Annotated in this window: 55 protein-coding genes (2 of these 55 only partly in view); 38 read left to right on the top strand and 17 right to left on the bottom strand. The window is 64.2% G+C overall.

The window, feature by feature from the left end; translation table 11 throughout:
- Positions 1–1,199, bottom strand: the beginning of a protein-coding gene (mutS, locus tag KF794_15530) for a DNA mismatch repair protein MutS (protein QYK45125.1). It extends 1,525 nt beyond the left edge of the window; the window shows 1,199 of its 2,724 coding nt (coding positions 1–1,199); its start codon is at positions 1,197–1,199; its stop codon lies beyond the left edge, outside the window.
- 52 nt (positions 1,200–1,251) lie between these two features.
- Positions 1,252–1,827: a TetR/AcrR family transcriptional regulator gene (locus KF794_15525; GenBank protein ID QYK45124.1), complete on the bottom strand. Its 576-nt coding sequence runs from the start codon at positions 1,825–1,827 to the stop codon at positions 1,252–1,254.
- Between the two features lie 105 nt (positions 1,828–1,932).
- Between KF794_15525 and KF794_15520 the strand changes: the two genes are divergently transcribed.
- Together KF794_15520 and KF794_15515 are read left to right on the top strand one after the other, a co-directional pair.
- A complete protein-coding gene (locus tag KF794_15520) occupies positions 1,933–3,150 on the top strand; it encodes a multidrug effflux MFS transporter (protein ID QYK45123.1) in 1,218 nt (405 codons plus the stop codon).
- A gap of 97 nt (positions 3,151–3,247) precedes the next feature.
- Entirely contained in the window at positions 3,248–5,524 is a 2,277-nt protein-coding gene (locus KF794_15515) for an NADP-dependent malic enzyme (protein QYK45122.1), read from the top strand.
- Positions 5,525–5,642: 118 nt separating this feature from the next.
- Here KF794_15515 and KF794_15510 read toward each other — a convergent pair whose 3' ends face one another.
- Entirely contained in the window at positions 5,643–6,644 is a 1,002-nt protein-coding gene (locus KF794_15510; protein ID QYK45121.1) for an adenosine kinase, read from the bottom strand.
- Positions 6,645–6,783: 139 nt separating this feature from the next.
- Between KF794_15510 and trpS the strand changes: the two genes are divergently transcribed.
- From trpS to KF794_15390, 24 genes are all read left to right on the top strand, one after another.
- Positions 6,784–7,818 carry a tryptophan--tRNA ligase gene (gene trpS / locus KF794_15505; protein ID QYK45120.1) on the top strand — a complete coding sequence of 345 codons (1,035 nt, stop codon included), beginning with the start codon at positions 6,784–6,786 and terminating at the stop codon, positions 7,816–7,818.
- 107 nt (positions 7,819–7,925) lie between these two features.
- Positions 7,926–8,423, top strand: coding sequence for a universal stress protein (locus tag KF794_15500; GenBank protein ID QYK45119.1), 498 nt, complete (start codon positions 7,926–7,928; stop codon positions 8,421–8,423).
- An 89-nt stretch (positions 8,424–8,512) separates the two neighbouring features.
- Positions 8,513–9,073, top strand: coding sequence for a NifU family protein (locus KF794_15495; protein ID QYK45118.1), 561 nt, complete (start codon positions 8,513–8,515; stop codon positions 9,071–9,073).
- Between the two features lie 76 nt (positions 9,074–9,149).
- Positions 9,150–9,836 (top strand): tRNA (adenosine(37)-N6)-threonylcarbamoyltransferase complex dimerization subunit type 1 TsaB, encoded by a 687-nt coding sequence (gene tsaB, locus KF794_15490; protein QYK45117.1) that lies wholly within the window; start codon positions 9,150–9,152, stop codon positions 9,834–9,836.
- Positions 9,833–10,327: a GNAT family N-acetyltransferase gene (locus KF794_15485; GenBank protein ID QYK45116.1), complete on the top strand. Its 495-nt coding sequence runs from the start codon at positions 9,833–9,835 to the stop codon at positions 10,325–10,327. Before tsaB ends, KF794_15485 begins: the two co-directional genes overlap by 4 nt.
- A 136-nt stretch (positions 10,328–10,463) precedes the next feature.
- Positions 10,464–10,844: a transcriptional repressor gene (locus KF794_15480; protein ID QYK46740.1), complete on the top strand. Its 381-nt coding sequence runs from the start codon at positions 10,464–10,466 to the stop codon at positions 10,842–10,844.
- 8 nt (positions 10,845–10,852) lie between these two features.
- Positions 10,853–11,674 carry a 1-acyl-sn-glycerol-3-phosphate acyltransferase gene (locus KF794_15475; GenBank protein QYK45115.1) on the top strand — a complete coding sequence of 274 codons (822 nt, stop codon included), beginning with the start codon at positions 10,853–10,855 and terminating at the stop codon, positions 11,672–11,674.
- 93 nt (positions 11,675–11,767) lie between these two features.
- Entirely contained in the window at positions 11,768–13,174 is a 1,407-nt protein-coding gene (gene miaB, locus KF794_15470; protein QYK45114.1) for a tRNA (N6-isopentenyl adenosine(37)-C2)-methylthiotransferase MiaB, read from the top strand.
- 1 nt (position 13,175) lies between these two features.
- Positions 13,176–14,210: a PhoH family protein gene (locus KF794_15465; GenBank protein ID QYK45113.1), complete on the top strand. Its 1,035-nt coding sequence runs from the start codon at positions 13,176–13,178 to the stop codon at positions 14,208–14,210.
- Positions 14,207–14,689: an rRNA maturation RNase YbeY gene (ybeY, locus tag KF794_15460; GenBank protein QYK45112.1), complete on the top strand. Its 483-nt coding sequence runs from the start codon at positions 14,207–14,209 to the stop codon at positions 14,687–14,689. Before KF794_15465 ends, ybeY begins: the two co-directional genes overlap by 4 nt.
- Entirely contained in the window at positions 14,686–15,762 is a 1,077-nt protein-coding gene (locus KF794_15455) for an HlyC/CorC family transporter (GenBank protein QYK45111.1), read from the top strand. Before ybeY ends, KF794_15455 begins: the two co-directional genes overlap by 4 nt.
- Before the next feature lie 10 nt (positions 15,763–15,772).
- Entirely contained in the window at positions 15,773–17,377 is a 1,605-nt protein-coding gene (lnt, locus tag KF794_15450; GenBank protein ID QYK45110.1) for an apolipoprotein N-acyltransferase, read from the top strand.
- An 88-nt stretch (positions 17,378–17,465) separates the two neighbouring features.
- On the top strand, positions 17,466–17,885 hold the full coding sequence (locus KF794_15445) for a helix-turn-helix transcriptional regulator (GenBank protein QYK45109.1): 420 nt from the start codon (positions 17,466–17,468) through the stop codon (positions 17,883–17,885).
- A 145-nt stretch (positions 17,886–18,030) separates the two neighbouring features.
- Positions 18,031–19,251, top strand: coding sequence for a methionine adenosyltransferase (metK, locus tag KF794_15440; GenBank protein QYK45108.1), 1,221 nt, complete (start codon positions 18,031–18,033; stop codon positions 19,249–19,251).
- Positions 19,248–19,952, top strand: coding sequence for a tRNA (guanine(46)-N(7))-methyltransferase TrmB (locus KF794_15435; protein QYK46739.1), 705 nt, complete (start codon positions 19,248–19,250; stop codon positions 19,950–19,952). The genes metK and KF794_15435 overlap by 4 nt, the downstream gene beginning before the upstream one ends.
- A gap of 153 nt (positions 19,953–20,105) precedes the next feature.
- Positions 20,106–20,726 (top strand): ribosome maturation factor RimP, encoded by a 621-nt coding sequence (rimP, locus tag KF794_15430; protein QYK45107.1) that lies wholly within the window; start codon positions 20,106–20,108, stop codon positions 20,724–20,726.
- A gap of 14 nt (positions 20,727–20,740) precedes the next feature.
- Positions 20,741–22,348, top strand: coding sequence for a transcription termination/antitermination protein NusA (nusA, locus tag KF794_15425; protein ID QYK45106.1), 1,608 nt, complete (start codon positions 20,741–20,743; stop codon positions 22,346–22,348).
- A 21-nt stretch (positions 22,349–22,369) separates the two neighbouring features.
- Complete coding sequence (locus tag KF794_15420; protein ID QYK45105.1) at positions 22,370–23,068, top strand: RNA-binding protein; 699 nt, start codon at positions 22,370–22,372, stop codon at positions 23,066–23,068.
- On the top strand, positions 23,065–25,623 hold the full coding sequence (gene infB, locus KF794_15415; protein ID QYK45104.1) for a translation initiation factor IF-2: 2,559 nt from the start codon (positions 23,065–23,067) through the stop codon (positions 25,621–25,623). The genes KF794_15420 and infB overlap by 4 nt, the downstream gene beginning before the upstream one ends.
- Before the next feature lie 294 nt (positions 25,624–25,917).
- Positions 25,918–26,991 carry a tRNA pseudouridine(55) synthase TruB gene (gene truB / locus KF794_15410; protein ID QYK46738.1) on the top strand — a complete coding sequence of 358 codons (1,074 nt, stop codon included), beginning with the start codon at positions 25,918–25,920 and terminating at the stop codon, positions 26,989–26,991.
- Between the two features lie 159 nt (positions 26,992–27,150).
- Positions 27,151–27,420 carry a 30S ribosomal protein S15 gene (gene rpsO, locus KF794_15405; protein ID QYK45103.1) on the top strand — a complete coding sequence of 90 codons (270 nt, stop codon included), beginning with the start codon at positions 27,151–27,153 and terminating at the stop codon, positions 27,418–27,420.
- Positions 27,421–27,630: 210 nt separating this feature from the next.
- Entirely contained in the window at positions 27,631–29,781 is a 2,151-nt protein-coding gene (gene pnp, locus KF794_15400) for a polyribonucleotide nucleotidyltransferase (GenBank protein QYK45102.1), read from the top strand.
- A gap of 209 nt (positions 29,782–29,990) precedes the next feature.
- Complete coding sequence (locus tag KF794_15395; GenBank protein QYK45101.1) at positions 29,991–30,218, top strand: hypothetical protein; 228 nt, start codon at positions 29,991–29,993, stop codon at positions 30,216–30,218.
- A gap of 93 nt (positions 30,219–30,311) precedes the next feature.
- Entirely contained in the window at positions 30,312–31,016 is a 705-nt protein-coding gene (locus KF794_15390) for a Crp/Fnr family transcriptional regulator (protein ID QYK45100.1), read from the top strand.
- A gap of 2 nt (positions 31,017–31,018) precedes the next feature.
- Here KF794_15390 and KF794_15385 read toward each other — a convergent pair whose 3' ends face one another.
- On the bottom strand, positions 31,019–31,924 hold the full coding sequence (locus tag KF794_15385) for a hydrogen peroxide-inducible genes activator (GenBank protein QYK45099.1): 906 nt from the start codon (positions 31,922–31,924) through the stop codon (positions 31,019–31,021).
- A gap of 100 nt (positions 31,925–32,024) precedes the next feature.
- Here KF794_15385 and KF794_15380 point away from each other — a divergent pair, with 100 nt between their 5' ends.
- Positions 32,025–33,488, top strand: a complete 1,464-nt coding sequence (locus KF794_15380; protein QYK45098.1) for a catalase — start codon at positions 32,025–32,027, stop codon at positions 33,486–33,488.
- 86 nt (positions 33,489–33,574) lie between these two features.
- On the opposite strand, the gene KF794_15375 is transcribed toward KF794_15380, so the two are convergent.
- The 4 genes from KF794_15375 to fabA all read right to left on the bottom strand — a co-directional run bounded on the left by KF794_15375 (position 33,575) and on the right by fabA (position 36,829).
- A complete protein-coding gene (locus KF794_15375; protein QYK45097.1) occupies positions 33,575–34,141 on the bottom strand; it encodes a hypothetical protein in 567 nt (188 codons plus the stop codon).
- A gap of 1 nt (position 34,142) precedes the next feature.
- Positions 34,143–34,967, bottom strand: coding sequence for an enoyl-ACP reductase FabI (gene fabI / locus KF794_15370; GenBank protein ID QYK45096.1), 825 nt, complete (start codon positions 34,965–34,967; stop codon positions 34,143–34,145).
- Positions 34,968–35,009: 42 nt separating this feature from the next.
- Positions 35,010–36,227 carry a beta-ketoacyl-ACP synthase I gene (gene fabB, locus KF794_15365; GenBank protein QYK45095.1) on the bottom strand — a complete coding sequence of 406 codons (1,218 nt, stop codon included), beginning with the start codon at positions 36,225–36,227 and terminating at the stop codon, positions 35,010–35,012.
- A 74-nt stretch (positions 36,228–36,301) separates the two neighbouring features.
- On the bottom strand, positions 36,302–36,829 hold the full coding sequence (fabA, locus tag KF794_15360) for a 3-hydroxyacyl-[acyl-carrier-protein] dehydratase FabA (GenBank protein ID QYK45094.1): 528 nt from the start codon (positions 36,827–36,829) through the stop codon (positions 36,302–36,304).
- Between the two features lie 258 nt (positions 36,830–37,087).
- Here fabA and KF794_15355 point away from each other — a divergent pair, with 258 nt between their 5' ends.
- The gene (locus KF794_15355; GenBank protein QYK46737.1) at positions 37,088–37,600 is read left to right on the top strand and encodes a transcriptional repressor; all 513 of its coding nucleotides are present in this window, start codon (positions 37,088–37,090) and stop codon (positions 37,598–37,600) included.
- A gap of 7 nt (positions 37,601–37,607) precedes the next feature.
- On the opposite strand, the gene KF794_15350 is transcribed toward KF794_15355, so the two are convergent.
- A complete protein-coding gene (locus KF794_15350; GenBank protein QYK45093.1) occupies positions 37,608–38,126 on the bottom strand; it encodes an aspartyl-trna synthetase in 519 nt (172 codons plus the stop codon).
- A 180-nt stretch (positions 38,127–38,306) separates the two neighbouring features.
- On the opposite strand from KF794_15350, the gene KF794_15345 reads away from it, so the two are divergent.
- Positions 38,307–39,305 (top strand): D-glycerate dehydrogenase, encoded by a 999-nt coding sequence (locus KF794_15345; GenBank protein ID QYK45092.1) that lies wholly within the window; start codon positions 38,307–38,309, stop codon positions 39,303–39,305.
- An 11-nt stretch (positions 39,306–39,316) separates the two neighbouring features.
- Positions 39,317–39,706, top strand: a complete 390-nt coding sequence (locus KF794_15340; protein ID QYK45091.1) for a VOC family protein — start codon at positions 39,317–39,319, stop codon at positions 39,704–39,706.
- Here KF794_15340 and KF794_15335 read toward each other — a convergent pair.
- Positions 39,703–40,506, bottom strand: coding sequence for a HesA/MoeB/ThiF family protein (locus KF794_15335; GenBank protein QYK45090.1), 804 nt, complete (start codon positions 40,504–40,506; stop codon positions 39,703–39,705). The genes KF794_15340 and KF794_15335 overlap by 4 nt on opposite strands.
- 64 nt (positions 40,507–40,570) lie before the next feature.
- Between KF794_15335 and KF794_15330 the strand changes: the two genes are divergently transcribed.
- The gene (locus KF794_15330; protein QYK45089.1) at positions 40,571–41,383 is read left to right on the top strand and encodes an MBL fold metallo-hydrolase; all 813 of its coding nucleotides are present in this window, start codon (positions 40,571–40,573) and stop codon (positions 41,381–41,383) included.
- Between the two features lie 111 nt (positions 41,384–41,494).
- On the opposite strand, the gene gyrB is transcribed toward KF794_15330, so the two are convergent.
- The 7 genes from gyrB to mutM form a co-directional block, all read right to left on the bottom strand.
- Positions 41,495–43,918 carry a DNA topoisomerase (ATP-hydrolyzing) subunit B gene (gyrB, locus tag KF794_15325; protein QYK45088.1) on the bottom strand — a complete coding sequence of 808 codons (2,424 nt, stop codon included), beginning with the start codon at positions 43,916–43,918 and terminating at the stop codon, positions 41,495–41,497.
- A 222-nt stretch (positions 43,919–44,140) separates the two neighbouring features.
- Positions 44,141–45,280 carry a DNA replication/repair protein RecF gene (recF, locus tag KF794_15320; GenBank protein ID QYK46736.1) on the bottom strand — a complete coding sequence of 380 codons (1,140 nt, stop codon included), beginning with the start codon at positions 45,278–45,280 and terminating at the stop codon, positions 44,141–44,143.
- Positions 45,281–45,303: 23 nt separating this feature from the next.
- Entirely contained in the window at positions 45,304–46,419 is a 1,116-nt protein-coding gene (locus tag KF794_15315; GenBank protein ID QYK45087.1) for a DNA polymerase III subunit beta, read from the bottom strand.
- 209 nt (positions 46,420–46,628) lie between these two features.
- Positions 46,629–48,053, bottom strand: coding sequence for a chromosomal replication initiator protein DnaA (gene dnaA, locus KF794_15310; GenBank protein QYK46735.1), 1,425 nt, complete (start codon positions 48,051–48,053; stop codon positions 46,629–46,631).
- Between the two features lie 930 nt (positions 48,054–48,983).
- The gene (rpsT, locus tag KF794_15305) at positions 48,984–49,247 is read right to left on the bottom strand and encodes a 30S ribosomal protein S20 (GenBank protein QYK45086.1); all 264 of its coding nucleotides are present in this window, start codon (positions 49,245–49,247) and stop codon (positions 48,984–48,986) included.
- A gap of 141 nt (positions 49,248–49,388) precedes the next feature.
- Positions 49,389–50,177 carry an enoyl-CoA hydratase gene (locus KF794_15300; GenBank protein ID QYK45085.1) on the bottom strand — a complete coding sequence of 263 codons (789 nt, stop codon included), beginning with the start codon at positions 50,175–50,177 and terminating at the stop codon, positions 49,389–49,391.
- Between the two features lie 53 nt (positions 50,178–50,230).
- A complete protein-coding gene (gene mutM / locus KF794_15295) occupies positions 50,231–51,112 on the bottom strand; it encodes a bifunctional DNA-formamidopyrimidine glycosylase/DNA-(apurinic or apyrimidinic site) lyase (GenBank protein ID QYK45084.1) in 882 nt (293 codons plus the stop codon).
- An 85-nt stretch (positions 51,113–51,197) separates the two neighbouring features.
- Between mutM and ubiE the strand changes: the two genes are divergently transcribed.
- The 7 genes from ubiE to KF794_15260 all read left to right on the top strand — a co-directional run.
- Positions 51,198–51,959 (top strand): bifunctional demethylmenaquinone methyltransferase/2-methoxy-6-polyprenyl-1,4-benzoquinol methylase UbiE, encoded by a 762-nt coding sequence (gene ubiE, locus KF794_15290; protein QYK45083.1) that lies wholly within the window; start codon positions 51,198–51,200, stop codon positions 51,957–51,959.
- Positions 51,960–51,980: 21 nt separating this feature from the next.
- On the top strand, positions 51,981–53,534 hold the full coding sequence (ubiB, locus tag KF794_15285; protein ID QYK46734.1) for a 2-polyprenylphenol 6-hydroxylase: 1,554 nt from the start codon (positions 51,981–51,983) through the stop codon (positions 53,532–53,534).
- A 131-nt stretch (positions 53,535–53,665) separates the two neighbouring features.
- Positions 53,666–54,886, top strand: a complete 1,221-nt coding sequence (coaBC, locus tag KF794_15280) for a bifunctional phosphopantothenoylcysteine decarboxylase/phosphopantothenate--cysteine ligase CoaBC (GenBank protein QYK45082.1) — start codon at positions 53,666–53,668, stop codon at positions 54,884–54,886.
- Positions 54,883–55,353, top strand: a complete 471-nt coding sequence (gene dut / locus KF794_15275) for a dUTP diphosphatase (protein ID QYK45081.1) — start codon at positions 54,883–54,885, stop codon at positions 55,351–55,353. Before coaBC ends, dut begins: the two co-directional genes overlap by 4 nt.
- 2 nt (positions 55,354–55,355) lie before the next feature.
- A complete protein-coding gene (locus KF794_15270; GenBank protein QYK45080.1) occupies positions 55,356–55,796 on the top strand; it encodes an Rrf2 family transcriptional regulator in 441 nt (146 codons plus the stop codon).
- A gap of 105 nt (positions 55,797–55,901) precedes the next feature.
- On the top strand, positions 55,902–56,861 hold the full coding sequence (cysK, locus tag KF794_15265) for a cysteine synthase A (GenBank protein ID QYK45079.1): 960 nt from the start codon (positions 55,902–55,904) through the stop codon (positions 56,859–56,861).
- Positions 56,862–56,996: 135 nt separating this feature from the next.
- Positions 56,997–57,671, top strand: partial view of a PAS-domain containing protein gene (locus KF794_15260; protein ID QYK45078.1) — the 5' portion only. 1,830 nt of this gene lie beyond the right edge of the window; only the first 675 of its 2,505 coding nucleotides appear in the window; it begins with the start codon at positions 56,997–56,999; the stop codon falls past the right edge of the window.

The raw sequence follows: 57,671 nt of genomic DNA, 5'->3' as shown, positions 1-57,671 counted from the left end.
ATGCCGAGCGCGCGGCCGATGGCGGCGAGATCGCGCGGGCCGCCGCGTTCGAGCGCGATGCGCGCCAAAGCGCGCGACAGGTCGGGCGCTTCGAGCAGCGCCTTGCGGATTTCGCCACGCGCGGTCCAGTGCTCGACGAAGAAGCCGACACCGTCGAGGCGCGCATTGATCGCGCGCGCATCGCAAAGCGGGCTGGCGAGGCGCTGCGCGAGATTGCGCGCACCCGCCGCCGTCACCGTGCGGTCGATACAGGCGAGCAGCGAGCCGCGCGTCTCGCCGCCAAGTGTCCGCAACAATTCGAGATTGTTGCGGGTCGCGGCGTCGATCTGCATGACGCTGCCCGCGCGTTCGCGCGCAGGCGGAGAGAGCGCGGGGCGCGAACCGATCTGCGTACGCTCGACATAGGTCGCGGCGGCCGCGGCGACGGCCAGTTCGGGACGCGAGAACACGCCGAAGGAGTCGGATGTCGCGACATTGAAGAACGCCGCCAGCCGCCGTTCGGCGCTGGTGGAATCGAACAGTTCCTTCGGCATCGGCGTCACGTTCTTGAGCGAGCGCCAGTAGGCTTTCAGTTCGGGTTCGTCATAGAGCGAATCGGATACGAGAATCTCGCCCGGCTCGATGCGCGCGATCTCGCCCGCGAGCTGCGCTTCCCCGATTTCGGCCACGCGAAACTCGCCCGTGGAAATGTCGAGCCACGCAAGGCCGCAAATCGCTTCCTCGCCGGTCGCGGGTTTCGCGCGCGTCACCGCCATCAGCCAGTTGTTTCGCTTCGCGTTGAGCAGGCCGTCTTCGGTCAGCGTGCCGGGCGTGACGAGACGCACCACGCCGCGCTTCACCACCGATTTCGCACCGCGCTTCTTTGCTTCCGCCGGGTCTTCGGTCTGCTCGCAGACGGCAACACGGAAACCCTGCGCGATCAGGCGGTGCAGGTATTCCTCGGAGCGTTCCACCGGCACGCCGCACATCGGGATGTCGTGGCCCTGATGCCGGCCGCGCTTGGTGAGCACGATGCCGAGCGCGCGCGATGCCTTCTCGGCGTCCTCGAAGAACAACTCGTAGAAGTCGCCCATCCGGTAGAACAGCAGGCAGTCCGGATTGGCCGCCTTGATCTCGATGAACTGTTCCATCATCGGCGTGACGCGTTGCGCGTCCGCCGCGGATATTTCGTTCGTGCCGGAAGAAGCCGCATCGTTCATTGCGGCGGCAGACTAGCAGAGCACTTCCCACGCTTGCAGGCGAAAGAGACGGTTATCCCTGCTCTTCAATGCGTTGATATAGCTCGCGTTTCGCGGCCCGCAGCACCGCGTCGGAACCTGCGCCATCGGCCAACCGCGCATGAACCAGCGCGCCCACCATGAGCGCCACGAACGCGCTGGCCCGCTCTTTCGCGTTCGCGCCCTTTAAATAGCGCGCGACCAGCGAAACGAGCCGCTCGCGTCCCGCGGCAACCGCCTCGCGCGCGGGGCTTTCGCGGTTTGCCGCTTCGCTGCCGAGTGCCGCAACCGCGCAGCCTTTGCCCGGATTGTCGCGATGACTGCGCGAGAGATAACGGTCAACGATGACTTTCAGCTCTTCGCCGGGCTTCGCGGCTTCGGCGGCGGCACGCAAACCGCCGCCCGGCTCGCCGAACGACCACGCGCAGGCTTCCGCGACCAGCGCGTCCTTCGATTCGAAGTGCTTGTAGAAGCCGCCGTGGGTCATGCCCGCGGCCTCCATCAATTCGGCGACGCCAACGGAAGCAATACCGCGCTCGCGAAACAGCTTCGCGGCGGCCGCCACGATCCGCTCGCGATTTTTCGCCGCCGTTTCTCTGGAATTGCGCATCCCTTGGCCTCAGCCATGCGTCCCGTGAATAGATGATGATTATCATCCAATTATTGACAGGGCAAGGAGGCCGTGGGATTGCCCGAAGACGCAGAGGAAAAGCCCATGAGCATGGATGCCGCCGTCGCTACGAAGCCCGCGCGCCTGGAAGGCAAGCCGTTGATCTTCTTCCTCACGCTGCTCGCGGCGCTCGGCATGCTTGCGACGAATATGTACCTCGCGTCGTTCCCCTCGCTCGGCCGCGACCTCGCGGCGACGCCCGCGCAGGTGAAGCTGACGCTCACCGTATTCCTGCTCGGCTTCGCGTTCGGGCAACTCGTGATCGGGCCGCTCTCCGATAAATTCGGCCGCCGTCCGCTCCTGATCGGCGGACTGGTGGTTTACGCCATCACCGCCGCGCTGATCGCGCTTGCCGTCAGCATCGAATGGATGCTGGCGCTGCGCGTCGCGCAGGCGGTGGGCGCGTGTACCGGCTCGGTGCTGGCACGGGCGGTCGCGCGCGATCTTTTCTCCGGCGACGAACTCACGCGCTCGCTCGGCTTCATCACCACGCTGGTCGCGGCTGCGCCCGGCTTCTCACCTCTGATCGGCGGGCTGATCGAAACATTCATCGGCTGGCGCGCGATCTTCGCTTTGCTGGCGCTGGTCGGCATATTCGCCGCCGCGATGGTCTGGCTGCGCGTACCGGAAACGCATCACAGCCGAGAAACCGCGCCGAGCATGGCGCAGGCCTTCGGCAGCTATTTCATGCTGCTAGCGAAACGCGAATTCATGGTGCCGACGCTCGCCACCACCTGCGCCATGGCGGGGCTGTTCGCCTTCTTCGCCTCATCGCCGGGCATCTTCATCGAGCGCTACGGCGTATCGCCCGCGCTGTTCGGGCTGATTCCGTGCTTCACCGTGTTCGCGGTATTCGCAGGCGGCTTCAGCGCACCGCGACTCGCGAAGAAATGGCCGGGCTTCAAGCCCATCATCCTCGGCCTCGCGATGATGATCGTCGGCGGGACTGCGATGCTCGCGATTTCCCATGCGGGGAATCCCGGCATGTATACGGTGCTCGGCACGCTTCTGTTCTTTCTCTACGGCATGGGGGTCGTGAACCCGCTCGCGACCGTGTTCGCGCTGCGCCCGTTTCCCGAACAGGCGGGCGCGGCTTCCGCGCTGATCGGCTTTTTCCAGATGGCGGGCGGCGCTTTCGGCACCGTGCTGATCGGTCTCCTGCCGCTCCCGCTGCTGCCGGGACTGCCACTGGTCATGCTCGGCGCCGCGATTCTGGGCCTGATCGCCGTGCTGGCAGGCGCAAAATGCGTACAGCCGGATTAGCCATCACCTTTTTTCTTCTGCTGCAATGACTTGAGCCTGTAGCAGTCACGGGTCTATGGTCCCGCCCCCGGCCTGAAGCCGGGGTTAGGGAGCGCCTATGTCCGACAAAAAGAGCCGCCGTTCGCGGCCCACCTTCACCGATCAGGAAGCACTGCAATTTCACTCGGGCGGACGCCCCGGAAAGCTCGAAGTCGTCGCCACCAAGCCGATGGCGACGCAACGCGACCTTTCGCTCGCTTATTCTCCCGGCGTCGCTGTACCCGTGCTCGCCATCGCCGAAGATCCGAGCCGCGCCTTCGATTACACCGCGAAGGGCAACCTGGTCGGCGTGATCTCGAACGGCACCGCGATCCTCGGCCTCGGCAATCTCGGCGCGCTGGCCTCCAAGCCGGTGATGGAAGGCAAGGCGGTGCTGTTCAAGCGCTTCGCCGACATCGACGCCTTCGACATCGAAATGGGCACCGAAGACCCGGACGAGTTCATCAATGCGGTGAAGCCGCTGGGCCTCACCTTCGGCGGCATCAACCTCGAAGACATTAAAGCCCCGGAATGTTTCATCATCGAGCAGCGCCTGCGCGAAATGCTCGACATTCCCGTGTTTCACGACGACCAGCACGGCACCGCGATCATCACCGCGGCCGGCATCATGAATGCGCTGCACCTCACGGGGCGTGACATCAAGACCGCGAAGCTGGTCGTGAACGGCGCGGGCGCTTCCGGCATTGCGACCGTGGAGTTGCTGAAGGCAATGGGCATGCAGCCCAACAACATCATCCTCTGCGACACCAAGGGCGTGGTCTACAAGGGCCGCACCGAGGGCATGAACCAGTGGAAGTCGGCGCATGCCGCCGACACCAAGGCGCGCACGCTGGCCGACGCCTTCAAGGGCGCCGACATCTGCCTCGGCCTTTCCGCCAAGGGCGCCTTCACCGGCGACATGATCAAGTCGATGGCGGACAAGCCGATCATCTTCGCGCTCGCCAACCCGGACCCGGAGATTTCGGCGGAGGAAGTCGCGCAGATCCGAGAAGACGCGATCATGGCGACCGGCCGCTCCGACTATCCGAACCAGATCAACAACGTGCTCGGCTTCCCGTACATCTTCCGCGGCGCGCTCGACGTGCGCGCGACCACGATCAACATGGAAATGAAGATCGCGGCGGCGGAAGCACTGGCGCAGCTCGCGCGCGAGGACGTGCCGGACGAAGTCGCGGCGGCCTACGGCCAGCGGCCGAAATTCGGTCCCGACTACATCATTCCGGTGCCGTTCGACCCGCGGCTCATTTCCTATGTGCCGCCGGCGGTCGCGAAGGCGGCGATGGATACCGGCGTCGCGCGCCGTCCGATCATCGACATGGAGGCCTATGCGCAGCAGCTTCGCAATCGCCGCGATCCGATCGCGGGCGTGTTGCAGCGGGTTTACGAGCGCCTGCGCCGCCAGCCGAAGCGTGTCGTGTTCGCGGAAGGCGAAGAGGAGCAGGTGATCCGCGCGGCGGTCAGCTTCGCCTCGCGGGGCCTCGGCACCTCGGTGCTGGTCGGCCGCGAGGAGCGCGTGAAGAACACGGCGAAGCTCGCGGGCGTCGAACTGCCCGAAGGCGTCGAGATTCACAACGCCGCGCTCTCGAAGCGCACAACCGATTACGCCAACTATCTCTACGAGCGCCTGCAACGCGAAGGCTATCTCTACCGGGATTGCCTGCGGCTCGTGAACAACGACCGCAACCACTTCGCCGCCTGCATGGTCGCGCTCGGCGACGTCGATGCGATGGTGTCGGGCGTGACGCGCAACTATTCGGTGGTGCTGGAGGACGTGCAGCGCGTGATCGACCCGAAGCCGGGCCATCGCGTGATCGGCGTCTCGATCGTGATCTCGCGCGGGCGCACCGTGCTGATCGCCGATACCGCCGTCACCGAACTGCCGACCGCGGAAGAACTCGCGGAAATCGCGGTCGAAGCCGCGGGCGTCGCGCGCCGTCTCGGCTACGAACCGCGGGTTGCGATGCTGGCTTTCTCCAGCTTCGGCCATCCCCCGGGAGAGCGCACGCAGCATGTGAAGGACGCCGTGAAGCTGCTGCACGACCGCCGCGTCGATTTCGAGGTGGACGGCGAAATGGCAGCCGATGTCGCGCTGAACCGCGAACTCGCAGCGGCCTATCCGTTCAGCCGCCTCACCGGCCCCGCCAACGTGCTGGTGATGCCGGCGTTCCATTCGGCATCGATCTCGACCAAGCTGCTTCAGGAAATGGGCGGCGCAACCGTGATCGGCCCGCTGCTGGTCGGACTCGATCGTTCCGTGCAGATCGTGCCGCTGTCCGCGAAGGACTCCGACCTCATGAACATGGCCGCGATTGCCGCATACAACGTCAGCGGCTAGGCGCTTTTCAGAATATCGGCCTCATCCTGAGGAGCGGGCGCAACCCGCGTCTCGAAGGATGAGGTCTCGTGGTTCGAGACGCATCGCCTCGCGATGCTCCTCACCATGAGGCTGATTTTTAACGCAGCAAGCCGTGCTCGTTCGCGAGATCAACCAATTTGCGCTCCGGCCGCGCGCCGATGTGCGAGATGATCTCCGCCGCGCACAACGCGCCCAACCGCAACGACGCGACGTGCGGCATGCGCTGCGAGAAGCCGTAGAGGAATCCCGCTGCGAACAGGTCGCCCGCGCCGGTCGTATCCACCACGCGGTCGATCGGGAATGCCGGCACCGTTTCGGTTTCTTCGCGCGTCACCACCATCGCGCCCTTCTCGCTGCGCGTCACCACGGCGGTGGTCACGTCCTTGCGGAGCGCGGTGACGGCGGCGTCGAAATCGCCGGTTTCGTAGAGCGATTTCAGTTCCGCTTCGTTCGCGAACAGCAGATCCACCGTGTTGTTGCGAAGCAGACCGAGAAACTCTTTCCGGTAGCGGTCGACGCAGAAAGCGTCGGACAACGTCAGCGCCACCGTGCGGTCGTTATCGTGCGCAATTTCGGCGGCCTTCACGAAAGCGGCCTTCGCCTGCTTCGGATCCCAGAGATAGCCTTCGAGATACAGCACGCTGGCAGAGCGCACTTCGTCGACGGCAATATCGTCGGGGGTAAGATCCTGTGCCGCGCCGAGATACGTGTTCATGGTGCGCTGACCGTCCGGCGTCACCAGGATGAAGCTGCGCGCGGTGGCAGGTCCCTGCGTCGCCATCGGCGTCGAGAACGCAACGCCGGAGGCGCGGATGTCGCGCGCGAAAGTCTGGCCCAGTTCGTCGTCCTTCACCTTGCCGATGAAGGCGGCGCTGCCGCCGAGCATGGCGACGCCGACGATGGTGTTCGCAGCCGAGCCGCCCGAACATTCGACCACCGGACCCATCGCATTATAAATGGCGTCCGCGCGCCTCTCGTCGATCAGCGACATCGAGCCTTTCGGCATCTTCTGCCGCGTCAGGAAATCCTCGTCGGCGTGGGAAAGCACATCGACGATGGCATTGCCGATGCCGAGCACGTCGTATTTCGTAGCCGCCATTGCAGAAGCCCCCTCTGTCCGGGGTCCGGGTAGCAAAGGCGGGCGGTGGCTGCAACGTCACGTTTCAGCCCGGCCCTCCCCGCTTGCGCCCGGCGGCGCGCACATGGCATGAGGCTGCGCAAAATCAGGGAACAGACCGATGACCGCCTTCCACCCGCGTGTCTTCTCGGGCGTGCAGCCGACCGGCAACCTGCACCTCGGCAACTACCTCGGCGCGATCAAGCGCTTCGTCGAACTCCAGGACAAGCACGACTGCATCTATTGCGTGGTCGACCTGCACGCCATCACGGTCTGGCAGGAGCCGGAAGAACTGACGCGCAACATCCGCGAAGTGACGGCGGCATTCCTCGCCTGCGGCATCGACCCGAAAAAACATATCGTCTTCAACCAGAGCCAGGTCGCGGCGCACGCGGAGCTGGCGTGGATCTTCAACTGCGTGGCGCGGCTCGGCTGGTTGAACCGCATGACGCAGTTCAAGGAAAAAGCGGGCAAGGACCGCGAGAATGCTTCCGTCGGCCTTTACGCCTACCCGGCGCTGATGGCGGCCGACATTCTGGTCTATCGCGCGACGCATGTTCCGGTCGGCGAAGACCAGAAGCAGCACCTCGAACTGTGCCGCGACATCGCACAGAAGTTCAACAACGACTTCTCCGCGCGCATCGCCTCGCTCGGTTTCGGCGACGCTTTCTTCCCGATGACGGAGCCGCTGATCTCCGGTCCCGCGACGCGCGTCATGTCGCTGCGCGACGGCGCGAAGAAAATGTCGAAGTCGGATGCCTCCGACAATTCGCGCATCAACCTCACCGACGACGCGGATGCAATCGCGCAGAAGCTGCGCAAGGCGAAGACCGACCCGCATCCGTTGCCATCGGACGTGAAAGAACTCGAAGCGCGGCCGGAAGCCGACAACCTCGTCGGCATCTACTCCGCGCTCGCGGATAAAACGCCGGAAGACGTGCTGAAGGAATTCGGCGGCGCGCAATTCTCGAAGTTCAAGGAAGCGCTCACCGAACTTGCGGTCGCGAAACTCGGCCCCATCGGCGCGGAGATGAAGAAACTCACCGCCGATCCCGCCTATATCGACGGCGTGCTGGCGGACGGTTCTGCGCGTGCGCGGACGGTCGCCGCCGAAACGATGAAGGGCGTGCGCTCCATTCTCGGATTTGTCGGCTAAGGACGGCGTAACCGGTCCGTCATTTTCGTTAGACCTGTTCTCTACTTGGCGCTGACTCCGTCGCGTGGCAGGGTTGCGCGGCTAACGAAATCACACCGGAATCGTCCATGCCCCGCACGCGAAAAAGTTTCGAGTCCGGACATCATCGCAAATTTCTCGTCATCATCGACGAGACCGCGGAATGCGACCGCGCGGTGTATTACGCGAGCCGCCGCGCGGTACGCACGGGGGGACGGCTGGTAATGCTGGCGGTCGCGACGCTGCGCGACGCCAACCAGCAATGGCTCGGCGTCGGCGAACTGATGCGCGCGGAAGCGACCGACGAAGCCAACCAGCGGCTCGACCATTATGCCGCACGTGCGCGCCATGTCGCAGGTATCGACGCGGAGCGCGTGCTGCGCGAGGGGAACGTCGCCGACGAAATTCATAAGCTGATCGAGGAAGACCCGGACATCGGCATCCTCGTGCTCGCCGCCGGCACCAGCAACGAGGGTCCGGGGCCACTGGTATCCTCCCTCGCGGGCAGCCGTTCCGCCAGTTTCACCATTCCCATCACCATCGTGCCGGGCCAGCTCACCGACGAAGAGCTGGACGCGCTGGCATAAGGCTTTTCTGGCCCGCCCTTTCGCTTCACGTCCGGGCACCTTACATATGGTTGAGAAACCGCCATTCGCGTCCCGGAGCGCCGGAAGCCATGTTCATCCAGACAGAAACCACCCCGAATCCTGCGACCCTTAAGTTCCTGCCGGGCAAAGCCGTGCTGTCCGAAGGCACGCTCGAACTGCTCTCGGCAGAAGACGCCGCCCGCTCTCCGCTCGCGGCCCGGCTGTTCGCGATACCGGAAGTTTCGGGCGTGTTTTTCGCGCAGGATTTCATCACGGTCACGAAACGCGACGGCGAGTGGCAGCACCTGAAGCCCTCGATCCTCGGCGCGATCATGGAGCACTACCTCTCCGGCGAACCGATGCTGAGCGAAGGCGTCACGGCCTCCTCCGGCAGCGAGGACGAGTTCTTCGATGCCGGCGACGCGGGTACGGTCGCGACCATCAAGGAGCTGATCGAGACGCGCGTGCGCCCGGCGGTGGCGAACGACGGCGGCGACATCACTTTCCGCGGCTACAAGGACGGGGTCGTGTTCCTGAACATGAAGGGCGCCTGCGCCGGCTGCCCGTCCTCGACCGCGACGCTGAAAAACGGCATCGAAAACCTGCTCCGGCATTTCGTGCCCGACGTGCAGGAAGTCCGTCCGATGTGACGATACGGGCCGCCTTTATCCGGCGGCCCGTTTCATTTAAGACCGACGCGAGCCGTTTTCCGGACCCCGCGCCTCCATGAAAATTCTAGCCATCGATACCGCACTCGATGCCTGTTCGGCGGCGGTTTACGATTCGGCCGAGAACCGCGTGCTGGCGATGCTGTCCCACGACATGCGCCGCGGTCACGCGGAAGCGCTGATCCCCACCATCAGCGACGTGATGAAGGCGGCACAGCTCGAATACGAAGCGCTCGATCGCATCGCGACCACGGTCGGTCCCGGCAGCTACACGGGGCTGCGTGTAGGCATCTCGGCCGCGCGCGCCATCGGCTTCGCGGCATCCAAGCCTGTGCTCGGCATCACCACGCTCGCTGCGTTCACCGCGCCGCTGATCGCGGAGAACGGCAACGTGCCCGCGGTCGCCGCGATCGATGCGCGGCACGGCAACATTTATTTTCACATGGTCGGCGCAGGCAATCGCGTGCTGCTCAGCCCGCGCCACGCCTCGCTGGAAGACGCCACGCAAGTCATCGTGGGCGGACCGGTCCGTCTCGTCGGTCCCGGCGCGCAACTGCTCAGCGAGCGCTGGCCGCGCAACGCGCCGCATCTTCCGATTTCCGTCGATACGCGCGCCGCGCCGAACGTGGAATGGGTCGCGCGCCTCGCCGCAGAAGCGGACGCAGTGCGTTCGCCGGCGAAGCCGCTCTACCTGCGCGCGCCGGACGTGACGCCGCAGGACTTGCACCGAATCGAACGGCAATGATCGGCGCCATCACGCAGCTGTTCCGCCGCGCGCAACCGGCCATCGTCGATGCGCGGCCCGCGGACGCGAGCGCACTCGCAGCGCTGCACCGGATTTCCTTTCGCCACGGCTGGACCGAGGCCGAGTTCGAACGGCTGCTTTCGGAGCGGACGGCGCTTGCCCATGTCGCGCGGCTCGACGGCGGACGCGGCGCGGTGGTCGGCTTCGTGCTGTCGCATCGCACGGAAGGGGAAGCGGAAATCCTGCTGGTCGCGCTGGCGCCCGGCGAGCGCGGCCGCGGCACGGCGACCACGTTGCTGAACAAGCATCTCTCGCGGCTCGCCGCATACGGCGTGACGCATGTGTTTCTGGAAGTGGACGAAGGCAACGCGGCGGCGCTGAAACTTTACGGCCGGGCCGGGTTTCGCGAGGTCGGACGCCGCCAGGGTTATTACCGCAAGCCGGAAGGCAACGCTTCCGCGCTGATTCTGCGCCGCGATCTCGCGGCATGAAACCGCCGCGGCGGTGCGGGAATATGGACGGCGCAATACCCGCGTCGTAAAATCCGCATCAAACGGAGCGAGCCAGAATATCGTGAACAGCGACAAGAAACTCTCGGCAATCGAGGCGGCCTGCGCGGCCAAGGGCATGCGCATGACCGAGCAGCGCCGTGTGATCGCGCGCGTACTCGGCGAAGCGCAGGACCATCCCGACGTCGAGGAGCTTTACCGCCGCGCGTCCGCGATCGACGACAAGATTTCGATTTCAACGGTCTACCGCACCGTGAAGCTGTTCGAGGATGCCGGCATCATCGAGCGCCATGATTTTCGCGAAGGCCGCTCGCGCTACGAACAGATGCCGGACGAGCACCACGATCACCTGATCGACGTGAACAGCGGCGCCGTGATCGAATTCCGCTCCGAGGAAATCGAGCGCTTGCAGGAAGAAATCGCGCGCCGTCACGGCTTCAAACTGGTCGGCCACCGGCTCGAACTCTATGCCGTGAAGCTGCGGGAAGGCTCCGGCTAGACCGGCTCATGCGCGCTGCGTTCCGTATCGCCGTTCTGGGAAGCGTGATTGCCGTCGTACTGCCGGCACAATGGGTCGCGCTGAAGCTGCGGCTGCGCGCGATGCACTACATCCCGGTCTGGTTTCACCGTTTCGCGCTACGCGTGCTCGACGTGCGCGTGAAGGTGAATGGCGATCCGGCAAAAGCCGAGCGGCCGCTCCTGTTCGTGTCCAATCATAACTCATGGCTCGACATCGTCGTGCTCGGCTCGGTCGCGCCGCTTTCCTTCGTTGCGAAAAGCGAGATCGCGAAATGGCCGGTGTTCGGCACCATGGCGCGGATGCAGCGCTCGATCTTCGTCGACCGCTCGCGCCGCCACGCCACCGGCGACGTGAACCGCGCGATGGCGGCACATCTCGCGGACGGCGATCCGATCGTCCTGTTTGGCGAAGGCACGTCCAGCGACGGCAACCGCGTGCTGCCGTTCCGTTCGGCGCTGCTGGGCAGCCTGCGCGATGCCATGGAGCAGGCGGGCCGTAGCTATCTGCAACCCGTATCCATCGCCTATTGCCGCTTTCACGGCATTCCGATGGGCCGCCAGCACCGCGAGGTCGCGGCATGGTTCGGCGACATGGATCTTATTCCGCATCTGATGCGCGTGGTACGCGAGGGGGCGATCGACGTCGAAGTCCGCTTCGGCCCAGTACTAGAGGTTTCACATACCGATGACCGGAAGATGCTCAACCGCCGGGTTGAGAACATCGTCCGCCAGCTAACCGCTAACTCCTTGGCAGGACGTCCGGAATCGCCCCACGTCGAAGCCGTTCCCTCAGACGGCGAAACCCGCTAAGACTTCTTGGATCATGCCAGCAACGGGTGAACTGCGCCGTCCCGCAACCAGAGCGGGATTCCGCCTTTTGGATCGGCGGTTTCGCGCGGAAAAATGAGTCAGGTGCGCAAGGTTCACATCAAGTCTTTCGGCTGCCAGATGAACGTCTACGATGCGAGGCGTATGGCGGATACGCTGGCGCACGAGGGTTACGCGGAAACCACATCCGCAGAGGACGCCGACCTCATCATCCTCAATACCTGCCATATCCGCGAGAAGGCGGTGGAGAAGGTCTATTCCGAGCTGGGCCGGGTGCGGCGCATGAAAGAAGCCGCGCGCGAACAGGGCCGCGATCTCATGGTCGCAGTCGCCGGCTGCGTCGCGCAGGCCGAAGGCGAGGAAATCGTGCGGCGCGCGCCGCTGGTCGACCTCGTGGTCGGTCCGCAGAACATTCACCGCATCCCTTCGCTGGTCGCACGCGCGCGCACCGGCGAGACGGTGGTCGATACCGAATTCGCGGTTGAGGATAAATTCGAGCAACTTGCCGCGCCGAAGCCCGCCGTCACCAGGACACGCGGCATCTCCGCTTTCGTCACCGTACAGGAAGGTTGCGACAAGTTCTGCACCTTCTGCGTCGTCCCTTACACCCGCGGCGCGGAGACTTCGCGCAGCGCGGAGAAAATCATCGCGGAAACCGAAACGCTGATCGCACACGGCGTGCGCGAAATCACGCTGATCGGGCAGAACGTGAACGCCTATCACGGACGCGGCCTCGACGGACGCGACTGGACATTGGCGCGCCTCGTGGAAAAGCTGGCCGAGATGCCGGAACTGAAGCGCATCCGCTACACGACCAGCCACCCTGCCGACATGGACGACTCGTTGCTCGCCGCGCACCACGACATCGAAAAGCTGATGCCGTTCCTGCACCTGCCCGTACAGTCCGGTTCGGACCGCGTATTGGCGGCGATGAACCGCAAGCACGACACCCGCGAATATCTCGACATCATCGCGCGTGTGCGCCGCGCGCGGCCGGACATGGCGTTCTCGTCGGATTTCATCGTCGGGTTTCCCGGCGAAACGAATGAGGATTTCGAGGCGACGCTCGCGCTCGTGCGCGAGGTCGGCTTCGCGCAAGCCTTCACCTTCAAATACAGCCCGCGCCCCGGCACGCCCGCGTCCGAAATGGACGAGCAGGTCACGGAGGGCGTGAAAACAGAACGGCTCTATCGCTTGCAGGAACTGATCGAGGAACAACAGCACGATTTCAACCGCGCCTGCGTGGGCCGCGAACTCGACGTGCTGTTCGAGAAGCCGGGCCGCCATCCCGGCCAGATCGTCGGCCGCTCGGCGTACCTGCAACCGGTCGCGGTGATGGCACCGTCATCCAAGATCGGCACAGTCGCACGCGTGCAAACGCGCGAACTCGAAACCTATACGTTGATCGGCGAACTCGCGGAACGCGAAGCGCCAGCCGCTGCTTTTGCTGCGCCCGATCTCGTTCTCGCAGGAGGCCTGTAAGTTGCGGCAACCGGAAGCCGGCAAGCGCGCACCGTGGGCGCGCGACAGCGAAGCAGCTCCGAGCGTGCTGGTCGCGTTCGACAGCAATCGTTTAGCCAGCGCACTGTTCGGCCGTTACGGCGAGAACCTTGCGCTCATCGAGCGCAAGCTCGGCGTCACCATCGACCAGCGCGGCAACCACGTTTCCATCGACGGCGCGCGGGAAGCCTGCGAGCAGGCGCGCCAAACGCTGGAAGGTTTATACGAAGAGTTGAAAGCGGGCCGCGACGTGACGACCGGCGACGTCGAAGGCGCGATCCGCGCGGTGCAGACCCAGACCTCGCTGTTCGACCTCGACCCCGCATCCGAGAAGGCGGGCTTCGACGACATCCGCCTGCGCAAGCGCGCGGTGCGCGCGCGCACGCCGATGCAGGACGCCTATATCCGCGCGATGAAGCGGCGCACGCTGGTCTTCGGCATCGGCCCCGCCGGTACCGGCAAGACCTGGCTCGCGGTCGCGCATGCGGTGCATCTCTACGAGCGCCGCGAGGTGGACCGCATCGTGCTTTCGCGCCCCGCGGTCGAAGCCGGTGAGCGGCTCGGCTTCCTGCCCGGCGACATGCGCGAGAAAGTCGATCCCTACCTGCGCCCGATGTACGACGCGCTGTACGACCTGATGGACCGCGGGCTGGTGGAGCGCGCGCTGCAATCGGGCGAAATCGAAATCGCGCCGCTCGCCTTCATGCGCGGCCGTACGCTGGCCAACGCCGCGATCATCCTCGACGAAGCGCAGAACACCACGCCGATGCAGATGAAGATGTTTCTGACCCGGCTCGGCGAGAACTCGCGCATGATCGTGACAGGCGACCCGTCGCAGATCGACCTGCCGCCGGGGCAGCGCTCCGGACTGGTGGAGGCGACCGAACTCCTCGCAACCGTGGAAGACATCGCGCAGGTGCGCTTCTCCGCGAGCGATGTGGTTCGTCACGAACTCGTCTCACGCATCGTCGCGGCTTATGACGGCGCCGAACAGAACAAGAGACAGGACAAGAAGTGAGCATCTCCATCGACATCGCGGCGGAAGCCGAGGAGTGGGACAGTATCGAGGGACTGGAAACCCTCGTGCGGCGTGCCGCCGTCACCGCGATCGAATCGGTCGGCACGAATGACGGCGAAGTGTCCATCGTACTCTCCGACGACGACCACATCCGCGAACTCAACAAGCATCACCGCGGCATCGACAAACCGACCAACGTGCTTTCGTTTCCCGCGGCGCAGATCAATGCGCCGGGCGCGCCGCGCCTGCTCGGCGACGTGGTGCTGGCCTATGGCACCGTGGCCCGCGAGGCGGCGGAAGAAAGCAAGCCGTTCCTCAACCACGCCGCGCACCTCGTCGTGCATGGCGTGCTGCACCTCCTCGGCTTCGATCACATGAACGACAACGATGCGGAGACGATGGAAGCGAAGGAACGCTCGATCCTGTCCACACTCGGCATTCCCGACCCCTACGAGGGAACGGAAGCGAGGCTCGCATGAGCGATGCTTCGCATAACCAGCCGCCGGGCAACGGCGACGGACCGAAGTCCTCGTGGCGCGAGCGAATTCTCGGCCGCTTCGGCCGGCGCAAATCCATCCGCGACGACCTCGAAGAAGTGCTTGCGGAAACGCCCAGCCCGCAGACCGAAACCGAATTCACGCCCGCCGAACAAACCATGCTCCAGAACGTGCTGGCGCTTCGCGAGCGGCGTGTTGCCGACGTGATGATCGCGCGCGCGGAAATGGTCGCGGTGAAGAACGACATCCCGATCGGGCAATTGCTCGGCACCTTCGCCAAGGCAGGACATTCGCGCCTCGTCGTCTACGGCGAGACGCTCGACGATCCGGTCGGAATGGTCCACATCCGCGACCTCGTCGGTTTCCTCACCGCGCGCGCAACCGCGTCGCAAAGCGGCAAGCGCACCAGCACGGCACGGCGCGCGCCGAAGATCGATCCGCGCTCGGTCGACCTGAAACAGCCCCTCGTGGATACCAAAATCATCCGCCGCATTCTTTATGTGCCGCCGTCGATGCCCGTGGTCGATCTGCTGGTGAAGATGCAGGCGACAAGAATTCATCTGGCGCTTGTGATCGACGAATACGGTGGCACCGACGGCCTCGTCTCGATGGAAGACATTGTCGAAGAAATCGTCGGCGACATCGAGGACGAACATGACGATCAGGAAAGCCGGATCGTCGCGCTCGGCGACGGCAGCTTCCTGGCCGATGCTCGCGCCACGCTGACCGAAACCACCGAGACGATCGGCAACGGCTTCGATGCGGGCGCTTCCGCAGACGAAGTCGACACGCTCGGCGGCCTGCTCGTTACGCTCGCAGCCAGAGTGCCGGTGCGCGGCGAAATCCTGCGCGGTCCCGGCGAATACGATTTCGAAATCATCGATGCCGATCCGCGCCGCGTGAAGCGCGTACGCATCTTCCGCCGCCCGCCAGACCCGCCCAAACGCGAGCGCAAGCGCAAGGCGAAGGCTTCGGCGGAAGCGGCCGCTGTGCAGAACACGGAAGCCGAGAAGATAACGCAAACCGACATGGACAAGGGCGGCGCCAGCGGTTAACCCGCGAAGCATGACGCTCGCCGGTCTCGCGAATCATGTGGTTCTGGCCTGGGGCTGGAAGCGCCGGCTGATCGCGCTTCTCGCAGGCGTCCTCTCGGCGCTTGCGATGGCGCCGTTCGATCTGTTTCCGATATTGGCCCTTACACTGCCAGTTTTCGTCTGGCTGCTCGACGGTGCCGGAGCAGGCCGCAAAGGATTGCGCGCGGCATTCGCGAGCGGATGGTGGTTCGGCTTCGGCTATTTTCTCGCCGGCCTCTACTGGATCGGATTCGCGTTTCTGGTAGAGGCCGAAAAATTTGCGTGGCTACTACCCCTCGCAGTGATCGGTTTGCCGGTCGGCCTTGCGATCTTCACCGGCTTCGGCGCGATGCTGGCGCGGCTGCTGTGGTCGGCAACGCCGTTTCGTATTCTTGCATTCGCGTTCGGCCTTTCGATTTCGGAATGGCTGCGCGGCACGATCCTGACCGGCTTTCCATGGAACGGCTTCGGCTATGCGCTGACCTCGACGCCCTATCTCGCGCAGAGCGCTTCGCTGTTCGGATTGTGGGGGCTGACGCTGATCGCGCTCGCGGCCTTCGGAAGTCCGGCAGCACTCGCCGACAGCGGCGCGGAGAAAAAGCACCGCTGGCTTCCGGTTGCGCTGGCGGCGCTGGTGCTGGTGTCGCTCGGCGCCTTCGGCTGGCACCGGCTCTCGAACACAAAGGTCGCGGAAGTTGCCGGCGTGCGGCTGCGCCTGATGCAGCCGAACATTCCGCAGGATGCGAAGTGGCGGCCCGATGCGAAGCCGCACATCATGAGGAAATACCTCTCGCTCAGCGACCGCGCGACTGCGCCGGAGCGGCAGGGCGTGCAGGACATCACGCACCTGATCTGGCCGGAGTCGGCATTTCCGTTCCTGCTCGACCGCGATCCGGAAGCGCTGAAGCAGATTGCCGATTTGCTGCCGCCCGGAAAGGTGCTGATCACCGGCGCGATCCGCGCGGAAGCGCCGCTGCCGGGGCAAACAAAAACGCGGGTCTATAACAGCATCCGTGTGCTGAACGATCTCGGCGCGATCGTCGCAAGCTACGACAAACTTTATCTTGTTCCGTTCGGTGAATTTCTGCCCTTCCAGAACTTGCTGGAGAGCATCGGCCTGCAACAGCTGACGCGCGTGCGCGGCGGCTTCGATGCAGGCACGCGCCGACGTCCGCTACATGTCGCGGGATTGCCGGCCGCGGCGCCGCTCATCTGCTATGAAGCGATCTATCCCGGATATGTGCTGCCCGAAGGTCCGCGGCCGCGCTGGATTTTGAACGTAACGAACGACGCGTGGTTTGGAATCTCTCCGGGTCCGTACCAGCATTTCGCGCAGGCGCGCGTGCGCGCGATCGAGGAAGGATTGCCGCTGGTTCGCGCCGCCAACAACGGTATCTCCGCGATCATCGACCCGCTCGGACGGATCGTGACGAGCTTACCGCTCGGTATCGAGGGCGTAATCGACGGGCCGCTTCCCACCGCGCTGGAGGCTACTTTTTACGCTCGGCACCGGGACGGTCTTGCCTTGCTATTGGCTGCCATCTTCGTTATCGCCGCGCTGACCGCACGGCGGCAAAAGCTGCGGGGCAAGTCGTGAATTCCGCGTCGTTACAAATGCTTGGGAGTTGAGCCGCTTCCTTGTATACAAAGATGGCAGGTGCGGTTCTAATTTCTACGGAAGGTAAATGACAAAAAAATCGCCGAACCCGATCGACCGTCATGTCGGCAGCCGCGTACGCATGCGGCGCATGATGGTCTCCATGAGTCAGGAGAAGCTCGGCGAGCGTCTTGGCATTACTTTTCAGCAAGTCCAGAAATACGAGAAGGGCACGAATCGCATCGGTGCGAGCCGCCTGCACCAGATTTCGAGCATTCTCGGCGTGCCCGTCGCTTTCTTCTATGAAGGCGCGCCGGGCAGTGAAACGCTCGCCGCCGGATTCGGCGAGAGCGGAAATCCCGCTTACGTCTCCGACTTCATGGCGACCGCAGAAGGTCTCGCGCTTGCCAGGGCCTTCATGAAAGTCAGCGACCCGAAGCTTCGCAGGCGCATCGTCGATCTCGTCGAGGCCATGGCCATCACGGGTGAAGCCGGAGGCGGCGGCTAGGCTTTTTCCTGCGTATTCTTGCCGGGCCGCGCCGGCTTTGCCCACACCTTGACCATGCTTGGCTTCGCTGCGAGAACGCTTGCCGCGAAATACAGGGCAATCTGTATTTTCAACCGATTTCACACCGACGATCAGGAGTTTTCCGGTGTCCCTCAAGAACTACATTTTCACGAGCGAATCCGTATCCGAAGGCCACCCTGACAAGGTGTGCGACCGCATCTCCGACGAGATCGTCGATCAGTTTTTCAAAGCCGACCCGATGGCGAAGGTGGCGTGCGAAACGCTGGTCACCACGAACCTGATCGTGCTCGCCGGCGAAGTCCGCATGTCGAAGAAAGCGGCCGGTCCGAGCGAGATCATGAGCAAGACCGGCAAGGTCAATAAAGCGCTCGCCGAGAAACTTGCGCGCAAGGCCGTCAAAGACATCGGCTATGCGCAGAAGGGCTTCCACTGGAAGAACGCGAAGGTGCAGGTCCACCTGCACGGCCAGTCCGCCGACATCGCGCAGGGCGTCGAAGCCGCCGGTAATAAAGACGAAGGCGCGGGCGACCAGGGCATCATGTTTGGCTACGCGACCAACGAGACGCCCGAACTGATGCCGGCGCCGCTCCAGTATTCGCACAACGTGCTGAAGCTGATGGCCGCCGACCGCCACTCCGGCAAGCAGAAGCTGTTCGAGCCGGACGCGAAGAGCCAGTTCACGCTGCAGTATGTGAACGGCAAGCCGGTGAAGTGCACCGCGGTCGTCGTTTCGACCCAGCACAAGGAAAAAGACGGCAAGAAGGTCCTGGAATCCGGCGACATCAAGCAGCTCGTGCTGCCCTATATCAAGAAGGTGCTGCCGGAAGGCTGGATGCCGCCGCTCGATCAGGTTTACGTCAACCCGACCGGCCGCTTCGTCATCGGCGGCCCGGACGGCGACTCCGGCCTCACCGGCCGCAAGATCATCGTCGACACTTACGGCGGCGCGGCCCCGCATGGCGGCGGCGCGTTCTCCGGCAAGGACCCGTCGAAGGTCGACCGCTCGGCTGCCTATGCCGCGCGCTATCTCGCGAAGAACGTCGTGGCGGCCGGTCTCGCTGACCGCTGCACGATCCAGCTTTCCTACGCGATCGGCGTCGCGCATCCGTTGTCGGTGTATGTGAACACCGACGGCACCGGCAAAGCCGACGAAGAGAAGATTGCGAAGGTATTGCAGGAACTGATGAGCCTGACCCCGCGCGGCATCCGCACGCATCTGAAGCTGAACAAGCCGATCTATGCGCGCACCGCCGCCTACGGTCACTTCGGCCGTCAGCCGGACAAGGATGGCGGTTTCTCGTGGGAGAAAACCGATCTGGCGGACAAGCTCCGCAAAGCGTTCTGATCGACAAAGAGAAAAGCGCCGCGCACCAGCGCGGCGCTTTTTTCGGCCGCCGCAAAGGGCACAAGCTGCGCAAGCAGCAGGCCGAACTTTACGAAGACCTGCTCCCCAAACTTTCGCTCGACATCACGCAGGCCGCGCCACGCGATCTCGCAGCGCTGTTCCCGTTCACGCCTGAAAGACTGCAACTCGAAATCGGGTTTGGCGGCGGTGAACATCTGCTGCACGAAGCCCGCGCGCATCCGAAGACCGGCTTCATCGGCTGCGAGCCGTTCATCAACGGCATGGCGAAGATGCTGGCCGTGCTCGCGAACGAAAAGATTCCGAACATCCGCCTGCATCCGGGCGACGCACTCTATTTGCTGAACTGGCTGCCGGACGCCGCGCTCGACCGCATCGACATCCTTTACGCGGACCCATGGCCGAAAAAGCGCCACTGGAAGCGCCGCTTCATCTCCGACGAAAACGTCGCGCGCTTCGCGCGCACGCTGAAACCCGGCGGCATGCTTCGCTTCGCCAGCGACATCGATACCTATGTCGAGTGGACGCTGGTCCGCCTGCTCCGCTCGCCGGATTTTCACTGGCTGGCCGAAAAGGCCGACGACTGGCGGCTCGCCTGGCCCGGCTGGCCCGGCACCCGCTACGAGCAAAAAGCGCTGCGCGAGGGCCGCACCCCCGCCTATCTGGAGTTCCGGCGGCTTTAACGATGCCGCCCGAAAGGGTTGCGAATCCGGGGATCGGCGCTATATTCCCGGCCAATCAACAACATCTCAGAACGATCTACGGGTCGATTATGAGAGTGGGGACCGACCGGCCCCCGCTCCTTTTCCCGTTTCTTGCCGGTCGCGTGATGCCGAATGCAAATTGAAGCCGACCAGAACGAACCGCGCCTTGTCGTGGAAACCGGCCTCGCCGCGCGCGTGGCCGCAGCGATCGAGCCTGCGCTCGGCACGCTCGGCTACCGGCTGGTGCGCGTGAAGGTCACGGGCCGCGACGGCGGCACGTTGCAAGTCATGGCCGAGCGGCCGGACGGCTCGTTCACCATCGACGACTGCGAGGCGACCAGCCGCGCGCTGTCCCCGATCCTCGACGTGGAAGACCCGATCCAGGGCGCATACCGGCTCGAAGTTTCCTCGCCCGGCATCGACCGCCCGCTGGTGCGCCGCTCCGACATCGAGCGCGCATTGGGACACGAAGCGAAGATCGAAATGACGATGATGGTCGAGGGCCGCAAACGCTTCCGCGGCATCCTCGAAGCCATTGAAGGCGGCGCGGTGAAGCTGAAAAGCACCGAAGGCAAGGAAGATGCGCTCCTGCCGATGGCCGAAATCGCCGACGCCAAACTGATGCTGACCGACGCGCTGATCGAGGAATCGCTCCGGCGCGAAAAGCAGGCGACCCAATCCGAAACCGCGGACGAAACGTCCGCCCCCAACCCCAAGAAACACGCGCCGCGCAAACAGCGGCGTGCCAGCTAACGGAGAACGCCCTCATGGCCGTCGTAAGCGCCAACCGCCTCGAACTCCTGCAGATCGCCGACGCCGTCGCGCGCGAAAAGTCGATCGACCGCACCATCGTGATTACCGCGATGGAAGACGCAATCGCGAAAGCCGCGCGCTCCCGCTACGGCGCGGAAACCGACGTGCATGCCGAGATCAACGCGAAGACCGGCGAGCTTCGTCTCTCGCGCCACATGCTCGTGGTCGAGAAGGTCGAGAACTCCGCGACCGAAATGACGCTGGAAGACGCGCGCCGTCACAACCCGGCGGCGCAGGTCGGCGACACCATTGCCGACACGCTGCCGCCGCTCGAATACGGCCGCATCGCCGCGCAGTCGGCGAAGCAGGTCATCGTGCAGAAAGTGCGCGAGGCCGAACGCGACCGCCAGTATTCGGAATACAAGGACCGCATCGGCGAGATCGTGAACGGCGTGGTGAAGCGCGTCGAATACGGCAACGCCGTGCTCGATCTGGGTCGCGGCGAAGCCGTCATCCGCCGCGACGAACTGCTGCCGCGCGAAACCTTCCGCAACGGCGACCGCGTCCGCGCCTATGTCTACGACGTGCGCCGCGAACCGCGTGGCCCGCAGATTTTCCTCTCGCGCACGCATCCGCAGTTCATGGCGAAGCTGTTCACGCAGGAGGTGCCGGAAATCTACGACGGCATCATCGAGATCAAGGCGGTGGCCCGTGATCCGGGTTCGCGCGCGAAGATCGCAGTGGTTTCCCGCGACTCCTCCGTCGATCCGGTCGGTGCCTGCGTCGGCATGCGCGGCTCGCGCGTGCAGGCGGTGGTGAACGAACTCGCAGGCGAGAAGATCGACATCATCCCGTGGTCGCATGACGTCGCGACCTTCGTGGTCAACGCGCTGGCACCGGCGGAAGTCGTGAAGGTCGTGCTCGACGAAGTGCGCGAGCGCATCGAAGTCGTGGTGCCGGACGCGCAGCTTTCGCTCGCGATCGGCCGCCGCGGCCAGAACGTGCGCCTCGCCTCGCAACTTACCGGCTGGGACATCGACATCCTCACCGAAGCGGAAGAAAGCGAGCGCCGACAGAAGGAATTCGCGGAACGCTCCAAGATGTTCATGGACAGCCTCGACGTGGACGAGACCGTCGCGCAGTTGCTTTCCTCGGAAGGCTTCGCGACGGTGGAGGACCTCGCCTTCGTGCCGATCGACGAACTGGCATCCATCGAGGGCTTCGACGAGGATACCGCGAACGAACTCCAGAGCCGCGCCAAGGATTATCTCGACCGCATCGAGAAGGAACTCGACGACAAGCGGAAATCCCTGGGCGTGGAAGACGCGATGCGCGAAGTGCCCGGCGTCACCACCCGGATGATGGTCGCGCTCGGCGAGAACGATGTGAAGTCGGTCGAGGACCTCGCCGGCTGCGCCACCGACGACCTGATCGGCTGGACCGAACGCAAGGACGGCGAGACGCAGCGTCACGCCGGTTATCTCGAAGGCTTCGACCTCGACCGCGACGGCGCGGAAGCGATGATCATGCAGGCCCGCGTGAAGGCCGGCTGGATCGACGAATCGGCGCTCGCAGCGCCGGAAGCCGAACCTGCCGAGACGGAAGAAGAAGCGCAGGCCTAAGACGGACCCGAAGGAGAGCGGATGCTCGCGCACATCGAGGACAACGATACCGACGCCGGTCCCGCCGCTTCGCGGCGCGAACCGGCACGGACGTGTCTCGTCACGCGTGAAGTGACGCCGCTCGACGACATGCTGCGCTTTGTCGTCGCGCCCGATGGTTCGGTCGTGCCGGATCTTTCGCGCAACCTTCCCGGCCGCGGCGCGTGGGTGACTGCCACGCGCGCGGCGCTGGAGAAGGCGATCAAGCAGAACGCCTTCGCCCGCGCCTTCCGCGGCAAGGGCAAGGCCGGCAGCAATCTGGTGGCGCTCGTCGATTCGCTGCTGGAGCGTTCCGCACTCGATGCGCTCTCGCTCGCGAACAAGGCGGGCCTGATCGTCACCGGCAATACCAAGGTCGAAGCGGCAATTCTCGCCGCCAAGATCGCGGCGCTCTATCACGCGGCCGAAGCGGCGCGCGACGGCAAGCGCAAACTCGACGGCCTTTTGAAGCGTCTGGAGGCCGAGGGGGGTGTAAAAGCCGCCCGTTTCACCCTATTTGCAGGCCAGCAATTGGACTTGGCCTTGGGCCGGGCAAATGTGGTACATGCAGCCCTGCTCGCGAGCCCGGTGAGCGGCGGTTTTCTCGAACGCAGCCTGAGACTTGAGCGCTGGCGTGGCGACAATTCCGCCGGCGCCGTTTCCGCGTCCGGCAAGTCCGAAACGAATCTGGAACACGAATGACCGACACCAAAGACCCTGGCGAGAAGAAACCGCGCACGCCTGCGAAACCGACGCTCTCCCTGAAGCGCTCGGAAGCCGGAACCGTGCGGCAGAGCTTCAGCCACGGACGCACGAAGACGGTCGTCGTCGAGACGGTGAAGCGCCGCACGCCCGGCTCCGCAGGCGTAAGCAAGGAAGCCAAAGTAGAAGTCGCGCCGCCGAAGCCCGCGCCGAAACCGGCTGCCGCTCCCGCGCCGCGTCCCGCCGCCACGCAGGATTCCTCCTCCGCGAAATCCGGCGTCGTGCTGCGTACGCTGACCGACGAAGAACGCGATGCGCGCGGCAAGGCGCTGAAAGACGCGCGCGTCCGCGAAGAACAGGAACGCCGCGACGCGGTCGAGGAAGCCAAGCGCCGCGCCGAGCGCGAAGCAGTCGAGAAGGTCGAACGCGAAGCCGCGGAAGCACGCAAGAAAGAAGAAGATTCGCGCCGCCTGCACGACGAAGAAACCAAGAAGAAAGCCGAACAGGAAGCACGCAAGCGCTTCGGCGACGACAGCACGGCAGCTCGTCCGGCTACGGGTGCCGGCCGCACCATCGTTCCCGACGAAGAAGAAGAAAACCGCCCGCGCCGTCCCGGCGCGAAGGCGCCGACCCCGCCGCGCCCCATGCGCACCGGCGGCGAAGCGCGCCAGCGCGGCCGCCTCACGCTCACCAACGCGCTCTCCACCGACGAAGAACGCCAGCGCTCGACCGCTGCGTTCCGCCGCCGCACGCAGCGCATCACCGGCCACCGCGACGAGCCGAAAGAAAAATTCTCGCGCGAAATCATCATCCCGGAAACCATCACGATCCAGGAACTTGCGGGCCGCATGGCCGAGCGCTCGGTCGATGTCGTGAAGCTGCTGATGAAGCAGGGCCAGATGAAACTGGTCACCGACCTGATCGACGCCGATACCGCGCAACTGATCGCCGAAGAAATGGGTCACACGGTGAAGCGCGTCGCCGCTTCGGACGTCGTGGAAGGCCTGTTCGATGCGCCCGACGCGGAAGACAGCCTGAAGTCGCGCCCGCCGGTCGTGACCATTATGGGTCACGTCGATCACGGCAAGACCTCGCTGCTCGACGCGATCCGCCAGACCAACGTGGTCGCGGGCGAAGCCGGCGGCATCACGCAGCATATCGGCGCCTATCAGGTGCAGGCGCCCTCCGGCGCGAAGATCACCTTCATCGACACGCCGGGCCACGCCGCATTCACCGCGATGCGCGCGCGCGGCGCGAAGGTGACGGATATCGTCATTCTCGTGGTCGCCGCCGATGACGGCGTGAAGCCGCAGACCATCGAAGCGATCCAGCACGCGAAAGCGGCCAAGGTCCCGATGATCGTCGCGATCAACAAGATCGACAAACCCGACGCCAAGGCGGAGCGCGTTCGCACCGAACTCCTCCAGCACGAAGTGCAGGTGGAATCGATGGGCGGCGACGTGCTCGACGTCGAAGTCTCCGCGACGAAGAAGACCAATCTCGACAAGCTGCTCGAAGTGGTCGGGTTGCAGGCCGAAATTCTCGAACTCAAGGCCAACCCGGACCGTCCGGCCGAAGGCACCGTGATCGAAGCGAAGCTCGACAAGGGCCGCGGCACGGTCGCGACCGTGCTGGTCCAGCGCGGCACGCTGAAAGTCGGCGACATCATCCTTGCCGGTGCGGAATGGGGCCGCGTGCGCGCGCTCGTTTCCGACAAGGGTGCGCCACTGAAGAGTGCCGGCCCCTCGACGCCGGTCGAAATTCTCGGCTTCAACGGCACGCCGGAAGCGGGCGACCGCCTCGCGGCCGTGGAATCGGAAGCGCGTGCGCGCGAAATCGCGGATTACCGTCGCAACGAGCGCCGCGACAAGGCCGCGGCGAAGTCGTCGACGGTGCGCGGCTCGCTCGAACAGATGATGAGCCAGCTCAAGACTTCTGGCGCCGCCGAATTCCCGCTGGTCATCAAGGGTGACGCGCAGGGTTCGGTCGAAGCGATCAGCGGCGCGCTGGAAAAGCTCGGCACCGACGAAGTGAAGGCGCGCGTGCTGCTCACCGGCGTCGGCGGCATCACCGAATCCGACGTGACCCTCGCCGCCTCGTCGAACGCCGCGATCATCGGCTTCAACGTGCGTGCGCACAAGGAAGCGGCGGCAGCAGCCGAACGCGCGGGCATCGAAATCCGCTACTACAACATCATCTACGATCTCGTGGACGACGTGAAAGCCGCGATGTCGGGCCTGCTCGCGCCGGAGCTGCGCGAGACCATGCTCGGCAACGCCGAAGTGCTCGAAGTGTTCGCGGTTTCCAAGGTCGGCAAGATCGCGGGCTGCCGCGTCACCGACGGCCGCGTCGAGCGCGGTGCGAACGTTCGCCTGATCCGCGACAAGGTCGTGATCCACGAAGGCAAGCTCGCGACGCTCAAGCGCTTCAAGGACGACGTGAACTCCGTGGTCGCCGGCCAGGAATGCGGCATGTCGTTCGAAGGCTACCAAGACATGCGCAAGGGCGACGTGATCGAGTGCTATCGCGTCGAGTCGATCGCGCGCGCGCTCTAAACCAGCTTAAGGCGCCCGCTCCGGTCCGATTCCGGGCGGGCGTTTTTATTTGATGACCAGAAACAACGAAAAAATCCCCTCGCAACGCATGCTTCGCATGGGCGAACTCGTGCGCCATGCGCTCGCGGAAATGTTCTCGCGCGGCGACGTGCACGACCCCGTGCTGGAGACGCACGTCATCACCATTCCCGAAGTCGCGATGACGCCAGACCTTCGCCACGCGACCGCCTACGTGATGCCGCTCGGCGGCAAGGACGGGCGCGCGGTGCTGGATGCGCTCAACCGCAACAAGAAATACATGCGCGGCGTGATCGCGAAGAAGATTCAGGCCAAGTTCGCGCCCGATCTTCATTTCCGCATCGACGAGCGCTTCGACCGCGCCGAACAGATCGACAAGCTGCTCAAGCAGCCCGAAGTGCAGCGCGATCTGAAGCGCGAGGACGACGAGTGAGCCAACATCGCCGCGAGAAGCGCAAGGTCAACGGCTGGGTCGTCCTCGATAAGCCGCTCGGCATGACCTCGACCACGGCGGTCGCCGCCGTGCGCCGCATCTTCAAGGCGGAGAAGGCCGGACACGCGGGCACGCTCGACCCGCTGGCGAGCGGCGTATTGCCGGTGGCGCTCGGCGAGGCAACGAAAACCGTTCCCTTCGTGCAGGACGGCCGGAAGATCTATCGCTTCACGGTGCGCTTCGGCATCGAGACCGATACCGACGACGCGGAAGGAAAAGAAACCGCGCGCGCCGAAGCGCGACCATCGCAGGAAGCGATCGAAGCACTCCTGCCCTCCTTCACCGGCACGATCCTGCAAACGCCGCCGCAGTTTTCCGCGCTCAAGGTGGATGGCGCCCGCGCCTACGATCTTGCGCGTGGCGGCGAGAGCGTCGAACTCGCGCCGCGCGAAATCGAGATCGACTCTTTCCGGCTCGTCTCGATGCCCGACGCGGACCACGCCGAATTCGAAGTCGAATGCGGCAAGGGCACCTACGTTCGCTCGCTCGCGCGCGACATCGGCCGCAAGCTCGGCTGCTTCGGGCATGTCGGCGTGCTTCGCCGCACGCTGGTCGGGGATTTTCCGGAGAGCGCGACCGTCAATCTGGTGCAACTGGAACAGGCCAGCGAGAGCGAAGCCTCGCTCCATGCGCTGCTCCAGCCGGTCGCGGACGGCCTGCGCTCGCTGCCCGCCGTGAAGGTTTCGGAGCCGGACGCGCAGCGGCTGGCGCAGGGCCAGAGCGTGTTCCTGCGCGGCCGGGATGCCCCGGTGTTCGAGGGCGCGGTCGCGGTTTCGGTTTCGGGTAATCTTGTGGCACTGGCCGAAATGGAAGCCGGGCAGCTCCATCCCCGGCGCATTTTTAACCTTCCCCGATAAGGACTTAGCCCTGACCGGGGGATCGGCGCTTTTTCCTCGCCTTCGCGGGGCTTTTGGCTATAACAGCGCGCGTCGGGCGCAGGCCCGGCCTCAACGCGACCCCTGCTGGACGACATCCCGGATGGGCCGCTTTTCCAACTCCAACAACAGGAGCACCCGATGTCGATTACTGCCGAGCGCAAGCAAGCGCTCATCAAGGACAATGCCGTCAAGAAGAACGACACCGGTTCGCCGGAAGTGCAGGTTGCGATCCTCTCCGAGCGCATCTCGAACCTGACCGAGCACTTCAAGACCCACGTGAAGGACAATCACTCGCGCCGCGGTCTCCTGAAGCTGGTCTCGCACCGCCGTTCGCTCCTCGACTTCCTGAAGAAGAAAGATGAAGCGCGTTACAAGGCGCTCATCGAAAAGCTCAACATCCGCCGTTAAGGCTGGTGAGTACGGCCGCGCGCGGGAATGGTCCCGCGCGGATGGCCGCGTATGGAGCGGCGGAATTCGCCGCCGCAAAAACCGACGGAACAGGCAAGTCATGGCAGGATTGCCAGACGCTCTTTTTCACTTTCGCGCGTAAGCGCGGGAGAGCGCCTCGTTATCTTGCCCATGGCTTTCCCGCTCCTCGTCCGATGATGGGAAAGAGAAATGTTCGAAATACATCGTGAAGAACTCGACTGGGGTGGACGCAAGCTCGTCCTCGAAACCGGTCACATGGCGCGCCAGGCTGACGGCGCGGTCCTCGCCACCTACGGCGACACCACCCTGCTTGCGACCGTGGTCGCGGCGAAAGAACCGAAAGCCGGTATCGACTTCCTGCCGCTCTCGGTTCACTTCATCGAAAAGTTCTACGCCGCCGGCCGGATTCCGGGCGGCTATTTCAAGCGCGAAGGCCGTCCGACCGAGCGCGAAACGCTGATCTCACGCCTGATCGACCGCCCGATCCGCCCGCTGTTCGCGGACGGCTGGCGTTGCGAAACGCAGGTCGTGATCCACGTGCTGTCGCACGACCTGGAGAACGATCCGGACATCCTCGCGATGGTCGCGTCTTCGGCCGCGCTCACGATCTCCGGCGCGCCCTTCATGGGACCGATCGGCGGCGCGCGCGTCGCGTTCGTCAACGGCGAATACGTGCTGAACCCGACGCTCGAAGAGATGAAGGACAGCCAGCTCGACCTCGTCGTAGCGGGCACCAAGGACGCCGTGCTGATGGTGGAATCGGAAGCGAAGGAGCTTTCCGAGGAAATCATGCTCGGCTCGGTCATGTTCGGTCACAAGCACTTCCAGCCGGTGATCGACGCGATCATTCGCCTCGCCGAAAAGGCCGCGAAGGAGCCGCGCGAACTGAACGTGCCGGATAACTCGGCGCTCAAGGCAAAGCTGAAGTCGCTCGCCGAGGCCGACCTCCGCGCCGCCTACGGCAACAAGGTCAAGCAGGACCGCTACAACGCGGTCGGCGCCGCGAAGAAGAAGGCGAAGGAAGCGATCCTCGGCGACGGCACCAATCCGGATGCGCCGTCTCCGTCGCTGGTCGGCGAAGTGCTCAAAGAGCTTGAAGCCGACATCGTCCGTAACTCGATCCTCGACACCGGTATCCGCATCGACGGCCGCGACGTGAAGACCGTCCGCCCGATCGAGGCGCTGGTCGGCGTTCTGCCGCGCACCCACGGCTCCGCGCTGTTCACGCGCGGCGAAACGCAGGCGCTCTGCATCGCGACGCTGGGCACCGGCGAAGACGAGCAGTGGATCGACGCGCTGCCCGGCACCTACAAGGAAAACTTCCTGCTGCACTACAACTTCCCGCCGTTCTCGGTCGGCGAAGCAGGCCGCATGGGTTCGCCCGGCCGCCGCGAAGTCGGCCACGGCAAGCTTGCCTGGCGCGCAGTGCATCCGATCCTGCCGCCGAAGGACGAATTCCCGTACACGATCCGCGTCGTGTCGGAGATTCTCGAATCGAACGGCTCGTCCTCGATGGCGACCGTTTGCGGCACTTCGCTCTGCCTGATGGACGCGGGCGTGCCGCTGCGCGCGCCGGTCGCTGGCATCGCGATGGGCCTCATCTTGGAAGGCAAAAAGTACGCGGTGCTCTCCGACATCCTCGGTGACGAAGATCACCTCGGCGACATGGACTTCAAGGTCGCCGGCACCGAGAACGGCGTGACCGCGCTGCAGATGGACATCAAGATCGCGGGCATCACCGAAGAGATCATGCAGGTCGCGCTGCGCCAGGCGAAGGACGGCCGTCTGCATATCCTCGGCGAGATGTCGAAGTCACTGACCGCGGCCCGCCCGCAGCTCGGCGAACACGCGCCGCGCATCGAGGTCATCAAGATCCCGACCGACAAGATCCGCGACGTGATCGGCACCGGCGGCAAGGTGATCCGCGAGATCGTCGAAAAGACCGGCGCCAAGATCAACGTCGAGGACGACGGCACCGTGAAGGTCGCCTCCGCCAAGGGCGAGTCGATCGAAGCCGCGATCAAGTGGATCAAGTCGCTCACGTCCGAGCCGGAAGTCGGCACCATCTACGACGGCAAGGTCGTGAAGGTCGTGGACTTCGGCGCGTTCGTGAACTTCTTCGGCGCGAAGGACGGTCTCGTGCATGTCAGCCAGATGGCGGCGACGCGCGTGAACAAGCCGTCCGACGTCGTGAAGGAAGGTGACATGGTCAAGGTGAAGCTGCTCGGCGTCGACGAGCGCGGCAAGGTCCGCCTCTCGATGAAGGCGGTGGACCAGCAGACCGGCGAGGACATCGAGCACAAGGCGAAGCCGCAGCAGGCCGAGCCTGCCGCCGAATAAGCGCCAGAACACGCTGCAATCACGAAGGGCGATCCGCGAGGGTCGCCCTTTTTCTTTGTATTTCAGTATCTTGAACAGGCGTTCATTCACGCAGGCGTGATGGCTTGTGAGGCCTGGATGTGACGCCCGTCACACCGCGCCGCGCGGGTTGCCCCTACCTTCCTCCCATGACGAGGCGGCCAGCGCCTCAACGAAGGAAGGAAAAAGAAATGACCCGCACCAAGAAATTCATCGCTGCCGTTGCCGCGTTCGCCGCGATCGGCGTTGCCGGCCTCACCATCGGCACCAGCCCGGCGGAAGCGAAGCACAAGCATCATCACCACCATAAGCACTTCTACTTCTACAAGCACTACAACCCGTATGTTTACAGCTACTACGGCTACGGCAACTGCTACGTGAAGTGGACGAAGTACGGCAAGTCCTACATCTGCTTCTAATTCCGCGCCTACCTCTCTTCATCGTGAAGCCTCCCCAACTTGGCCGCCCGGCGAAAGCCGGGCGGTTCTTTCGTTTGCGCGGGGTGCTGCGTTATGCTCCGCGCCATGCATGGCGGCGGAAGATTCGAGAAGACCCGCGGGACGTTGCTGGCCTCCCTGCCCGGCACGCTGTCCGGCGACCTGTTCGCGAGGGCTACGCGCGTCAAACTTGCCGAGGACGAACTCCTGTTCAGCGCCGGCGACGACGGCAACGGCTGCTACCGCATCGAGAGCGGGCTTTTGAAGCTCAGCATTCTTTCCAGCGAGGGGGACGAGCGCATCCTCGACATTCTCGGCAGCGGCGCGGTGGTCGGCGAACTCTCGATGATCGACGGCGCGCCGCGCTCGACTGCCGTCTACGCCGTGCGTGACGCCGAACTTTCCTTCATCAGCCGTGCGGCCTTCCTCGAATTCGCCGACGCCAACCCGGAACTCTACCGGCAGATCGCATGGCTGCTTGCGAAGCGCGTGCGCGACATGAACGACACCGCCGCGGCGTGGAGCTTCCTCTCGCTCAAGGGCCGCACCGCACAGGCCTTGCTCGAACTGGCGGAAACCTTCGGCGAGAATATCGGCGGCGGACGCATCCTCATCCGCCAGAAAATCAGCCAGAGCGATGTCGCGGCGATGGCGGGGATCGCGCGCGAGAACGTGAGCCGTATCCTGAATGGATGGCTGCGCGACAAGACGCTTTCGCGCCACGCCGGCTATTACTGCATCGAGGCAGGCAACGCGCTGCACCAAGCCGCCGAACGCTAGGGTTATTTCCTGCGCGGCTTCAGCGCTTCTTTCACCGCCATGCCGAAGGCCTCGAAGTCACGCTTGCGCGGCGAGGTTTTGCGCCACACCAGCCCGATTTTCCGCGACGGCTCCGGCGCGGTGAAGCGCTGGAGCGAAAGTTTTCTTCCGCGCGTTTCGGCTTCCACCGCGATTTCCGGAATGAAGGTCGCGCCGTAGCCGTTCGCGACCATCTGCATCACGGTGGAGAGCGAGGTTGCGCCGAGGCCCGTTTTCGTCACGCCGCGTTCCGGCGCGCAGAACGAGAGCGCCTGGTCGCGCAGGCAATGGCCTTCCTCGAGGAGAATCAGCTTCGCCGGGTCGAGGGTTTCCGGGTCGATGCGCGCGCGCTTCGCGTCGTCGGCGCCTGCCGCGAACAGAAAGCGGTCGTCGAACAGATGGCTTTCCTCAAGATCGAAGTTGTCGTTCGGGATCGCGGCCATCACGAGGTCGAGTTCGCCGCGCGAAAGTTCGGCGAGCATCGCCTTGGTCTGTGCCTCGCGCAGCTCCAGCTTCAGTGCGGGATATTGTTTCGAGAGATATTTGAGAAGCTGCGGCAGGATATAAGGCGCGAGCGTCGGGATGATGCCGAGCGAGAGCGGGCCGGAGAGAACCTTGCCGCGATGTTTCGCGAGCGCCGCGAGATCGTTCGCCGCCAGCAGGATCTTCGACGCCCCTTCCGCGATCTCGCGTCCCAGCGGCGTCAGCACCGTCTCGCCCGGACGGCGCTCGAACAGCGCGGCACCCAGCGCCGCCTCCAGTTCCCTGATCTGCATGGAGAGCGCGGGCTGCGTCACCGCGCATTCCTCCGCCGCACGGCCGAAATGGCCGAGGCGTGCGGCGGCCTCAAAGTAGCGAAGCTGGCGGAGCGAGAGCGTGGCCGGGTTCATCTCGATAAGATATTCTTATCGAATGCTCTAATCAATACGATTAGACCTTATCTGCTTTGCAGGCCATTTTGATCTCTTCTAAAGAAGAGGAGGAACGATCATGGCCGATAAACCCGTCGTCATGACCACCGCGGGCGGCGCGCCCGTCGCCGACAACCAGAATTCACTGAGCGCAGGCCCGCGCGGCCCGCTGCTCATGCAGGATTTCCACCTGCTCGAAAAGCTCGCGCACCAGAACCGCGAGCGTATCCCGGAACGCACCGTGCACGCCAAAGGCTCCGGCGCGTACGGAACGCTCACCATCACCAAGGACATTTCGCGCTTTACCAAGGCGAGTGCGCTGCAGCCCGGCAAGAAGACCGAAGCGTTCCTGCGCTTCTCGACGGTCGCGGGCGAACGCGGCGCGGCTGACGCCGAGCGCGACGTGCGCGGCTTTGCGCTGCGCTTCTACACGGACGAAGGCAACTGGGACATCGTCGGCAACAACACGCCGGTCTTTTTCCTGCGCGACCCGCTGAAGTTTCCGGATTTCATCCATACGCAAAAGCGCCACCCACGCACCAACATGCGCTCCGCGACTGCGATGTGGGACTTCTGGTCGCTCTCGCCGGAAAGCCTGCATCAGGTGACGATCCTGATGTCTGATCGCGGCCTGCCGCAGACCTACCGCCACATCGACGGCTTCGGCTCGCATACCTATTCGTTCATCAACGCGAAGAACGAGCGCTTCTGGGTCAAGTTCCACTTCAAGACCGAGCAGGGCATCAAGAACTGGACCAATGCCGAAGGTGGCGTGCAGATCGCGAACGACCGCGAGACGCACCAGCGCGACCTTTATGAAGCGATCGAGCGCAAGGAATTTCCGCGCTGGAGGTTCTACGTGCAGGTGATGCCGGAAGAGGAAGCCGGCAAACACTGGTACAATCCGTTCGACCTCACCAAAGTCTGGCCGCACGCGGACTACCCGCTGATCGAAGTCGGCGTGCTGGAACTGAACCGCAACCCGGAAAACTATTTCGCGGAAGTGGAGCAGGCCGCGCTCGCACCGTCGAACATCGTGCCCGGCATCGGCCATTCGCCGGACAAGATGTTGCAGGCGCGCATCTTCTCTTACGCGGACGCGCACCGCTATCGCGTCGGCGTCAATCACCACCAGTTGCCGGTGAACAAGCCGCGCTGCCCGGTGTACACCTATCACGCGGACGGTTCGATGCGGCTTGCGGGCCATTCGAACCCGAACGCCTATTACGAGCCGAACACGGTCGGCGGCCCGGCGCAGGCGGAGCAGTATCGCGAACCGCCGCTGAAAATCTCCGGCGACGCGGACCGCTACAATCATCGCGACGGCAATGACGACTACCGCCAGCCGGGCGACCTGTTCCGCCTGATGACGGCGGACCAGAAGCAGCAGTTGTTCTCGAACATCAAGGCTGCGATGGACGGCGTGCCGGTCGAGATCATCAAGCGCCAACTTGTACACTTCTACAAGGCCGATCCCGAATACGGGAAAGGCGTTGCGGCCGCAGTCGGCGTAGAGATCGACGCCGCGATTGCCGCCGAATAATTCCGGCATTCGCCTGCTTCACATAACAAGAAGGGCGGCCTCACCGGGCCGCCCTTTTTCATTCCGCAACACCGCGCCCTGCGCGTTCAGAAGTTTGTCATGCGCGCGATCTGCATCAGCAATCCTTCGGCGACGGCAACGGAGGAAGCGGATGGCGGCGAGAAGGCAATCCTGATCTTGACGAACTTGCTGTTGCGCGCGCCGAGGCAGAGCACGCTGTCCTCCTGTCCGCCGTCCTTGCGCGTGATCGTAAAGCGCTGGCAGGAAAAGAACGGGTCCTTCGCCGCCGGATATTCGAAGCGTTCGCCTTCCTTCACTTCCGAATAAATCCCGCTCTGGCGCGCAAGCTGGATTTCGCGTCCCACAATAGTGAACTCCTGGCGCTGTTCCTCGGAGCGAATATCGGCGGAGATTTCCTTGCGGCCGCGGTCGTAGACGAAAATATCCGCGCGGTGTCCAGCCGCCGCATAACGGATGCCGTAACCGAAGCCGGGCCGGGTCTTCTCGAAATCGGTGACGTTGATGCGCTTCAGCGTGCCAAGGCTGTCCTCGAAGCGGAAGCCATAAACATTCACCACTTCCTGCGCGGGCGCGGAAACGGACGCGGCCGCCAGGGCGGCGAAAGCGAGCGCTGCAACAAACGCGCGTTTCATCTTAGCCGGCGTCTTTCGCACCGTTCTTCGCTTCTTCGCGCAGCACTTCCGGGTTCGGCATCGCAATCACGTTGTAGCCGGAATCGACGAAGTGGATTTCGCCGGTGACGCCGCCCGCGAGGTCGGACAACAGGTAAAGCCCCGCGCCGCCGAGTTCTTCCAGCGTCACGCCGCGGCCCAGCGGCGAATGGCGCTGCTGGAACGCGAACATCGCGCGCGCATCGCCGATGCCGGCACCCGCGAGCGTGCGGATCGGACCGGCCGAGATCGCGTTGACGCGGATTTTCTGGTGGCCGAAATCGACCGCGAGATAGCGCACGCTCGCTTCCAGCGCCGCTTTGGCCAGACCCATGACGTTGTAATTCGGCATGGCGCGGTCGCCGCCGTTATAGGTCAGCGTCAGCATCGCGCCGCCGTTCGGCATCAGTTCAGCCGCGCGCTTCGCGCTCTCCGCGAAGGAGAACGCCGAAATCACCATGGTGCGCTGGAAGTTTTCGCGCGAGGTGTCGGCGAAGCGGCCCTTCAACTCGTTCTTGTCGGAGAAGCCGATGGCGTGAACATAGAAATCAAGGGTGCCCCATTGCTTCTTCAGTTCGGCGAACACCGCATCGACCGTGGAAATATCCTCGACGTCGCAAGGCAGCACGATCTTCGAACCCAGCGATTCCGCAAGAGGCCGCACGCGGCGCTCAAGCACTTCGCCCTGATACGTAAAGGCAATCTCGGCACCATGCCGGCTTAGCGCCTGCGCAATGCCCCAAGCGATGGAGTGGTCGTTCGCAACGCCCATGATCAGGCCGCGCTTTCCCGCCATCAATCCCTGCATACGAACCTCGATCTTTTTACAGATTAAAACGAATTGCCGGCGTCAGGCGTCAACGTGCTTGAACACGAGCGTGGCGTTGGTGCCGCCGAAGCCGAACGAATTGGACAGCACGCAGCCGAGCTTCACGTTGTCCTGACGCTGGCGCACGATGGGGATGTCCGCGAACAGCGGGTCGATCTCGTCGATATGCGCGCTCTCGCAGATGAAACCGTTGTTCATCATGAGCAGCGAATAGATCGATTCCTGCACGCCGGTCGCCCCCAGCGAATGGCCGGTCAGCGACTTGGTGGCGGAGATCGGCGGGATCTTGCTGCCGAACACTTCGCGGATCGCCTCGATTTCCTTCTCGTCGCCGATCGGCGTCGAGGTCGCGTGCGGATTGATGTAATCGACCGGCGGCTTCACGCCTTCCAGCGCCATGCGCATGCAACGCATTGCGCCTTCGCCGGACGGCGCGACCATATCGTGACCGTCCGAGGTTGCGCCGTAGCCCGCGATCTCGCCGTAAATCCTCGCGCCACGCGCTTTCGCCTTTTCGTATTCCTCAAGCACCAGCACCCCGGCGCCGCCCGCGATGACGAAGCCGTCGCGGTTCTTGTCGTAGGCGCGCGATGCGCGCGACGGCTTGTCGTTATAGCCGGAAGACATCGCGCCCATGGCGTCGAAGAGAACCGAAAGCGTCCAGTCGAGTTCCTCGCAGCCGCCGGCGAAAATCAGATCCTGCTTGCCGTTCTGGATCAGCTCGTAGGCGTTGCCGATGCAGTGGTTCGAGGTCGCGCAGGCGGACGAGATCGAATAGTTGAAGCCCTTGATCTTGAACCAGGTCGCGAGCGTCGCCGACGCAGTCGAGGACATGGCCTTCGGCACGGCGAAGGGGCCGACGCGCTTCGGGCCTTTTTCTTTCGCGGTGATCGCGGACTCGACGATGGTCTTCGTCGAGGGGCCGCCGGAACCCATGATAATGCCGGCCTTCGGATTGGAGATTTCTTTTTCTTCGAGACCCGCGTCGCGGATCGCCTGATCCATCGCGACGTGATTCCATGCGGTACCACCGCCGTGGAAACGCATAGCGCGGCGATCGACAATCGCGGCGGCATCCAGTGTCGGCGCACCGGCGACCTGGCTGCGGAAGCCGAGCTTGGCCTGATCTTCGGAGAAAGTGATGCCGCTTTTCGCTTCGCGGAGCGAGGCCAACACTTCCTGCGTGTTGTTGCCGATGGAAGAAACGATACCCATTCCGGTAACGACAACCCGCCGCATTTCGCTTCCCTTCGATAGTTTCGCTGCCCGTTGAACCGGGCGCGCCGTTTCAGGCTCGTTTTAAATCGCGCCGCTTACGCCGCCGCCGGAGCAGCGCCGTCCTTGAACAAACCGACCTTCAAATCGCTGACCTGATAGACGAGCTGACCGTCGGCCTTGAGCCAGCCGTCGGCAATGCCGAGTACCAGCTTCGAGCGCATCACGCGGCGGAATTCGACGCCGTAAACGAGCTTCTTCATGGTCGGGAGAATCTGACCGGTGAGCTTCACTTCGCCTACACCAAGCGCGCGGCCGCGGCCTTCCGCGCCGACCCAGCCCAAAAAGAAACCCACCAGTTGCCACAGGCCATCGAGGCCGAGGCAGCCCGGCATTACCGGGTCGCCCTTGAAGTGGCAGGAGAAGAACCAGAGGTCCGGCTTCACGTCGAGTTCGGCGCGGATAAAGCCCTTGCCGTTCTCGCCGCCGGTTTCGGAAATCTCGGTGATGCGATCGAACATCAGCATCGGCGGCAGCGGTAGCTGGGCGTTACCGGCACCGAACATTTCGCCGCGCCCGCAGGCCAGCAGGTCTTCGTATTCGAAACTTGCGCGCTTCTCGGCCATGTCGCTGGGATTCGCCTGTGCTGTGGTTCGGGGAGCTTCCCCTAACACATGGTTTTCACATCTGGAAGGCGATACCGGCCGGACCCGGCTCCATGCCATTGAAAAGACTTGCTTTTCCGAGATTTGTTGCGCGACGGAAGGCTGCGACATATTATAGGAGCCAACCAGCCGCCAAGACGGGAGCCAAAGGCCCTGTCCAAGCCAGCATGGTTGCAATTCGTTTTCACAAGCGTACTGGCTGCTGCAATGGCTGAACATATGAACGAAACGCGGACCCGACCGGTGTTCGAAGAAGACGATCTGGAATTGCCGGTTGATCGCCTGCGCGTCGCACCGGCTGCGGGACGCCGCACGGGCTGCCCGTTCCATGACGTACGCGCGATGCTGCGCGATGTCGGCCTGCGCCCGACCCGTCAGCGCCTTGCGCTCGGCTGGCTGCTGTTCGCCAAGGGCGACCGGCACATGACGGCGGAAACGCTGCACGAGGAAGCGCTGCGCGCGCGTTTCCCGGTCTCGCTCGCGACCGTCTACAATACGCTGCACCAGTTCACCGAAGCCGGATTGCTGCGCGAAGTCGCGGTCGACGGTTCGAAGACCTATTTCGACACCAATGCTTCCGACCACCACCACTTCTTCGTCGAAGGGCAGAATCAGCTCCTCGACATTCCGGGTCCGGAAGTGATGGTCGATCGCATGCCGACGCCGCCGGAAGGCTACGAAGTCGCGCGCGTCGATGTGGTCGTGCGCCTGCGCCGCAAGACGCAGGGCTGATCCCCGCTCACTCGATCGTTTCGTCCGGGTAGACGCCCCACAGGCGTGTCTGCTCGATGTATCCGTCGAAGCGCTCGCCGCTGATGCGGCACCAGCCTTCGCGGCATTGACGCACGTTCGCGAGCACGCCGGGCTGCAACTGCGCCATGACACGCTCGCCGCGCGCGCGGTCATAAATGGGAAGTGTCGCTTCCTTCGACGCGGGCGCGATCAGCGCGGTGCGCCGTCCCGCTAACAAGGCCTGATGCACCCAGCCTTCCGCGCCTTCCGAGTCGCGGATCCGCCGCCAGGTCTCGAACTCGGCCACGATCTCGACCGGCAGACCGGCGCGGGCAAATGTCCATTTGATGTCGTGCTTCTGCGTGGGACCGACGCGGACATGGGTGCGGTCGCTGCGCAGGCTGGCAAATCGCGGAAGCGGAAGACCGCTATACTGTCCGGTACCTTGCGCCGCGGCTGGGCCGGGAACCGGAAAACCGCTCGCGATCAGCGCAAACAGGAGGAGCAACAGGCGGCGGCGCTTCATTATCGTTCCGTCTCGTTCTTCCCCCTGGCCGCAAACAAACCGTCACGGGACGCGCTGTCAATGGGTGTCCGGGCGGCTGTTTGCGTTTCAAAACCCCTCTGCTAGAAAAATCCCCCACCCGCCGGGCAGGTCCGGCTTCACGATTATCCGCTATCCGACGCGAAAGACGGGAACGGAGCGATGCCAAAGAAAAAGCCGCTCGTCGTCGTGACCAGACGACTGCCCGACATCGTCGAAACGCGGATGCGCGAACTGTTCGACGCACGTCTCAACGTTGAAGACCGACCGATGAGCCAGGCCGAACTCGCGGAAGCGGCTCGCATGGCGGACGTACTGGTGCCGACGATTACCGACCGCATCGATGCCGGCGTGCTTTCGCGCGCAGGCGAAAACCTGAAGCTGATCGCGAATTTCGGCAACGGCGTCGATCACATCGACGTCGCAACCGCACTGGCGCGCGGCATCACGGTCACGAATACGCCGGGCGTGCTCACCGAAGACGTCGCCGACCTCACGATGGCGCTGATCCTCGCGGTGCCGCGGCGCATCGTCGAAGGCGGCACGCTGCTGACTTCCGATACGGAATGGGCCGGATGGTCGCCGACCTGGATGCTCGGCCATCGCATGCAGGGCAAGCGGCTCGGCATCATCGGTATGGGACGGATCGGCTCGGAGGTCGCGAAACGCGCCAAGGCATTCGGCCTGCAAATCCACTACCACAACCGCCGCAAGGTCGCGGCCGATCTCGAGGAAGAACTCGAAGCGACCTACTGGGACAGCCTCGACCAGATGCTGGCGCGCATGAACATCGTGTCGGTGAACTGCCCGCACACGCCAGCTACCTATCATCTGCTCTCGGCGCGGCGGCTGAAACTGATGAAACCCGACGCCTATATCGTGAACACCGCGCGCGGCCACATCATCGACGAAGGCGCGCTGGCGCGCATGATCGAAGCAGGCGAACTCGCGGGCGCGGGTCTCGACGTGTTCGAGCAGGAGCCGGCAGTCAATCCGAAACTCCTGAAACTCGCGCGCAACAATAAAGTCATCCTGCTCCCGCACATGGCGTCTTCCACCATCGAAGGCCGCGTGGACATGGGCGACAAGGTCATCGTCAACATCAAGACCTTCATGGACGGCCACCGTCCGCCGGACCGCGTGCTGCCGTCGATGCTCTAGGCCGATCCGCCGTGATCGACCACGTTTCCCTGATCGTCGGCGATATAACGCGCGCCGAGAAATTCTACGACGCAATCATGCGCGCCCTCGGCTATCCGAAGGTCGTGCGCGACTCGGAGCGCATCGGCTACGGCGAGCGCTCCTCTGCCGATCATCCCGAGCGCTGCTACATTTCCATCCGCGGCGGCTTGCCGAAGCGCAGCGAGTCACGCCGCCACTGGGCGTTTCGCGCGCCGTCGCGCGCAGCCGTGATCGCGTTTCACCGCGACGGTCTGGCCAACGGAGGAACGGACGACGGCGCGCCGGGGCTGCGCGACTATCACGAACACTATTTCGCGGCGTTCCTGATCGACCCCGACGGCAACCGGCTCGAAGCGGTTTGCCACCGCGCCGAAGGTTAAGCCGGCAGGCGGGATTTTTTCTCCACAGGCGCGCTGCCGGAGAGCGGATTCTCCGGCGACCAGCCATAGCGCAACGTCTCGAAGCGCATGGTACGCGCGTCGATCATCAGTAGTTTTCCGACGAGGCTTTCGCCGAAGCCGACGATGGCGCGGATGACTTCGAGCGCGGCAATCGTTCCGGCGATGCCCGCCATCGCGCCGAGGATTCCCGCTTCCTCGCAGGCGGGAACCGTTCCCGGCGGCGGCGGTTCGGGAAACAGGCAACGGTAGGTCGGGTTCGGTTCGCCGTTACTGTTCTTCTCATGCGCGCGGATGGTGGTGATCGCGGCATCGAAGGTGCCGAGCGAGGCCGTCACCAGCACCTTGCCGGTGCGATAGCAGGTATCGGAGACGAGATAGCGCGTCGTGAAATTGTCGGAGCCGTCGAGCACGATGTCGTAGCTCTTCACGATGCGCGAAGCGTTGCCATCGTCGAGACGAACCGGATGCACCTCGACCGCGACGTTCGGGTTGAGGCGCGCAATCGCGCTTGCCGCGCTCTCGGTCTTCGGACGGCCGAGATGCGACATGGCGTGGATCACCTGCCGTTGCAGGTTCGAGAGCGAAACCTTGTCGTCGTCGACAATGCCGAGCGTGCCGACGCCGGCGGCCGCGAGATAAATTAGCGCCGGCGAGCCGATGCCGCCCGCGCCGATGACCAGCACGCGCGCAGCCTTCAGCTTCGCCTGGCCGGGGCCGCCTACATCGCGCAACACGATGTGGCGGGCGTAGCGTTCGAGTTCTTCTGCCGACAGGGCCATTTTCAATTCCACCTCGCGCGCGGCGCGTGCTTCAGCTTATCATAGCCGCATGGCCGGGTACGAAATGCGGCAAGGACGGCGCGCCTTCCTCGCGTTTTGCCTTAGCGCGCTTGTTTGCGCCGGACCCGCAAGCGCGCAACACGCCGAGCGCTGCCCGCGGCTGGTGTCGCAAAGCCCGCTCCGGCTGTTTCAGCCGGTGTCTTTCCAGCTCGCGCAGGCGCAATCCGGCGAAGTGCGCATCACCTTCGTGGGCCATTCGACCTTCCTGATCGAAAGCCCCGGCGGCATCAAAATCGCCACCGACTACAACGACTATGTGCGCCCCGACACGATCCCGCACATCGCGACCATGAACCGCGCGCACTCGACCCATTACACGCTGAACCCCGACCCCGGCATCAAGCACGTGCTGCACGGCTGGGGCAGCGGCGATACGCCCGCGAAGCACGAAGTCGAGATCGGCGACGTCTGGCTGCGCAACGTGCCGACCAACATCCGCGACTGGGCGGGCGGCACGATCCCGGACGGCAATTCGATTTTCGTGTTCGAGGTGGCGGGATTATGCATCGCGCATCTGGGACACCTGCATCACACGCTGGCGCCCGCGCATCTCGATGCGCTCGGCCGGATCGACGTGGTGCTGGTGCCGGTCGACGGCTCATTCACGCTGAACACCGAAGGCATGGTGGAAGTGCTGAAACAGATCGACGCCCCGCTCGCGATCCCGATGCATGTTTTCGGCGAAGCCACGCTCGCGCGCTTTCTCGAAAAGACCGGCTCGATCTACGAAGTGAAGCGCGCCGAGACGCCGACGCTTACGGTTTCGCGCAAGACGCTGCCGAAGCAGCGGACCATGATCGTGTTGCCGGGTCGGTAACTCCTCATGGTGAGGAGCGGGCGGAGCCTGCGTCTCGAACCATGAGGAAATCAGTTCATCCTTCGAGACGCGAGCGCTTCGCGCTCGCTCCTCAGGATGAGGATAAAGGCTTCAAATATCCACGTTCGCGGCGAGCGCGTTGCTCTGGATGAAATCGCGGCGCGGCTCGACTTCGTCGCCCATCAGCTTGTTGAAGAGTTCGCCCGCCTCGTCGACCTCTTTCACCTTCACCTGCAACAGCGAACGCGCGTTGGTGTCGAGCGTGGTTTCCCAAAGCTGGTCCGGGTTCATCTCGCCGAGGCCTTTGTAGCGCTGGAGCGAAAGGCCCTTGCGGCCGGTGTTCACGGCCGCTTCGTACAGGCCCACCGGGCCGAACACCGTCACCTCGTCGTCCTTGCGCACGAGCTTCGCGGGCTTGGCGTAGATTTCCTGCAACTGCGCCGCCATCTGGTCGAGCTTGCGCGCGTCGAGCGAGTTCAGGAATGCCTGATCGACGCTGACCACGTCCTTAACGCCGCGCAGCGTGCGCGTGAATTGAAAACCGTTCTCGTCGGACATGCCTTCCCAGCCGCGCTCGGTTTCGTCGGAGAGCGAGTCGAGCCGCTTCGCGACATAGGCCGCGGCCTGATTGGCGCTTTTCGCATCCGCCAGCACTTCCGGCGACAGCGCGCCTGCAATCGCGACCTGCTCGACCACGCGGCGATCGTAGCGCGGATGCAGGCCGCGCAGCACCGCGCGCGCGGTACGCGCCTGCTCGACGATGGAAGCGAGGTCCGCGCCCGCGCGTTCCTGTCCGTTCGCGAGTTTCAGCACGCCTTCGGAAAGGCCGCCTTCGATCAGGTAATCATCGAGCGCGCGCTCGTCTTTCAGGTATTGCTCGGACTTGCCCTTCATCACCTTGTAGAGCGGCGGCTGCGCGATGAAGAGGTGCCCGTTCTCGATGATCTCCGGCATCTGCCGGAAGAAGAACGTGAGCAGCAACGTGCGGATATGCGCGCCGTCCACATCGGCGTCGGTCATGATGATGATCTTGTGGTAGCGCAGCTTCGAGACGTCGAAGTCCTCGCGTCCGATGCCGGTGCCGAGCGCGGTGATCAGCGTGCCGATCTGCTCCGAGGTCAGCATCTTGTCGAGGCGTGCGCGCTCGACATTGAGGATCTTGCCGCGCAGCGGCAGCACTGCCTGGAAGCCGCGGTCGCGGCCCTGCTTCGCGGAGCCGCCTGCGGAGTCGCCCTCGACGATGAACAGTTCGGATTTCGCCGGATCGCGCTCCTGACAGTCCGCGAGTTTGCCGGGGAGCGAGGCCATGTCGAGCGCGCCCTTGCGGCGCGTGAGTTCGCGGGCCTTGCGCGCGGCTTCGCGCGCGGCAGCCGCTTCGACCACCTTGCCGACCACGGACTTCGCTTCCTGCGGGCGTTTCTCCAGCCAGTCCTGCAACGCGTCGTTCACGATCTGCTCGACCACGGGACGCACTTCGGACGAAACCAGCTTGTCCTTGGTCTGCGAGGAGAACTTTGGGTCCGGCACCTTCACGGACAGCACGGCGGTCAGGCCCTCGCGGCAATCTTCGCCGGAGAGCGTGGTCTTTTCCTTCTTCGCCATGCCGGAGTTTTCGGCGTAGCCAATCACTTGCCGGGTCAGCGCGGCGGCGAAACCGGTGAAGTGCGTGCCGCGGTCGCGCTGCGGGATGTTGTTGGTGAAGCAGAGCACAGCCTCGTGGTAACTGTCGTTCCACGAGATCGCGCATTCGACGGTGATGCCCTCGCGCTCGCCCTTGATCATGACGGGTTGCGCGATCAGTGACTGGCGGTTGCGGTCGATGTATTTGACGAAGGCTTCGACGCCGCCCTCGTACATCATCTCCTCGACCTTCGGCTCCGGCCCGCGCAAATCGGACAAGAGGATGCGAACGCCTGAATTGAGGAACGCCAGTTCGCGCAGGCGATGTTCAAGCGTCGCGAAATCGAACTCGACCTTGGAGAAGGTTTCCTTGCTCGGCAGGAAGGTGACGCGCGTGCCCTTCTTGCCGCCCGCGTCGCCGACCACCTTCAGCGGCCCTTCCGCGTCGCCGTGGCGGAAGCGCATGGCGTGTTCCTTGCCGCCGCGCCAGATGGTGAGGTCGAGGTATTCGGACAGCGCGTTCACGACCGAGACGCCGACGCCGTGCAGGCCGCCGGACACCTTGTAGGAGTCCTGGTTGAATTTTCCGCCCGCATGAAGCTGGGTCATGATGACTTCGGCCGCGGAGACGCCTTCGTCCTTATGGATGTCGGTCGGGATGCCGCGGCCGTTGTCGGTGACGGTGCAGGAACCGTCGGCATTCAGCGAAACCGTGACTTCGGTCGCGTGGCCGGCGAGCGCTTCGTCGATCGCGTTATCGACGACCTCGTAGACCATGTGATGCAGGCCGGAGCCGTCATCGGTGTCGCCGATATACATGCCGGGACGCTTGCGGACCGCATCCAGCCCTTTCAGGACCTGAATGGAATCCGCGCCGTATTCGGCGGGTGCTTTACTGCCGGCGGCCTTCGCCATGAATGGATTTCCGTCGCGATTCGAGGATCGAAATGTGAGGTGAATTATACCTCATATGGGGGTCCAAACGCTCCGAAAAAATACCCCATGGCGCGGGAAATGTGACGGCCTAGTCCATTGATATTATTCGTCTATTCAGGACGAAAGCCGCGTCTTCGAGGCCCCGTAACGAAGTCCGGAAACGGCGCCCTCCGGGCGCGATTTTTTTGACGTTCCGGGCCGCTACGAAAGGCGCGAAATCGTCCCCGGCGTCACGCGAAAACGCCGCGCGGTCTCGTCGAATGTCTCGAACGCGCCCTCGTCCACGCCGCTCACGAACACCTGTGCGCCGAGTTCGCGCAACGCCGCGAACAGCGCGGCGCGGCGCTCGGCATCGAGGAAGGCCGCCACGTCGTCGAGCAGCACCACGGGCGCGAAGCCGTGCATCTGCGTCACCAGCCGCGCGTGCGAGAGAATGAGACAGACGAGGAGCGCCTTGCGCTCGCCGGTCGATGCACGCGAAGCGTCGATCGCCTTCTCCGCATGCATGACGAGGAGATCGGAGCGGTGCGGACCATCGAGCGTGCGCCCTGCCGCGCGGTCGCGCGCGCGGTTGTCGCGAAGCTGCGCGCGGTAGCGCTCCTCGACTTCGGTCGCGCTCTCGACCGCGAGCGAGCGCTCGATCTCGCCTTCGAGGGCGATCTGCGCAGTCGGGAAGGCAGCGGGATTTGCATTCGCCACAATCTCGGCCGCAAGGCGGCGCACGGTTTCGCTGCGCGCGGCGGCGACGGCAACGCCCAGTTCCGCCACTTCGTGTTCGACGGCATCGCACCACTGCGGATTGAAGTTCGGGGATTCCAGCAAGCGGTTGCGCGAACGCAGCGCGCGATCCAGCGCGGAAACGCGCGCGCCATGCTCGGCGTCGATTGCAAGCACGAGCCGGTCGAGGAAGCGCCGCCGCTCGGCCGCGGGACCGAGAAACAGACCGTCCATTTCCGGGATCAGCCAGATCACGCGCAGATGTTCGGCGAACTGCGTGACCGACGTCGCCGGCTCGCGGTCGATGCGCGCGCGCCTGCTGACCGGAGCGCCCTCGACCGGGACGTCGATGCCGGTGCCGAGCGCCGCCTCGCCCAATGCGCCGTCGATTTCGGCGGCGACCGCCCAGGAGCCATCGCCCTCGATGGCGGCAACATCTTCCAGCGTTGCGCGGCGCAGGCCGCGTCCCTGCGTCAGGAAGGAAATCGCTTCGAGCAGATTGGTCTTGCCCGCGCCGTTCGCGCCGAGCAGCAGCACCGAACCCCCGCCCGTATCCAGCGCCGCGGCGCGGTACGAACGGAAGTTCGAGACTTTCAGCGAAAGAATGCGGGCGTGCGGCGGCACGGCTGCAACGCGCGGGACGCGGTTCAAACCCGCATCGGCATCAGCACGTAGAGCGCGCCGGCGGTTTCCGCGTCCTCGATCAGGGTCGGCGAACCGGGATCGGCGAGTTTCAAACGCGCCTTGTCGCCGGAAATCTGGCCGAGGATGTCGAGGAGGTAGCGGCCGTTGAAGCCGATATCGAGCGCCTCCGAACCGTATTCGGCTTCGAGTTCCTCGTTGGCGCTGCCCGAATCCGGGTTGATGACGGAAAGCATCAGCTTGCCGTCGGAGAGCGCGAGCTTCACCGCGCGGCCGCGCTCGCTCGACACGGTGGAAACGCGATCCACCGCATTCGCGAACTCGCCGCGATCAACGACCAGCGTCTTGTCGTTGGAAGCCGGGATCACGCGGCCATAGTCGGGGAACGTGCCGTCGATCAGCTTCGAGGTCAGCACCGCGCGGCCAAGCGTGAAGCGGATCTTGGTGGCGGAAAGCTCGATCTTCACAGTCTCGCCCGCGTCATCGACGAGGCGATGGACTTCCATCACGGTTTTGCGCGGGATGATGATGCCGGGCATGCCCTTCGCGCCCTTCGGCGCGTCGACTTCCGCCTGCGCGAGACGGTGGCCGTCGGTCGCGACCGCGCGCAGCTTCTCGCCGCCCGACTCCGCGACATGCAGATAGATGCCGTTGAGGTAGTAGCGCGTCTCTTCGGTCGAGATCGCGAACTGGGTGCGGTCGATCAGGCGCTTCAGGTCGGCGGCAGGCAGGCTGAAGGTGTGGCTCATCTCGCCGGCGGCGAGATCGGGAAACTCGGTTTCCGGCAGCGCCTGCAAGGTGAACTTGGAGCGGCCCGCGCGCACCTGCAACTGCGTGCCGTCGCCGGAGCTTTGCAACTCGACCTGCGCGCCTTCGGGCAGCTTGCGCACGATGTCGTGGATCATGTGCGCGGGAACGGTGGTGGAGCCGGTCTGCTTGCCCTCGCCCGGCACGGTCTCGACGATTTCGAGATCGAGGTCGGTCGCCTTCAGTTCGACGCTCGCCTTGGTCGCCCGCAGCAGCACGTTCGCGAGAATGGGGATCGTGTTCCGGCGCTCGACCACGCGATGCACGTGGGCGAGAGACCTGGCGAGTTCGGCGCGTTCGATAGTGACCTTCATGGGACGATCCGGCGGGTGCTTTCTAGATTGTTCGTTTTCTAGATTGTTCCGGCGGCGGGCGGCTTTTTGAGCCGCGCGGCGCCGCCGGGGAGCGATACCTTGAAGGCAAGCCGCGCGCGGCGCAAGCCTTCCACATAGGCCTTGCGCATAAGCCTTGCGCGGCGGCCTCGCAGAAGGCGGCGTGCCGGGGCGCGAACCCCGGCCCTAGCTCACTCCATCAGCATGCGCTTGAGGACTTCGATCTCCTCGGACAGCGCTTTGTCGCCTTGCACAAGCCCTTCGATCTTTCGCACCGCATGCAGGACCGTGGTGTGGTCGCGTCCGCCGAAACGGCGGCCGATTTCGGGAAGCGAGCGCAGGGTCAGCACCTTCGCGAGATACATCGCGATCTGGCGCGGGCGCACCACGTTCGCGGTGCGGCGCGAGGACAATAAGTCCGCGCGGGTCACGCCATAGTGCTTCGACACCACTTTCAGGATGTCCTCGACGCGGATGCGGCGCGGATCGGCCGGGCGCACCAGATCGCGGATCACTTCTTCCGCGAGTTCTGTGGTGACGGCTTTTTTATAGAACTGGCTGTGATGCAGGAGACGGGTCACCGCGGCTTCCAGATCGCGGCCACTCTGGGTGACCTGACTCGCGACGTAAGCGAGCACTTGCGGCGGCACGTCGAAGCGCTGCTCGTCGCCGCGCAGCAAATTAACGCGCGCGGCGAGGATTTTCAGGCGCAGCTCCTCGTCCATCGGTCCGATCTCGACGGTGAGACCGCCGCCGAGGCGCGAGCGCACGCGATCTTCCAGATTTTCGAGTTCCGCCGGCGGACGGTCGGCGGCGACCACCACCTGCCGTCCGGCGTCGGTCAACGCGTTCAGCGTGTGGCAGAACTCCTGCTGCACCGCGCGCCCCTGCAGGAATTGCAGGTCGTCGATGATGAGCGCGTCGATGCCGCGCAGCGCTTCCTTGAACGCGATCGCCGACTGGTTTTTCAGCGCGGCGACGAAGCCGTACATGAACTTCTCGGCGGTCAGATAAACCGCGCGGCGGCCGCTCGCCTCGAACGCCCATGCGATGGCCTGCAACAGATGGGTTTTGCCGAGACCCACCGAGGCATGAATGTAGAGCGGATTGAAGCGCGGCTGCGCGCCGGTGGATACGTCCGTGATCTGGCGCGCGGCGGCGTGCGCGAGGCCGTTCTGCTTGCCGACCAGAAAGGTGTCGAAGGTCATGCGCGGATCGAGTGGCGAGCCGGTAGTGCCGTCGCCACGCGAGAGGCCGCCGCTGCGCGCGACCTGCTTGCGGCCGAAGCCTTCCGCTTCCGCGCCCGCGGGTTTCTGCGCGTCGGGCTTTTCGTTGGTGACCTGCACGCGCATCACGGCGCTGCGCACCTGCAATTCGAGGCTGGCGAAGCCCGGCATCTCCGCGAGCCAGAGCGTGCGCAGGCGGTCGCTGTGGTGTTCTTCCAGCCAGGACTTCAGGAAGCGCGTCGGCACCGAAAGGCGGACATGGCTGCCGTCGGTTTCCACCAGCTGCACGCGCGCGAACCAGCTGTTGTAGACGTCCTCGCCCACTTCGGCGCGAAGACGGCGCCGGATGCGCTCCCAGCGTCCCGCGAAATCGTCGTTTCCGGTTTCCATTGCTTCCAGCTCGCTCTCTTTTACGTTCTTCTTGGCGATGCTCATTTTCGCTCCCGGCGAAATCTGCTGACGAAGCGGCGTCCGCGCCGCATCCGCGGCACCGGCACGCACTTTCATCGGTTGTCATTGAAAGGATGAGAAGTCGTCTGGCGCTTGCCCGCCGGCCCGGTTGTTACCCGGATCGGTGTTTCGCGCGCGCTTGCACGCTACAGACGGTGGCGATACCGCCGCTGCGCGCTCTGAATTGTTCGCTGCCGCCGTTTTTCGTCTTGTTGTTCATCGCCGCCCCGTTCGGCGCTCCGTGCTGCGCCGTATTGTTGTCGTCAAAATTGCCGCCGCCCGTCCGTCTCGATTGCCGCCGCTTCCAAATGACTACTCGTTTACCTGTCGCCGCATGTCACAGGTGAACCGTATGCCGTTTTGGAACAAAACCTCCCCGCCCATCGAATGATGAGTGTAAAAACACGCTACCGCTGAAGCTGATGTCTTCGCCGTAACCTCGAAGACGAAATGACGATAAGCAGCGAGAACGCGACAATCAACGGCGTTTTGCGCATGCATGCGCTTGCCACGCCTGCGCCATACGCCGCAGCACGGCGAATGATTTTTTTTCGCCGCCACAAATCGCTGACTCAGTTGAAGGAATCGGCTCCGGAGCCGCGCTCATGCATGACGGCAAGGTGACAAGAGCATGAATGAAGTTTTTTCATCGAATTGCAGCGATGACAGCGTTTTCCAACTCCAGAAAAAATCTTGACTGCCAAGTTTCTGTGAATCTTCGCGATTTTTTTTCAAATGCGAAGCCCTATCCCGTCGCGCACACGCGCAAAAACGCGCGGCTGCACAATCCGAAACAGTGAGTCAAAATAAAAATCCCGGCGCAAGCGCCGGGATTTTCATGAAACGACCAAAGTCAAGATTGCTTTTAGGTCAGCCTAGCTTCTTAACGCGCGCGGTAAGACGCGAAACGGTGCGCGAAGCGGTGTTCTTGTGAATGACGCCATTCTGCGCCGCGCGCACGATGACCGGCTCCGCCGCTTTCATCGCTTCGCGCGCCTTTGTCTTGTCGCCGCCAGCGATCGCTTCTTCCACCTTGCGGATAAAAGTTCGCATGCGGGAGCGACGCGCAATGTTGATGGTCGTGCGGCGCGCAATCTTGCGGCTCGCTTTTTTCGCAGAAGTCGTATTGGCCATGAAGCCGGTACCGTAGGTTTAGTTGTGTGACAAAAAGGAACCCCGGCGAACGGCGAATACGCCGGCCTCTCCGGGCGCGGTTCCTATAGGCGGGCAGGTCAGGGCCGTCAACGGAAGAATACGGGCGAATTTTGCCAGCGTTTACCGGTGCTTGAAGGCGGGCGGACGCTTGGAAACGAAGGCATTCATGCCTTCCTTCTGATCCCCGGTGCCGAACAGCGACTGGAATACCCGCCGCTCGAAGCGGATGCCCTCCGAAAGCGTGCTCTCATAGGCGCGATTTACGCTTTCCTTCGCGGCCATGACCGCAGGCAGCGACAGACCGGCAATCGTCTCGGCGACTTTCAGCGCTTCCTTTTGCAGATCGGCCAGCGGCACGATCCGCGCGACCAGACCGGAACGCTCGGCTTCCTCGGCGCCCATCATGCGGCCGGTGAGTACGAGTTCCATCGCCTTCGCCTTGCCGATGATACGGGTCAGGCGCTGCGTGCCGCCCGCGCCGGGAATGACGCCGAGCTTGATCTCGGGCTGGCCGAACTGCGCATTGTCGGCGGCAAGAAGGATGTCGCACATCATCGCGACTTCGCAGCCGCCCCCGAGCGCATAGCCCGACACCGCCGCGACCAGCGGCTTGCGGAAACGGCCGAGCCGGTCCCATGGCGTGATGAAGTCGTCGACATAGGTGCCGGGATATTCGAGCGGTTCCATCTCTTTAATGTCAGCGCCTGCGGCGAAAGCCTTCTCGGAGCCGGTCAGGATCACGCAGCCGATGTTCGCGTCGGTCTCCCAGCCGTCGAGCACGGCATTCATTTCCCTGAAGATCTGCGCGTTCAGCGCGTTCAGCGCCTTCGGGCGGTTCAGCGTGATGATGCCGACGCGGCCTTTGGTTTCGACCAGGATGGTTTCGTAAGCCGTCTTTTGTTCGGACATGCGTGTTCCTCCAGCTTCCCCTTTGCTAGCCAAGGCTTCTTAGCGCCGCAACATCAGCGCTGACAGACCGGGCAGTAATAGGTGGTGCGCGCATTCTGCACGATCGCCTTGATCTTGCCCGTGCAGCCGCGGGTCGGGCACTTCACGCCTTCGCGGTCATAGACCCGGAAACGGTGCTGGAACATGCCGAGATCGCCGTCGGTTTTCCGGTGATCGCGCAGCGACGAGCCGCCCGCCTCGATGGCGGCGGCAATCACCTTCCTGATTGCGGGAACGAGGCGCTTGGCACCCTCGGCCGGGTCACCGCCGCGATCCGCCAGCACGCGGGCGGGCCGTTTCGGGGAGAGGTGCGCCAAATGCAGCGCCTCCGACACATATATATTGCCGAGGCCCGCCACGATGCGCTGGTCGAGGAGCGCGGCTTTCAGGCTGGTAGAGCGCCCGGCGCATTTCGCGGCGAGATAGACGGCGGTCAGCTCATTGCCCAGCGGCTCCGGGCCGAGACCCTTGAACAAGGGGTGCTCCGGCAGCGCGGCGGTATCGGCCAGCAGCATCGCGCCGAACCGGCGCGGATCGTTGAAGGTGATGGTCGCGCGGGGACTCATGTGAAAGACCACATGGTCGTGCACCGACGCTTTTGCCCGCGGATACATGAACTCGCCGGGCGAGGTTTCCTCGTTACCGAGCAGGACGCGGAACGATCCCGACATGCCGAGATGCATGATCAGCGTCTCGTCCCGGTCGAGATCGGCCAGCAGGTATTTCGCGCGGCGGCGCAGGCGCAGGATTTTCCGACCCTGCATGCGTGCGGCAAACTGTTCTGGCAGCGGCCAGCGCAAATTCGCGCGCCGCGCTTCCAGCCGCTCGACGGTGGCGCCTTCCATGACCGGCACGAGGCCGCGGCGCACGGTTTCGACTTCGGGTAATTCAGGCATCCGGTAACGCTGTTTTCGCGATGCTTTGCACGGTGATAGCGAAAGGGGTGCGCGCGCGCTATGGTCCCGCGCGCTCAGGAACCCCATGACCAGCCCCGACAATTCCACCCATTTCGGCTTCCGCGACGTGCCGCTGACCGACAAGCAGCGCATGGTCGACGACGTGTTTCATTCGGTCGCGGGACGCTACGACCTGATGAACGACCTGATGTCCGGCGGCTTGCACCGGGTCTGGAAGGAAGCCCTCGTCTCGAAGCTGCGTCCGCCGCTCGGCGAACGCGCATTTACCGTGCTCGATGTCGCGGGCGGTACCGGAGACGTGGCGTTTCGCATCGTGGATGCGGGCGGAAGCAATGTCGCGGTCACCGTCGCCGACATCAACGGCGACATGCTCGGCGTGGGCCGCGAGCGCGCGGTGCAAAAAGGCTTCGATCATGCGGTGCGCTTCGCGGAAGCGAACGCGGAATCGCTGCCCTTCCCCGACAGGAAGTTCGACGCCGTGACCATCGCATTCGGAATTCGCAACGTGCCGCGAATTCCTGTCGCGCTGAAAGAAATGTTCCGCGTGCTGAAGACCGGCGGCCGGTTCTTCTGTCTCGAATTCAGCCAGGTCGATGTGCCGGGACTGGATGCGATCTACGACGCGTATTCGTTCCGCGCGATTCCGGAAATCGGCCGCATGGTCACGGGTGACCGCGAGTCCTATCAGTATCTCGTGGAATCGATCCGCAAGTTTCCGGAGCGCGAGGCGTTCTCCGGCCTGATGCGCGCGGCCGGGTTCTCGCGCGTCGAAGCGACGCCGATGACCGGCGGCATCGTCGCGCTGCATTCCGGCTGGCGGCTCTGAGGCCGGAAATTGTCCGCCATTATTCATCTTCTCCGTCTTGCCCGCGCCGGTTTCGTGTTTGCGCGCGAAGGCGTGCTGGCACTCGTCGACCCCGTCATGCTCACGCCGGGGCAACGCATCCTGGTCCGGCTTGCGCGGCTGATCGAGCGGCGTGGCGCCGGATCGAGCCGCGTGCGGCTCGCGAAGGCGCTGACGCGCCTCGGTCCTTCCTATGTGAAACTCGGCCAGTTCCTCGCGACGCGCCCCGACGTGGTCGGCGCGGAAATCTCGCGCGACCTGGAATCCTTGCAGGACAAGATGGCGCCGTTCGGCAGCGAGATCGCGGAACGCATCATCGCGGATTCGTTCGGCAAGCCGGTCAAGGACCTGTTCGTCTCCTTCGGGCCGCCGGTCGCGGCGGCCTCGATCGCGCAGGTGCATCGCGCGGAAATGATGGTGGACGGCGAGCGCCGCGCGGTGGCGGTAAAGGTGCTTCGCCCCGGCATCGAAACGCGCTTCCGCCGCGACCTGGAAACTTTCTTCTTCGCTGCGCGCATGGCCGAGCAGCGTTCGCCGGAAGCGCGGCGGCTTCGCATGATCGCGACGGTGGAAACACTCGCGCGCTCGGTGACGATGGAAATGGATTTGCGTCTCGAAGCGGCGGCGCTGTCCGAACTGAAAGAGAATACGAAAGAAGACCCCGATTTCCGCGTGCCGCGCGTGTTCTGGGAATATACCGCGCGGCCCGTGCTCACGACCGAATGGATCGACGGCACGCCGCTGAACGACCGCGATGCCTTACGCGCGAAGGGGCATGACCTCGTGCGGCTAAGCCGCGTGCTGATCCAGAGCTTCCTGCGGCAGGCGATCCGCGACGGCTTCTTCCACGCCGACCTGCATCCCGGAAACCTGTTCGTGGATGCGGACGGCAATCTGGTCGCGGTCGATTGCGGCATCATGGGCCGCCTCGGCATGAAGGAGCGGCGGTTCCTGGCGGAAATCCTCTACGGCTTCATCACGAAGAACTGGTTGCGCACCGCCGAGATTCATTTCGAGGCGGGCTATGTGCCCGCGCATCATTCGGTCGAAGACTTCGCGCAAGCGATCCGCGCCATCGGCGAGCCGATCCACGACCGCCCCGCCAGCGAAATCTCGATGGCGAAACTGCTGACGTTGCTCTTTGAAGTGACGTCGCTGTTCGAGATGCGCACGCGGCCCGAACTTCTGCTGTTGCAGAAGACGATGGTGGTGGTCGAGGGCGTGGCGCGCTCGCTCGACCCCAACCTCGATATGTGGACCACCGCGGAGCCGGTGGTGCGCGGCTGGATCGAGCGCTATCTCGGCCCCATCGGCAAACTCGAAAGCGCGGCAGGCGAACTCGGCACCTTCGCGCGGCTGGTCGGCGACGCGCCGCAAATGCTGACGCGCGCCTCTGCCGCGTTTGAGCGCTTCGACGAGCAGACCCGCGACGGGATCGTACTCGCACCGGAGACGGTCGATGCCATCGGCCGCGCGGAAGCGAAACACTGGCGCTGGGCCACGCTCGCGCTCTGGGTGATCGCCGGGCTGTTCGCGATCTACCTGTTCTGGCACTGAGCCGCGCCCTCTTCTCTTATTTACGATGTTGGCGGCGGCGGATTGGCTTTGTGCAAACGGCGTGCAATTATACAGTTAAGTTCTGATAATTAGCCCGGAAAGACGTACCGGGCACGGTTTTGCGTAACGCCATGCCGCTACAGGGAAAAAATATTCTGCTGATTATCGCGGGCGGGATCGCGGCTTATAAAAGCCTCGACCTGATCCGGCGGCTGCGCGAGCGCGGCGCGAAGGTGCGCGTGATCATGACCCGTGCGGCACAGGAATTCGTGACCCCGCTCGCGGTCGGCGCAATCGCGGGCGAACGCCCCTTCACCGAGCTGTTCGATCTCGCGGCTGAGTTCGACATCGGTCACATTCGTCTCGCGCGCGAAGCGGACCTGATCGTGGTGGCCCCCGCCACCGCCGACCTGATGGCGAAGATGGTGCAGGGCCGCGCCGACGATCTCGCTTCCACCGTGCTGCTCGCCGCCGACCGGCGGATTCTGCTCGCGCCCGCAATGAACCCGGCGATGTGGATGAACACCGCGACACGCAGGAATGTCGAACGGCTGCAAGCCGACGGCGCTGCCTTCGCCGGCCCGGAAGCGGGCGAGATGGCGGAAACCGGCGAACGCGGCGTGGGCCGCATGAGCGAGCCGCTCGCCATCGTCGCGGCGATCGAGAAAAATCTTTTCGAGATGCCGGCGCGCGACGCGCTCGCAGGAAAGAAGATCCTCGTCACGTCGGGTCCGACGCGCGAGCCGATCGACCCGGTGCGCTACATTTCCAATCATTCCTCCGGACGGCAGGGTCACGCACTCGCGCGCATGGCGGCGATTGCGGGCGCGGAAGTGGTGCTGGTTTCCGGCCCGGTCGCGCTGCCCGATCCGTCGGGCGTGAAAACCATCCATGTCGAGACCGCCGAGCAGATGCTGAACGCTTCGCAAGGCGCGCTGCCCGCGGACGCCGCGATCTTCGCGGCCGCCGTCGCCGACTGGCGGGTCGCGAACGAAGCCGCGCAGAAGATGAAGAAGCAGGACGGAAAGCTGCCGTTGCTTTCGTTTGCCGAGAACCCGGACATCCTCGCCACCATCTCGCGCCATTCGAACCTGCGCCCGCGCCTCGTGATCGGCTTCGCGGCGGAAACGGAAAACCTGATCGAGAACGCGCGGGCGAAGCTCATGAAAAAAGGCTGCGACTGGATCGTCGCGAACGACGTCTCCACCGGCACTTCCACGTTCGGCGGCGGCTCGAACGAAGTGCATCTGGTCAGCGCGACGGGCGTCGAATCCTGGCCGATGCAAAGCAAGGAAGCGGTCGCGGCCGGCCTTGTAAAAAGAATCGCGGCAACGCTCGGCGGTGCGGCATGAACACCGTTCAGTTCACGCGCCTCGATCACGCGAAGGATTTGCCCGCGCCGGAATATGCGACCGCGGGCGCGGCGGGCATGGATCTCGTCGCCGCCGTTCCCGCCAGCGAGCCGCTCATTCTCGCGCCGCGCGGGCGTGCGGCGGTGCCGACCGGGCTGACCTTCGCAATCCCGCAGGGCTTCGAGGGGCAGGTGCGTCCGCGCTCCGGCCTTGCGCTGAAAAACGGCGTCACCGTTCTCAACGCGCCCGGCACCATCGATTCCGATTATCGCGGCGAAGTGAAAGTCATCCTCGTCAATACGAGCGACGAGCCGTTCGAGATCACGCGCGGCATGCGCATCGCGCAGATCGTGTTCGCGCGCACCGAGCAGATGAAATTACAGGAAGTGCAATCGCTGGACGAAACCGCGCGCGGCAGCGGCGGCTTCGGTTCCACCGGCGTTCAGTCATCCCGAAAGAGTGCTTGAGCATGGCCCGTCTATCCGAAAAAAGTTTGCTTGCCGTCGCCGCCGTGGTGGATGTGGCGATCCATTCGCGCGGCCGTCCGGTCGCAGCAAAAGCGCTGGCGGAACGGCACGACCTGCCGCCGCGGCATCTGGAGCCGATGCTGCAGGCGCTCGTCCATGCCGGAATCCTGAAAGGCGTGCGCGGTCCGCGCGGCGGCTATGAACTCGCGCGCGAGCGCCGCCGCATCTCGATCGCGGAAATCGCGCAGATCGCGGAGAACGCCGAGAACAACGATCGCCAGCGCAAGCCCGCAGTGATCACCAACATCATCGCGCCCGCCATCGCCAAGGCGGAACGTGCGTTCGACGCGGCGCTTGGCGAAATCACCATCGAGTCACTATGCCGGAACGCCGAGCGCGAGGGACTGGCCGAAGGCGAGGCTTCCGCCGATTTCAACATCTGATTTATGTCAATTTCTGACTTCGTCGACTTCCGTATGTGAATATGCTACGCGGCCCTTCCCCACTGGCAGCCTTCTGGCACCGCTGAACGCAAACCGGAGCAAGCAATGGCCGAGAAACACAAACCGGGCCGCGGACGGATTTTCGATTCCATCACGCAGACCATCGGTGACACGCCGCTGGTGCGCCTCAACCGCCTACCCGCGCAACGCGGCGTGAAGGCGAACATTCTCGCCAAGCTCGAATTCTTCAATCCGATCTCGTCGGTGAAGGACCGTATCGGCGTCTCCATGATCGAGGCGATGGAAGCGGCGGGCGTGCTGAAACCCGACACCGTGCTGGTGGAGCCGACTTCCGGCAACACCGGCATCGCGCTTGCCTTCGTCGCGGCCGCGCGCGGCTATCGTCTCATTCTCGTCATGCCGGAATCGATGTCGATCGAGCGGCGCAAGATGCTCACATTGCTCGGCGCCGAACTGGTGCTCACCGAGCCGGGTCAGGGCATGCGTGGCGCGGTCGCGAAGGCCGAACAGCTTATCGCCGAGTTGAAGAACGCGGCGATGCCGCAGCAATTCCGCAACCTCGCGAATCCGAAAATTCATCGCGAGACCACCGCGGAAGAAATCTGGAACGACACCAAGGGCGAGATCGACGCCTTCGTCGCGGGTGTGGGCACCGGCGGCACCATCACCGGCGTGGGTCAGGCGCTCAAACCCCGCCGCGCGAGCCTGAAAGTGATCGCGGTGGAACCCGAAGACAGCCCGGTGCTCTCCGGCGGCCAGCCCGGTCCGCATAAAATTCAGGGCATCGGCGCGGGTTTCGTGCCGGAAGTGCTGGACCGCGCGGTCATCGACGAAGTGGTGACGGTGGGCAACCAGACCGCCTTCGACACCGCCCGCGCGCTCGCGAAATTCGAGGGCATTCCCGGCGGCATTTCTTCCGGCGCGGCAGTCGCGGCAGCGCTCGAAATCGGCGCGCGCCCGGAATATGCGGGCAAGAATATCGTCGTGATCGTGCCGTCCTTTGCCGAGCGGTATCTCTCGACCGCGCTGTTCGAAGGACTTTAAGGCGCATTTGCCTTTCCCGCGCCCCTTCCCGCACGGACTCTCCGAAAGCTAGAGTGGCTTGATTCGCGGCCGCGGCGGCCCGCGAACACCGTCGGCGCGGCTCTGCGCGGGCGGCGCGAGAGGCACATCAACGCGATGCCGGATACGGCAGTCACCGGCGGGGGCAAACCGTCGGCAAACGGATTCTGGAGAGCAGCGGCGCGCGCGGCGTCTTCGGGCGCGTTTGCCTGCATTCTTCTTTTATCCGCGACGGCGCGCTCGCTCGCCGCTCCCGAATTCGTCGAGCGGCTGATCGCGTTCGCGAACACGCTGGACCGCCGCGAGATCGGATCGCTGGCGCTGACGCTTGGCATCCTGCTGTTCGCGGTGGTGACCGCGATCATGCTGCTGCGGACCCGCGCCCGCGCGAGGGCCGACCACGCGAAAGCGCGGCGCGACATCGCGCGCGCGCGCGCGGAAGCCGAACGCATGACGGCGCTCCTGCTCTCCGAGCCGCAGGTGGTGGTGATCTGGGACGGCGCGGATCACGAGCCGACCATTCTCGGCAGCGCTTCGAGCCTCAACGGCGGCGATTCACTGCGCAGAATTCTTGCCTTCGGTTCATGGCTCGGCGCGGAACCCGCGGCCATGATGGACGCGGCGGTCGATGCGCTGCGCAAGGAAGGGAAAGCATTCGGCTACGCGCTGCTGACCCCGCGCGGGCGCCATGTCGAAGCCGAAGGGCGGCCCATCGGCGGCATTGCCGTGCTTCGCCTGCGCGACGTCACCGGCGCAAAGCGCGACCACGCTTCCGCGCTCGAACAGTTCAAG

It is taken from the genome of Xanthobacteraceae bacterium (genome assembly GCA_019454205.1).
GTDB lineage: Bacteria > Pseudomonadota > Alphaproteobacteria > Rhizobiales > Xanthobacteraceae.
The sequence above is the reverse complement of the archived record's forward strand: the minus strand, read 5'-3'. Positions and strand labels throughout refer to the sequence as shown.

Coding starts and splice junctions, on each gene's coding strand:
- KF794_15525 (QYK45124.1), bottom strand. CDS start 1,827: ATGCGCAATTCCAGAGAAACGGCGGCGAAAAATCGCGAGCGGATCGTG.
- KF794_15520 (QYK45123.1), top strand. CDS start 1,933: ATGAGCATGGATGCCGCCGTCGCTACGAAGCCCGCGCGCCTGGAAGGC.
- KF794_15515 (QYK45122.1), top strand. CDS start 3,248: ATGTCCGACAAAAAGAGCCGCCGTTCGCGGCCCACCTTCACCGATCAG.
- KF794_15510 (QYK45121.1), bottom strand. CDS start 6,644: ATGGCGGCTACGAAATACGACGTGCTCGGCATCGGCAATGCCATCGTC.
- trpS (QYK45120.1), top strand. CDS start 6,784: ATGACCGCCTTCCACCCGCGTGTCTTCTCGGGCGTGCAGCCGACCGGC.
- KF794_15500 (QYK45119.1), top strand. CDS start 7,926: ATGCCCCGCACGCGAAAAAGTTTCGAGTCCGGACATCATCGCAAATTT.
- KF794_15495 (QYK45118.1), top strand. CDS start 8,513: ATGTTCATCCAGACAGAAACCACCCCGAATCCTGCGACCCTTAAGTTC.
- tsaB (QYK45117.1), top strand. CDS start 9,150: ATGAAAATTCTAGCCATCGATACCGCACTCGATGCCTGTTCGGCGGCG.
- KF794_15485 (QYK45116.1), top strand. CDS start 9,833: ATGATCGGCGCCATCACGCAGCTGTTCCGCCGCGCGCAACCGGCCATC.
- KF794_15480 (QYK46740.1), top strand. CDS start 10,464: ATGCGCATGACCGAGCAGCGCCGTGTGATCGCGCGCGTACTCGGCGAA.
- KF794_15475 (QYK45115.1), top strand. CDS start 10,853: ATGCGCGCTGCGTTCCGTATCGCCGTTCTGGGAAGCGTGATTGCCGTC.
- miaB (QYK45114.1), top strand. CDS start 11,768: ATGAGTCAGGTGCGCAAGGTTCACATCAAGTCTTTCGGCTGCCAGATG.
- KF794_15455 (QYK45111.1), top strand. CDS start 14,686: ATGAGCGATGCTTCGCATAACCAGCCGCCGGGCAACGGCGACGGACCG.
- lnt (QYK45110.1), top strand. CDS start 15,773: ATGACGCTCGCCGGTCTCGCGAATCATGTGGTTCTGGCCTGGGGCTGG.
- KF794_15445 (QYK45109.1), top strand. CDS start 17,466: ATGACAAAAAAATCGCCGAACCCGATCGACCGTCATGTCGGCAGCCGC.
- rimP (QYK45107.1), top strand. CDS start 20,106: ATGCAAATTGAAGCCGACCAGAACGAACCGCGCCTTGTCGTGGAAACC.
- nusA (QYK45106.1), top strand. CDS start 20,741: ATGGCCGTCGTAAGCGCCAACCGCCTCGAACTCCTGCAGATCGCCGAC.
- KF794_15420 (QYK45105.1), top strand. CDS start 22,370: ATGCTCGCGCACATCGAGGACAACGATACCGACGCCGGTCCCGCCGCT.
- infB (QYK45104.1), top strand. CDS start 23,065: ATGACCGACACCAAAGACCCTGGCGAGAAGAAACCGCGCACGCCTGCG.
- rpsO (QYK45103.1), top strand. CDS start 27,151: ATGTCGATTACTGCCGAGCGCAAGCAAGCGCTCATCAAGGACAATGCC.
- pnp (QYK45102.1), top strand. CDS start 27,631: ATGTTCGAAATACATCGTGAAGAACTCGACTGGGGTGGACGCAAGCTC.
- KF794_15395 (QYK45101.1), top strand. CDS start 29,991: ATGACCCGCACCAAGAAATTCATCGCTGCCGTTGCCGCGTTCGCCGCG.
- KF794_15390 (QYK45100.1), top strand. CDS start 30,312: ATGCTCCGCGCCATGCATGGCGGCGGAAGATTCGAGAAGACCCGCGGG.
- KF794_15385 (QYK45099.1), bottom strand. CDS start 31,924: ATGAACCCGGCCACGCTCTCGCTCCGCCAGCTTCGCTACTTTGAGGCC.
- KF794_15380 (QYK45098.1), top strand. CDS start 32,025: ATGGCCGATAAACCCGTCGTCATGACCACCGCGGGCGGCGCGCCCGTC.
- KF794_15375 (QYK45097.1), bottom strand. CDS start 34,141: ATGAAACGCGCGTTTGTTGCAGCGCTCGCTTTCGCCGCCCTGGCGGCC.
- fabI (QYK45096.1), bottom strand. CDS start 34,967: ATGCAGGGATTGATGGCGGGAAAGCGCGGCCTGATCATGGGCGTTGCG.
- fabB (QYK45095.1), bottom strand. CDS start 36,227: ATGCGGCGGGTTGTCGTTACCGGAATGGGTATCGTTTCTTCCATCGGC.
- fabA (QYK45094.1), bottom strand. CDS start 36,829: ATGGCCGAGAAGCGCGCAAGTTTCGAATACGAAGACCTGCTGGCCTGC.
- KF794_15355 (QYK46737.1), top strand. CDS start 37,088: ATGAACGAAACGCGGACCCGACCGGTGTTCGAAGAAGACGATCTGGAA.
- KF794_15350 (QYK45093.1), bottom strand. CDS start 38,126: ATGAAGCGCCGCCGCCTGTTGCTCCTCCTGTTTGCGCTGATCGCGAGC.
- KF794_15345 (QYK45092.1), top strand. CDS start 38,307: ATGCCAAAGAAAAAGCCGCTCGTCGTCGTGACCAGACGACTGCCCGAC.
- KF794_15335 (QYK45090.1), bottom strand. CDS start 40,506: ATGGCCCTGTCGGCAGAAGAACTCGAACGCTACGCCCGCCACATCGTG.
- KF794_15330 (QYK45089.1), top strand. CDS start 40,571: ATGCGGCAAGGACGGCGCGCCTTCCTCGCGTTTTGCCTTAGCGCGCTT.
- gyrB (QYK45088.1), bottom strand. CDS start 43,918: ATGGCGAAGGCCGCCGGCAGTAAAGCACCCGCCGAATACGGCGCGGAT.
- KF794_15315 (QYK45087.1), bottom strand. CDS start 46,419: ATGAAGGTCACTATCGAACGCGCCGAACTCGCCAGGTCTCTCGCCCAC.
- dnaA (QYK46735.1), bottom strand. CDS start 48,053: ATGGAAACCGGAAACGACGATTTCGCGGGACGCTGGGAGCGCATCCGG.
- rpsT (QYK45086.1), bottom strand. CDS start 49,247: ATGGCCAATACGACTTCTGCGAAAAAAGCGAGCCGCAAGATTGCGCGC.
- KF794_15300 (QYK45085.1), bottom strand. CDS start 50,177: ATGTCCGAACAAAAGACGGCTTACGAAACCATCCTGGTCGAAACCAAA.
- mutM (QYK45084.1), bottom strand. CDS start 51,112: ATGCCTGAATTACCCGAAGTCGAAACCGTGCGCCGCGGCCTCGTGCCG.
- ubiE (QYK45083.1), top strand. CDS start 51,198: ATGACCAGCCCCGACAATTCCACCCATTTCGGCTTCCGCGACGTGCCG.
- coaBC (QYK45082.1), top strand. CDS start 53,666: ATGCCGCTACAGGGAAAAAATATTCTGCTGATTATCGCGGGCGGGATC.
- dut (QYK45081.1), top strand. CDS start 54,883: ATGAACACCGTTCAGTTCACGCGCCTCGATCACGCGAAGGATTTGCCC.
- KF794_15270 (QYK45080.1), top strand. CDS start 55,356: ATGGCCCGTCTATCCGAAAAAAGTTTGCTTGCCGTCGCCGCCGTGGTG.
- cysK (QYK45079.1), top strand. CDS start 55,902: ATGGCCGAGAAACACAAACCGGGCCGCGGACGGATTTTCGATTCCATC.